At 50.5% G+C, this 54880-nt stretch carries 51 protein-coding genes and 1 rRNA gene; 29 read left to right on the forward strand and 23 right to left on the reverse strand.

Features of this window, described 5'->3' with window-relative positions; genetic code table 11:
- Positions 1–968: 968 nt before the first annotated feature.
- The 4 genes from CWI84_RS10725 to CWI84_RS10740 all read right to left on the reverse strand — a co-directional run bounded on the left by CWI84_RS10725 (position 969) and on the right by CWI84_RS10740 (position 5368).
- Positions 969–1388, reverse strand: coding sequence for a hypothetical protein (locus CWI84_RS10725; protein WP_126842592.1), 420 nt, complete (start codon positions 1386–1388; stop codon positions 969–971).
- Positions 1378–3156 carry an acyl-CoA dehydrogenase C-terminal domain-containing protein gene (locus tag CWI84_RS10730; RefSeq protein ID WP_126842593.1) on the reverse strand — a complete coding sequence of 593 codons (1779 nt, stop codon included), beginning with the start codon at positions 3154–3156 and terminating at the stop codon, positions 1378–1380. The genes CWI84_RS10725 and CWI84_RS10730 overlap by 11 nt, the downstream gene beginning before the upstream one ends.
- A 77-nt stretch (positions 3157–3233) precedes the next feature.
- On the reverse strand, positions 3234–3947 hold the full coding sequence (locus tag CWI84_RS10735) for a general secretion pathway protein GspB (protein ID WP_126842594.1): 714 nt from the start codon (positions 3945–3947) through the stop codon (positions 3234–3236).
- Complete coding sequence (locus tag CWI84_RS10740; protein ID WP_126842595.1) at positions 3947–5368, reverse strand: ExeA family protein; 1422 nt, start codon at positions 5366–5368, stop codon at positions 3947–3949. Before CWI84_RS10740 ends, CWI84_RS10735 begins: the two co-directional genes overlap by 1 nt.
- Before the next feature lie 105 nt (positions 5369–5473).
- Between CWI84_RS10740 and CWI84_RS10745 the strand changes: the two genes are divergently transcribed.
- Positions 5474–6709 (forward strand): multifunctional CCA addition/repair protein, encoded by a 1236-nt coding sequence (locus tag CWI84_RS10745; protein WP_126842596.1) that lies wholly within the window; start codon positions 5474–5476, stop codon positions 6707–6709.
- Here CWI84_RS10745 and CWI84_RS10750 read toward each other — a convergent pair.
- From CWI84_RS10750 to folB, 3 genes are read right to left on the reverse strand one after another with little or no spacing between them, the layout of a single operon-like run.
- On the reverse strand, positions 6706–7503 hold the full coding sequence (locus CWI84_RS10750; RefSeq protein ID WP_126842597.1) for an undecaprenyl-diphosphate phosphatase: 798 nt from the start codon (positions 7501–7503) through the stop codon (positions 6706–6708). The two genes, CWI84_RS10745 and CWI84_RS10750, sit on opposite strands and share 4 nt — an antisense overlap.
- Positions 7490–8032, reverse strand: a complete 543-nt coding sequence (folK, locus tag CWI84_RS10755) for a 2-amino-4-hydroxy-6-hydroxymethyldihydropteridine diphosphokinase (protein WP_126842598.1) — start codon at positions 8030–8032, stop codon at positions 7490–7492. Before folK ends, CWI84_RS10750 begins: the two co-directional genes overlap by 14 nt.
- A 4-nt stretch (positions 8033–8036) precedes the next feature.
- The gene (folB, locus tag CWI84_RS10760; protein WP_241968782.1) at positions 8037–8405 is read right to left on the reverse strand and encodes a dihydroneopterin aldolase; all 369 of its coding nucleotides are present in this window, start codon (positions 8403–8405) and stop codon (positions 8037–8039) included.
- A 124-nt stretch (positions 8406–8529) separates the two neighbouring features.
- Here folB and plsY point away from each other — a divergent pair, with 124 nt between their 5' ends.
- Positions 8530–9174, forward strand: coding sequence for a glycerol-3-phosphate 1-O-acyltransferase PlsY (plsY, locus tag CWI84_RS10765; RefSeq protein WP_126842600.1), 645 nt, complete (start codon positions 8530–8532; stop codon positions 9172–9174).
- On the opposite strand, the gene tsaD is transcribed toward plsY, so the two are convergent.
- On the reverse strand, positions 9125–10141 hold the full coding sequence (tsaD, locus tag CWI84_RS10770) for a tRNA (adenosine(37)-N6)-threonylcarbamoyltransferase complex transferase subunit TsaD (RefSeq protein WP_126842635.1): 1017 nt from the start codon (positions 10139–10141) through the stop codon (positions 9125–9127). The two genes, plsY and tsaD, sit on opposite strands and share 50 nt — an antisense overlap.
- A 132-nt stretch (positions 10142–10273) precedes the next feature.
- On the opposite strand from tsaD, the gene CWI84_RS10775 reads away from it, so the two are divergent.
- The gene (locus CWI84_RS10775) at positions 10274–11857 is read left to right on the forward strand and encodes an amidase (RefSeq protein WP_126842601.1); all 1584 of its coding nucleotides are present in this window, start codon (positions 10274–10276) and stop codon (positions 11855–11857) included.
- Here CWI84_RS10775 and CWI84_RS10780 read toward each other — a convergent pair.
- Both CWI84_RS10780 and CWI84_RS10785 read right to left on the reverse strand, forming a co-directional pair.
- Positions 11826–12914 (reverse strand): alkaline phosphatase D family protein, encoded by a 1089-nt coding sequence (locus CWI84_RS10780; RefSeq protein ID WP_126842602.1) that lies wholly within the window; start codon positions 12912–12914, stop codon positions 11826–11828. The genes CWI84_RS10775 and CWI84_RS10780 overlap by 32 nt on opposite strands.
- Positions 12914–13948 carry a type IV pilus twitching motility protein PilT gene (locus CWI84_RS10785; RefSeq protein ID WP_126842603.1) on the reverse strand — a complete coding sequence of 345 codons (1035 nt, stop codon included), beginning with the start codon at positions 13946–13948 and terminating at the stop codon, positions 12914–12916. The genes CWI84_RS10780 and CWI84_RS10785 overlap by 1 nt, the downstream gene beginning before the upstream one ends.
- Positions 13949–13980: 32 nt before the next feature.
- Here CWI84_RS10785 and CWI84_RS10790 point away from each other — a divergent pair, with 32 nt between their 5' ends.
- Genes CWI84_RS10790 through CWI84_RS10805 form a run of 4 tightly spaced genes read left to right on the forward strand, consistent with a single transcriptional unit; the run spans position 13981 to position 16523 of the window.
- Positions 13981–14676: a YggS family pyridoxal phosphate-dependent enzyme gene (locus CWI84_RS10790; RefSeq protein ID WP_126842604.1), complete on the forward strand. Its 696-nt coding sequence runs from the start codon at positions 13981–13983 to the stop codon at positions 14674–14676.
- Entirely contained in the window at positions 14673–15497 is an 825-nt protein-coding gene (gene proC / locus CWI84_RS10795; RefSeq protein ID WP_126842605.1) for a pyrroline-5-carboxylate reductase, read from the forward strand. The genes CWI84_RS10790 and proC overlap by 4 nt, the downstream gene beginning before the upstream one ends.
- Before the next feature lie 33 nt (positions 15498–15530).
- Positions 15531–16058: a YggT family protein gene (locus tag CWI84_RS10800; RefSeq protein WP_126842606.1), complete on the forward strand. Its 528-nt coding sequence runs from the start codon at positions 15531–15533 to the stop codon at positions 16056–16058.
- Between the two features lie 3 nt (positions 16059–16061).
- Positions 16062–16523: a DUF4426 domain-containing protein gene (locus tag CWI84_RS10805; protein WP_126842607.1), complete on the forward strand. Its 462-nt coding sequence runs from the start codon at positions 16062–16064 to the stop codon at positions 16521–16523.
- Here CWI84_RS10805 and CWI84_RS10810 read toward each other — a convergent pair.
- The gene (locus CWI84_RS10810; RefSeq protein WP_126842608.1) at positions 16520–18250 is read right to left on the reverse strand and encodes a potassium/proton antiporter; all 1731 of its coding nucleotides are present in this window, start codon (positions 18248–18250) and stop codon (positions 16520–16522) included. The two genes, CWI84_RS10805 and CWI84_RS10810, sit on opposite strands and share 4 nt — an antisense overlap.
- 96 nt (positions 18251–18346) lie before the next feature.
- Here CWI84_RS10810 and rdgB point away from each other — a divergent pair, with 96 nt between their 5' ends.
- Positions 18347–18955 (forward strand): RdgB/HAM1 family non-canonical purine NTP pyrophosphatase, encoded by a 609-nt coding sequence (gene rdgB / locus CWI84_RS10815; protein ID WP_126842609.1) that lies wholly within the window; start codon positions 18347–18349, stop codon positions 18953–18955.
- On the forward strand, positions 18952–20094 hold the full coding sequence (gene hemW, locus CWI84_RS10820) for a radical SAM family heme chaperone HemW (protein WP_126842610.1): 1143 nt from the start codon (positions 18952–18954) through the stop codon (positions 20092–20094). The genes rdgB and hemW overlap by 4 nt, the downstream gene beginning before the upstream one ends.
- Here hemW and trmB read toward each other — a convergent pair.
- Together trmB and CWI84_RS10830 are read right to left on the reverse strand one after the other, a co-directional pair.
- Positions 20091–20816, reverse strand: coding sequence for a tRNA (guanosine(46)-N7)-methyltransferase TrmB (trmB, locus tag CWI84_RS10825; RefSeq protein ID WP_126842611.1), 726 nt, complete (start codon positions 20814–20816; stop codon positions 20091–20093). The genes hemW and trmB overlap by 4 nt on opposite strands.
- 88 nt (positions 20817–20904) lie before the next feature.
- Entirely contained in the window at positions 20905–21996 is a 1092-nt protein-coding gene (locus CWI84_RS10830; protein WP_126842612.1) for an OmpA family protein, read from the reverse strand.
- Positions 21997–22149: 153 nt separating this feature from the next.
- Between CWI84_RS10830 and mutY the strand changes: the two genes are divergently transcribed.
- The 4 genes from mutY to CWI84_RS10850 all read left to right on the forward strand — a co-directional run bounded on the left by mutY (position 22150) and on the right by CWI84_RS10850 (position 26047).
- Positions 22150–23229 (forward strand): A/G-specific adenine glycosylase, encoded by a 1080-nt coding sequence (gene mutY / locus CWI84_RS10835; RefSeq protein WP_198674517.1) that lies wholly within the window; start codon positions 22150–22152, stop codon positions 23227–23229.
- Positions 23226–23498 carry an oxidative damage protection protein gene (locus tag CWI84_RS10840; protein WP_126842613.1) on the forward strand — a complete coding sequence of 91 codons (273 nt, stop codon included), beginning with the start codon at positions 23226–23228 and terminating at the stop codon, positions 23496–23498. Before mutY ends, CWI84_RS10840 begins: the two co-directional genes overlap by 4 nt.
- Before the next feature lie 183 nt (positions 23499–23681).
- Entirely contained in the window at positions 23682–24797 is a 1116-nt protein-coding gene (gene proB / locus CWI84_RS10845; RefSeq protein ID WP_126842614.1) for a glutamate 5-kinase, read from the forward strand.
- Positions 24794–26047: a glutamate-5-semialdehyde dehydrogenase gene (locus CWI84_RS10850; protein WP_126842615.1), complete on the forward strand. Its 1254-nt coding sequence runs from the start codon at positions 24794–24796 to the stop codon at positions 26045–26047. The genes proB and CWI84_RS10850 overlap by 4 nt, the downstream gene beginning before the upstream one ends.
- A gap of 59 nt (positions 26048–26106) precedes the next feature.
- Here the strand turns inward: CWI84_RS10850 and CWI84_RS10855 are convergent, their stop codons facing one another.
- Positions 26107–27159: a CDP-glycerol glycerophosphotransferase family protein gene (locus CWI84_RS10855; RefSeq protein ID WP_157981021.1), complete on the reverse strand. Its 1053-nt coding sequence runs from the start codon at positions 27157–27159 to the stop codon at positions 26107–26109.
- Positions 27160–27245: 86 nt separating this feature from the next.
- On the opposite strand from CWI84_RS10855, the gene CWI84_RS10860 reads away from it, so the two are divergent.
- From CWI84_RS10860 to gmhB, 5 genes are read left to right on the forward strand one after another with little or no spacing between them, the layout of a single operon-like run.
- Complete coding sequence (locus CWI84_RS10860; RefSeq protein ID WP_126842617.1) at positions 27246–27644, forward strand: FAD synthase family protein; 399 nt, start codon at positions 27246–27248, stop codon at positions 27642–27644.
- Between the two features lie 42 nt (positions 27645–27686).
- Positions 27687–28256: a D-sedoheptulose-7-phosphate isomerase gene (locus CWI84_RS10865; RefSeq protein WP_126842618.1), complete on the forward strand. Its 570-nt coding sequence runs from the start codon at positions 27687–27689 to the stop codon at positions 28254–28256.
- A gap of 13 nt (positions 28257–28269) precedes the next feature.
- Complete coding sequence (gene hldE / locus CWI84_RS10870; RefSeq protein WP_126842619.1) at positions 28270–29712, forward strand: bifunctional D-glycero-beta-D-manno-heptose-7-phosphate kinase/D-glycero-beta-D-manno-heptose 1-phosphate adenylyltransferase HldE; 1443 nt, start codon at positions 28270–28272, stop codon at positions 29710–29712.
- A gap of 3 nt (positions 29713–29715) precedes the next feature.
- A complete protein-coding gene (locus CWI84_RS10875; RefSeq protein ID WP_126842620.1) occupies positions 29716–30759 on the forward strand; it encodes a glycosyltransferase family 9 protein in 1044 nt (347 codons plus the stop codon).
- On the forward strand, positions 30756–31295 hold the full coding sequence (gene gmhB, locus CWI84_RS10880; RefSeq protein WP_126842621.1) for a D-glycero-beta-D-manno-heptose 1,7-bisphosphate 7-phosphatase: 540 nt from the start codon (positions 30756–30758) through the stop codon (positions 31293–31295). Before CWI84_RS10875 ends, gmhB begins: the two co-directional genes overlap by 4 nt.
- A 10-nt stretch (positions 31296–31305) precedes the next feature.
- Here gmhB and CWI84_RS11830 read toward each other — a convergent pair whose 3' ends face one another.
- Together CWI84_RS11830 and waaA are read right to left on the reverse strand one after the other, a co-directional pair.
- A complete protein-coding gene (locus tag CWI84_RS11830) occupies positions 31306–32025 on the reverse strand; it encodes a 3-deoxy-D-manno-octulosonic acid kinase (RefSeq protein WP_241968783.1) in 720 nt (239 codons plus the stop codon).
- Positions 32026–32035: 10 nt separating this feature from the next.
- Complete coding sequence (gene waaA / locus CWI84_RS11835; protein WP_241968784.1) at positions 32036–33319, reverse strand: lipid IV(A) 3-deoxy-D-manno-octulosonic acid transferase; 1284 nt, start codon at positions 33317–33319, stop codon at positions 32036–32038.
- A gap of 134 nt (positions 33320–33453) precedes the next feature.
- On the opposite strand from waaA, the gene CWI84_RS10890 reads away from it, so the two are divergent.
- The 3 genes from CWI84_RS10890 to CWI84_RS10900 are packed head-to-tail and all read left to right on the forward strand — an operon-like array spanning position 33454 to position 36185.
- Entirely contained in the window at positions 33454–34107 is a 654-nt protein-coding gene (locus CWI84_RS10890) for a flavin reductase family protein (RefSeq protein WP_126842622.1), read from the forward strand.
- On the forward strand, positions 34091–35638 hold the full coding sequence (locus CWI84_RS10895) for a cryptochrome/photolyase family protein (RefSeq protein WP_126842623.1): 1548 nt from the start codon (positions 34091–34093) through the stop codon (positions 35636–35638). The genes CWI84_RS10890 and CWI84_RS10895 overlap by 17 nt, the downstream gene beginning before the upstream one ends.
- A 19-nt stretch (positions 35639–35657) precedes the next feature.
- A complete protein-coding gene (locus CWI84_RS10900; RefSeq protein WP_126842624.1) occupies positions 35658–36185 on the forward strand; it encodes a lipocalin family protein in 528 nt (175 codons plus the stop codon).
- 4 nt (positions 36186–36189) lie between these two features.
- On the opposite strand, the gene CWI84_RS10905 is transcribed toward CWI84_RS10900, so the two are convergent.
- Positions 36190–37965, reverse strand: coding sequence for a DEAD/DEAH box helicase (locus tag CWI84_RS10905; protein ID WP_241968785.1), 1776 nt, complete (start codon positions 37963–37965; stop codon positions 36190–36192).
- A 348-nt stretch (positions 37966–38313) separates the two neighbouring features.
- Between CWI84_RS10905 and CWI84_RS10910 the strand changes: the two genes are divergently transcribed.
- The 4 genes from CWI84_RS10910 (at position 38314) to CWI84_RS10925 (ending at position 43659) form a co-directional block, all read left to right on the forward strand.
- Positions 38314–39765, forward strand: a complete 1452-nt coding sequence (locus CWI84_RS10910; protein WP_241968786.1) for an NAD-dependent succinate-semialdehyde dehydrogenase — start codon at positions 38314–38316, stop codon at positions 39763–39765.
- Entirely contained in the window at positions 39765–41138 is a 1374-nt protein-coding gene (locus CWI84_RS10915; protein WP_126842625.1) for an aldehyde dehydrogenase family protein, read from the forward strand. Before CWI84_RS10910 ends, CWI84_RS10915 begins: the two co-directional genes overlap by 1 nt.
- A gap of 75 nt (positions 41139–41213) precedes the next feature.
- On the forward strand, positions 41214–42065 hold the full coding sequence (gene trxA / locus CWI84_RS10920; protein ID WP_126842626.1) for a thioredoxin: 852 nt from the start codon (positions 41214–41216) through the stop codon (positions 42063–42065).
- Positions 42066–42240: 175 nt separating this feature from the next.
- Positions 42241–43659: a sodium-dependent transporter gene (locus tag CWI84_RS10925; protein ID WP_126842627.1), complete on the forward strand. Its 1419-nt coding sequence runs from the start codon at positions 42241–42243 to the stop codon at positions 43657–43659.
- Here CWI84_RS10925 and CWI84_RS10930 read toward each other — a convergent pair.
- Positions 43631–44413 (reverse strand): NRDE family protein, encoded by a 783-nt coding sequence (locus tag CWI84_RS10930; protein WP_157981022.1) that lies wholly within the window; start codon positions 44411–44413, stop codon positions 43631–43633. The genes CWI84_RS10925 and CWI84_RS10930 overlap by 29 nt on opposite strands.
- 62 nt (positions 44414–44475) lie before the next feature.
- On the opposite strand from CWI84_RS10930, the gene CWI84_RS10935 reads away from it, so the two are divergent.
- The 4 genes from CWI84_RS10935 to nspC all read left to right on the forward strand — a co-directional run bounded on the left by CWI84_RS10935 (position 44476) and on the right by nspC (position 50655).
- Positions 44476–46047, forward strand: a complete 1572-nt coding sequence (locus CWI84_RS10935; protein WP_126842629.1) for a GNAT family N-acetyltransferase — start codon at positions 44476–44478, stop codon at positions 46045–46047.
- 22 nt (positions 46048–46069) lie between these two features.
- Positions 46070–48199, forward strand: coding sequence for a prolyl oligopeptidase family serine peptidase (locus CWI84_RS10940; protein ID WP_241968787.1), 2130 nt, complete (start codon positions 46070–46072; stop codon positions 48197–48199).
- Positions 48200–48267: 68 nt separating this feature from the next.
- Positions 48268–49470: a saccharopine dehydrogenase family protein gene (locus tag CWI84_RS10945; protein ID WP_126842630.1), complete on the forward strand. Its 1203-nt coding sequence runs from the start codon at positions 48268–48270 to the stop codon at positions 49468–49470.
- Positions 49471–49518: 48 nt separating this feature from the next.
- Positions 49519–50655 (forward strand): carboxynorspermidine decarboxylase, encoded by a 1137-nt coding sequence (gene nspC, locus CWI84_RS10950; RefSeq protein WP_126842631.1) that lies wholly within the window; start codon positions 49519–49521, stop codon positions 50653–50655.
- On the opposite strand, the gene CWI84_RS10955 is transcribed toward nspC, so the two are convergent.
- The 5 genes from CWI84_RS10955 to rrf form a co-directional block, all read right to left on the reverse strand.
- The gene (locus CWI84_RS10955; RefSeq protein ID WP_126842632.1) at positions 50652–51269 is read right to left on the reverse strand and encodes a tetratricopeptide repeat protein; all 618 of its coding nucleotides are present in this window, start codon (positions 51267–51269) and stop codon (positions 50652–50654) included. The genes nspC and CWI84_RS10955 overlap by 4 nt on opposite strands.
- Before the next feature lie 3 nt (positions 51270–51272).
- Positions 51273–52067 carry a type III pantothenate kinase gene (locus CWI84_RS10960; RefSeq protein WP_126842633.1) on the reverse strand — a complete coding sequence of 265 codons (795 nt, stop codon included), beginning with the start codon at positions 52065–52067 and terminating at the stop codon, positions 51273–51275.
- A complete protein-coding gene (gene birA / locus CWI84_RS10965; protein ID WP_126842634.1) occupies positions 52067–53041 on the reverse strand; it encodes a bifunctional biotin--[acetyl-CoA-carboxylase] ligase/biotin operon repressor BirA in 975 nt (324 codons plus the stop codon). The genes CWI84_RS10960 and birA overlap by 1 nt, the downstream gene beginning before the upstream one ends.
- Positions 53038–54033 carry a UDP-N-acetylmuramate dehydrogenase gene (murB, locus tag CWI84_RS10970; protein ID WP_241968788.1) on the reverse strand — a complete coding sequence of 332 codons (996 nt, stop codon included), beginning with the start codon at positions 54031–54033 and terminating at the stop codon, positions 53038–53040. Before murB ends, birA begins: the two co-directional genes overlap by 4 nt.
- Before the next feature lie 719 nt (positions 54034–54752).
- Positions 54753–54868, reverse strand: a 5S ribosomal RNA gene (gene rrf, locus CWI84_RS10975).
- Between the last annotated feature and the right edge of the window lie 12 nt (positions 54869–54880).

Here is a 54880-nt window from a genome sequence, read left to right on the forward strand (position 1 = left end):
TGAATCGCGTAGCGCGCGGCTGAGAGACATAAAAAAACTCCAGTGACAGTTACTATCACTGGAGTTTGACAGCTCCACTTGATCGGTCAATGGATCGCTAAATTATTTCTTAACTGATCAGCATTGCGCCTAAGCGCGGGCTTTTTTGTGCCTGCTTATGCTTTACTGCGGCTGTTAGCTTGGGCTCGCGGCATCGTCAGGGTTGAGGGAAGGCTCGGGGTTGCTTGTTCTCTACCACGACGATTAGCTTGGGTACGTCGGCATCGTGAGGGGCTGGAGGGCGCTTGGTGTGTAGACGCTCAGAGGGTCATTGCACGGCACCCCGCCGGTTCACGAAGCTGGGGAAAAAGCCGCTCAAGCTCATCCATGAGGCGCTTAGTCTCCGGCCGTCCATGGCCGGAGATACTTTTTCCCCAGCTTCGCGCCCCAACGTTGTGCGTTAAATGTGGGAGAAGTCGCGCCTACACCCCAAGCTTAGGGCTACGGAGAAGCGATGCCGATGCAACACCGAGCGCGCCGTGCCAGAGAACAATCAACCCCAAGCAGGCTGTCTGAAGCTAACCGATAAAGGCTGATACTTCTTTACTGCGGCTTTCCGCGATGGCGGGCGGCATCGCTTCTCCGCACCTATTTGGCTCGGGGTGTGGGCGCGTTTTCCTCGATATTGATTAGCGTCTCGTTGGGGCGCGGGGGCTCCGGTAAAAAGCATCTCTGGCCAGGGAGGGCCAGAGACTGAGCGGCCATGGATGGCTCGAGCGTCTTTTTACCGGAGACACCGTGAACCAGCGGGACGCTGAGCACTCACCACCCTAGCGCCCACGCCCCGAGCCTTCCCCCCAAACCTGACGATGCCGCGGGCCGTAGCCATAGGCCGCAGTAAAGAATTGCCGACCAACCCAAGCTCATCGCCGTGGTAGAGAACAACCAAGCCCGAGCCTGATGATGCCAAGAGCTCGAGCTTAGGCCGATCACTTTATGGTGGTGATTTCGATGCCGAGTGTTTTGGCTTGTTCTTCTGTTTCTGCTGAGGTTAATACGGCCACTTGTTGGGGTCTTGGTAGGTCGGGGTCGTAAACCCAGAGGGTGGCTAATTCTTCGTCTACTTCGCGTTGCAAAATCAGGCGTTCGGGCTTTACTTCTCGTGGTGCTAGCAAAAAGCGTTGTAGTGTTAGGGTTTCGCCGTTCCAACTGGCGACTTTTTGTAATGGTCGGAACTTCAATACGATGGCGACAAATATCAGCATGGTGATCAATACGCCACCGGCAATCCATAGCAAGGGTACTTGGCCGCCAATATATATGGCCATCCATAATGCGAGAAAAAAGCCGCCCCACAACTGTGGTCGACGGCTGTCTCGATAAAATACTAATTCAGCGTTAGAATTCATCGTCCTCAAACTCAAACAGTCCGCGGCTTCCCGCCTGAATGGCGGCAACTAAGCCATGTATCCGAGGCATCAGTTTAACAAAATAGAATCGCGCTGTTTTGATTTTTGTTTGTAGCGGTGTGCTGCCTTTAGCTTCTGCGGCAATCGCCATCCGTAACCACAGGTAACCGTAGCAAACGTAGCCCATCAAATGCAGGTACTCTACGGCAACGCTATTAATCCAATTTTCATCGGTCGCGGCCTTTTGCAGCACGTCTTTGCTGACCCCTTCGAGTGAGTCAATGGCGGCTGCGAGCGTTGCCATTTCCGTCACCCAAGTTTTGTGGTTACGGTTCTCTGCGACAAACGCTCTCAGGGTTTCCAGCAACGGTGTGAGTAATTGCCCTTGCGAGCCCACTACTTTGCGACCCAATAGGTCTAGCGCTTGAATGCCGTTGGTTCCTTCGTAGATTTGCGCAATTCGGGTATCACGCACTAACTGTTCTTGTCCCCATTCGCGCACGTAGCCATGGCCGCCGAAAATCTGTTGTCCGTGAATCGTCGATTCCAACCCAGTATCGGTGAGGAATGCTTTCGCCACTGGCGTTAACAATGCCACCATGGCATCGGCGCGTCGTTGCACTTCGGCATCTTGCGCATATTTAGCCCGGTCGAGTTGTTGTCCTACCCATGTTGAAAACGCTCGTCCACCTTCGGTGAAGGCTTTCATGGTCAGCAGCATACGGCGAATGTCGCCGTGTACCAACAAGGTATCGGCTTCGGCATTGTGATCTTGCGTGGCTTTTGCGCCGCGTCCTTGGCGACGGTCTTTAGCGTACTCAAGCGCGTTTTGATATGACCGTTCTGCGGTCCCTAACCCTTGAATACCAACCCCAAGACGCTCGTAGTTCATCATGGTGAACATCGCTTTTAAACCTTTATGCGGTTCACCCACTAACCAACCTTTGGCACCATCAAAGTTCATCACGCAGGTCGCCGATGCATGGATCCCCATTTTGTGCTCGATAGAACCGCAACTCACCGCATTGCGCTCGGTCAAGTTACCTTGTTCATCAGAGAGAAATTTCGGCACTAGGAATAACGAAATACCTTTGGTGCCTGCTGGGGCATCTGGGAGTTTTGCGAGTACCAGATGAACGATATTTTCGACCAGGTCGTGCTCGCCACCGGTAATAAAGATTTTGGTACCGCTAATCTGGTAACTACCGTCGTCGGCAGGCACTGCCTTGGTTCGAATAATACCGAGGTCGGTTCCAGTATGTGGCTCGGTTAAACACATGGTTCCGGTCCATTCACCGGCGGCTAAACGTGGTAAATAATGGGCTTTGAGCTCATCGCTACCATGTAAGTCTAGCGTCATAATGGCGCCAGAAGTTAGCCCTGGATAAAGCGAGAAAGCAATGTCTGCAGAGCACAACATTTCTTCGTACTGCGCGGAGAGTGACTTTGGTAGCCCCATGCCACCAAAATCTGGGTTGGCTGTCACACCGACCCAACCGCCTTCTGCCAGCGCTTTAAAAGCACCATGGTAAGCTTTTGGCACGCTAACAGCGCCCTGCTCCCAGGTCACGCCTTCTTCATCTGCAGCACGCGAGTTAGGCGCAACCAAGTTTTCGGCAACTTTGGCCGCTTCATCCAGAATGGCAGTTGCGGTATCGGCATCCATCATTTCAGCTAGCGCTGGCATTTGCTGCCAGTCATCCGCAACTTGGAATACATCGTGAAGCAAAAAGTCCATGTCACTTCTTGGCGCTCGATAGTCCGCCATAACTGCCTCTCTTAAACAAAAGTTTCAAACAGGTGTTTTAATATCAGTTTTGGCGGCTGAACACAAGCCTCTGAGTCCTAACCCTGCCAATCAGTTAAGGCTTCAACGGTGAAGGCTTGTTGCTGCAACGACAACACTACCTCGTTTGGCCGAATCGCTACAACGTCCATCCCTCGCCATTGGTCGCCCTCTTGCAGACGCGCACCACTGAGCCGGATCCAGCGTTTATTTGCTTGCGAAGAATACATATGGGCTTGGTAGGCAAAGCGCGGAACTTGGCGCTGGAAACTTTCGCTCAATTCAGAAAGCGCCGGGATCACTGATAGCTTTTCTGAACCGTTTTCAGCATTATCGTCAGTGTTGGCGGTTTGTTCAACCGCTGCTTGAAAGCGCTTAAGTAAATCGGGCGAGACACTGGTTAAATCCAGCGCCTGGCGCTTCGGCTTGGACTCTGAAGCAGATTGTTGCGGTTGCTCATCAGCGCTGGCTTTAGTCGCGGTTGGCGATGCCTTTGCCGACCACAATGGTAAGGTAATAGTGGTAGTTAGGTTGGTGGCTTTACCCCATTCGGCTGCGCCAACGTTGCTGTTTGCTAGCGTTGTGGTCGCCGCGCTGAAACTCAGTCTTAGCCAAATGGCTGCGGCCAGGCTAACAATCGCGACAACACTAAACAGAAACCAAAAACCGCGACTGCGCTGGCGCTGCCTGTCAGCGCCGGCATACTGTTGGGCCAACGAGCTGGACATTGTTTCCGACGACTGTTGCCGTAACGCTTTGAGTAAGGTCGACATTATTGCTCTCCTGCGCTTGGCATCACCGATGCAGCCGTTTGCTCATGCTTAGCTAACCACGCCAGCAACAGCACCGGCACGCCATCTTTAGTGCTCACCCGCAATTGTTGAGCCAGCAGTTGTAACTGTTGTTCAGCGGCTGAATCAGCCATATCGCTGTCTTGGTAGTAGCTCGCTACCCGTTGTTGAAGCCATTGATTTAGCCGTTCTGGCTGTTCTGGGTAGCCTGGTGGTGTTGGCCATAACAGCATGGCTTCACCCGTCCAATTCTGCGTATCGACATTGGCACTTGGCCTTACTAGCTGATAACCGCCGTTAACTTGTTGCAGCAACGCGGGGTAACCTAACATGCGTAACTGACGCATTGACATCCGATCTTGCAAACAGGCCAATTGGTATTGCTCAACCCATTGGCAGAATGGTTGTTGTCGGTTCGGACGCGGTAACTGCCAAGCTTGGGCGAGCTTCTGCATTGCCTGCGCAGGCCCCTGCGGCGCTGCACTTGTCGGTTGTTGTTGCCATGGGTTTGGCGCCAGCACTACTAGTGCTAGCACCAACAGCAATGCTGCACAGGCTAGCGCTTTCAACGGCCAAGCACGGTTTCCGGAATCACTAAAGCCCTCAACTTCTGCCGCAGCCCGTTTAATGTGTTTTCCGGTTACCTGTTGCGCTTGCTCAGTGTAAGCGGCCAGTAGCGCGCGGTCGCAAACCACGTTGAGGCGTCGCGGTATCCCATCGGTTAACCGATGGGCTTTACGGCAAGCGGCAGCGGTAAAAATTTCCCTTTCAGCGCCAGCGACCTGCATCCGATAACGAATATAGCGTTCACTATCCTCCGGTTGCAGCGGTAACAAATGGTAACGTGCGGTAATGCGCTGCGCCAGTTGGCGCAATTCGCGGCGTCGCAAAAGATGCTGTAACTCAGGCTGACCAATTAAAATAACACGCAGCAATTTTCGTTGGTCTGTTTCTAAATTGGTGAGTAGCCGCAGTTGTTCTAGAACATTCGGTTGCAGATGCTGGGCTTCATCAATGAGCACAACGCATTGCTGATCGTTACTGTGCGCATTGAGCAAAAACTGGCTGAGTTTGTCCGTCAGGGTTTTACTGCTTGCCTGCCGTTTTTGGTAGCGGATGCCGAACTCATCACATAACGTTGCCAACAATTCGCGTTCATCCAGCATGGGGTTCAAAATAAACGCGGTGCGCGTGCTTTCCGGCAAGCGCTCTAACAGCGCTCGCGAAACCGTGGTCTTACCGGTACCCACTTCTCCAGTCAGTAAGATGAAGCCGCCACTTCCCTCAAGCCCATGCAGTAAATGCGCTAGGGCTTCTTGGTGACGCTCACTGAGGTATAGATAATGTGGGTCTGGCGCTATCGAGAATGGCGTATCGCTCAGCCCAAAAAAATTCTGGTACATGATGGTCGATGAAAAATAATACAATGCAGTTAGTGTAACGACTCACTTGCACTGCGGCTAGTGATTCGAGATGATCTAACTGCGATAGTTAACTGGGGTAGGATTTTGCAAACATACTTGGTCGGCGGTGCCGTACGTGACGAACTATTAGAGTATCCGTTCTCCGAAAAGGACTGGGTTGTCGTGGGCGCCACTGCAGAGCAACTACTAGCACAAGGATTTCAACAAGTCGGCAAAGATTTCCCGGTGTTTCTCCACCCCAAGACTCACGAAGAGTACGCTTTAGCGCGTACCGAACGTAAGCAGTCTTTAGGTTATACTGGCTTTGCCATCGATGCCTCGCCGCAGGTAACGCTTGAGCAAGACCTTCTGCGCCGAGATTTAACCATTAATGCCATCGCCAAAAGTGCGGATGGTCAATTAATCGACCCTTATGGCGGCCAACAGGATATCAAAAATCGGGTGTTACGCCATGTTTCGGACGCCTTCGTGGAAGATCCCCTACGTGTGCTGCGAGTTGCTCGATTTGCAGCACGCTATGCGCACCTCGGCTTTGCGGTTGCCCCGGAAACGATGCAATTAATGACCCGCCTAAGTAACGCCGAGGGAGAGCTACAAAGTCTTTCGGCCGAGCGAGTGTGGCGGGAAACCGAAAAGGCGTTAATAACACAGCATCCTGAAGTGTTTATTGAAGTGCTGCGGCAGTGTGGAGCACTCAAGGTGTTATTCCCTGAAATTGCCGCGTTATGGGGCGTTCCTAACCCAGCGCAGCATCATCCTGAGATCGACAGCGGTGTGCATACGTTGATGGTGTTGCAGCAAGCGGTCAAGCTGAGTAATGCCGTTGACGTCCGCTTTGCCGCCTTAACCCATGATCTTGGCAAGGCAAAAACGCCGGCAACCGAATGGCCCAAACACTATGGTCATGAGCAAGCGGGAGTCGCGGAAATCCAGCGTTTGTGCAAACGTTGTAAAGTGCCGAAGGATGTCGCCATTGTGGCGCAACAAGCCAGCCTTTGGCACCTGCACATTCATCGCGCACTTGAGTTGAAGCCGCAAACACTGTTAAAAGTGTTCGACAGTATCGATTGTTGGCGTAAGCCAGAGCGCTTAGAAAAGCTATTGTTGGTTTGCGAGGCAGATGCGCGTGGTCGACTCGGCTTCGAACAACGCGCTTATCCGCAACGTGACTACGTGAACCAAGCATTTCAACTCGCTCAGCAGGTTCAAGCCCGACCGTTCGTAGAACAAGGTCTTAAAGGAGCAGACATCGGTGCCGCAGTGGCGAAACAGCGCTTGGCCGTTATCGCCGAGTTGCGCCAACAGCGCGACACCAGCTAGACCATCAGCAGGATCAGCACTAACCCCAAAGCCAAGCGGTAAAGCACAAACGGTAGCATCCCCATACGTTCAATAACGCGCATGAACAGCGCAATCACTAAGTAAGCGCTCACTGCCGAAACCACGATTCCGGTGACCAAAAAGCCCCAATGAATCACTTCATCGGAACGGACTAATTTAGCCCCTTCATAAACGCCGGCCATTAAGATAACTGGTATCGACATTAAAAACGAAAAACGCGCCGCTTGTTCACGACCCAAGCCTAACCACAAACCCGCTGTCATGGTAATACCCGAACGTGATGTTCCGGGAATTAAGGCGATTGCCTGTGCGACACCAATAATAAGCGCCTGCTTCACGGTAAGTTGCGCCAATGTCTGTTGTTGTTGCGCATAACGCCGATCAGCCCACCATAGCAGTATCCCAAATGCAATGGTGGTCGTTGCGATCACTGCCGTCGAGCGCAGTGAAGCCTCAATAACGTCGGCGAACAACAACCCAGCAATTACTGCTGGCACCGTTGCCCAGATAATTAACCAAGCCATACGACTATCGCTACCATGCTGGCCGCTAAACGATTGCAACCAACCGCGCAGTAACTCCCATACGGTTTGCTTAAAGTACCAAACCACGGCAATCAGGGTGCCAACATGAACCGCTACGTCAAACGCCAAGCCCTGATCGGCCCAACCCAGTAATTGTGAGGGCAGAATTAAGTGGGCCGAACTGGAAATTGGCAAAAACTCTGTTAATCCTTGAATTAGCGCCAGAAAAATAGCTTCAATATACGTCATTTACGATTACCTTAAGATCAGGATGAGCTAGCCAGTCTTCCTTGGTTAGCGGGGCGAGTTGTTGGTCTTGCATCGGACTCTGACGGCTTAACTGCCGCCAAAGTTCTGCGAACGACTGTTGCCGTTGTGGATGAATAGCCATCGGCGCAAGCTCTGCTAATGGCTGCAGTACAAAAGCGTTGTGTAATATTTCGTCACGCGGTAACTGGGGCTTGCTCGCATTGACCTCTTCACCCACTAACAGCATATCAATATCGAGTGTTCGGGGACTGTACTTGGGGTCGCTATCGTGGCGCCCATGCTCTGCTTCGATGGCTTTGCAGTAGCGCAATAGTTCGGCTACGCCCAAATCACTCTGGAACTGCACCACCAAGTTATAAAACGGGCTACCGGCGAAACCAACCGCGGCACTTTCGAACACCCGCGAGCGTCGCAATGGACCAAATTGTGCGATCAGCGAGAGCAAGCCAGCGCGCAAATGCTGTTGCCGCTCAACGTTACTGCCTAAACCTAAAAAAATCTCTCGCATCACATTATTTGCCTGTAGCGGCGAAATCTCGATAAATCTCTACCGCGATATTTTTCGCTTGTGCTACAGCTCCAGGCTTAGCCACTTTTACCTTCACCCACAGCACCGCAAATTGTTGATGAAGTTCCGTAGCAATGCCTTCAGCCACTTGTTCTATCAGCTCACGCGGTTGACCGCTAACCCATGCACTAACGTGCCGACTGACCGCGTCATAATCGAGCGCATCGGCGATGTCATCACTGTTGCCAGGAATACTGTTGTCCCAGCCCATATGCAGCGTCACATAAAGCCGTTGCTGTTGCGTCTTTTCCCAATCAAACACGCCGATAATGGTGTCAATTGCCAAGTCTTCAATGATCACGCAATCTGTCATTTTGCTTTCCATTCGCGCTCGCCCGTAGTAATTCCGCGTTAAACCTCTTATGCTTAATAGGCGGAAGTGATGGCGAGCATACTACCCCAAATAAAACACCTATGTTAAGAGCGAATTATCAGGCATGCCAGCGTTAACCTTATTAATGATCCTAGTCGCCTATTTAGTCGGCTCAATATCCAGTGCGGTACTGATTTGCCGAATCTGGGGTCTGCCTGATCCACGCCACTCGGGTTCACAAAATCCTGGTGCCACCAACGTTTACCGTATTGGTGGACGCTGGCCTGCGCTGTTGACCCTTGTCTTCGATGTGCTAAAAGGTATGGTCCCTGTGTGGGGCTCATATTATCTCGGTATCAACGCCTTTTATCTCGGCTTGATCGCTGTCGCTGCCTGTTTGGGGCACATTTTTCCGCTCTACTTCAAGTTTCGCGGCGGCAAAGCAGTGGCCACCGCGCTCGGAGCTATGTTTCCTATCGCTTGGGAAATGGCTTTGTTACTTATCATCACCTGGTATGCAGTGTTCCGCATTAGCCGAGTGTCCTCGTTAGCCGCCTTAGTTACGGTAAGTTTGGCGCCGTTCTACGCACATTGGATAAAGCCCCAATACACGCTACCAGTGATCATGATCTCACTGCTTATTTTATGGCGCCACCAAGCCAATATTCTGCGACTCGCGTCTGGTAAAGAGAGCAACTTTAAGCGTTCCACTAAGGTCGCTAAGCCAACGCCGGAAGATCCGCCAAAGGCCAACGGGGATAAGTCTTAATCGCCAAGTCCGTCGATTGCCCCGCTTGCAACCGCAGCGCTCCAGCTAACGCAATCATTGCACCGTTATCGGTACAGAACGCTGGACGAGGATAAAACACTTCACCACCACGTTTTTGCACGGCGCTTTGCAATTGCTCACGTAAACGCACGTTCGCACTAACTCCGCCAGCAATTACCAAACGTTTTCGACCACATTGCTTTAACGCTCGTTGGCACTTAATCACCAGCGTATCAACCACCGCTTGCTCGAAAGCCAAGGCAACATCAGCAAGACTCTGTTGGTCAGTACCCGCTTTCGCCAATGTATTTGCGGTAAAGGTTTTTAATCCGCTAAAACTAAAATCTAAGCCAGGACGGTCAGTCATCGGGCGCGGAAATTGGTAGCCTACGTCTTTACCCTGTTGCGCCAACTTCGCTAATCGTGGCCCGCCGGGATAATCTAAGCCCATCAATTTCGCCGTTTTGTCGAACGCTTCACCGGCGGCATCATCCAGCGACTCACCAAGCAATTGGTATTGACCAATGCCTTGCACATCGACCAACTGCGTATGTCCGCCAGAAACCAATAACGCGATAAACGGAAATTGCGGTTGCGGGGTTTCCAACATGGGTGCTAACAGGTGCCCTTCCATATGATGTACGGCAATTGCTGGCTTGTCCCAACCGTACGCCAAGCTGCGACCTAAGCACGCCCCTACCAGTAATGCTCCCACCAGACCAGGTCCGGCGGTATAGGCCACGCCATCGATGTCGTCACTGCTAAGTTGCGCTTGCTTGAACACTTCGTGAATGAGGGGAATCGACTTACGCACATGATCGCGTGACGCCAACTCTGGAACCACGCCGCCATAATCCGCATGCAGTTTTACTTGCGAATATAACGTATGGCCGAGAAGCCCATTTTCGGTGTCATAAATGGCGACACCGGTTTCATCACAGGAAGTTTCGATACCTAGAACACGCATGTTTTTCACTATTCTCGTCTTGACCTTTGATTGACTGCTTGCGTAGTTTAACCGAAGCGAAGCAGAAAACCGATGCTTGATTGCATTTCCGCCTTCGTTACTGGCAACCAAAAAAACAACAAGGGAATCGCCATGCGTAAACTCACGGCTCTATTTATAGTGCTGTTGCTGAGTGCCTGCCAAAGCGCACCACAGCAACAAACTAACAGCATTGCAGTGCAACAGTCGCAAGACCTGTCGACACTGCAATATCAAACCTTTAGTGAAATCCAAGCCGCTCTCAACAGTGGTCAAGTCAGCTCTGAGCAATTAGTGCATTACTACATCAGCCGCATCAAGGCGAACAATCGCGAAGGTATGGCAATACATGCGGTGATTGCGTTAGCACCTGATGCCATCGAACAAGCTCAGGCGTTGGACGAAATGCGCCAGCAAGGGCAAATAAAAGGCCCGTTACACGGCATTCCGGTATTACTCAAAGACAATATCGACACTGGCGATGGCATGGCGAATACTGGCGGTTCAGTGCTTTTGCGCAACAACCGTCCCGACGATGACGCCCAATTGGTGGCATCTCTGCGCGCAGCCGGCGCAATTATTCTCGGCAAAGCGAACTTGAGTGAATGGGCGAATTTCCGTTCTACCCGCTCAAGCTCAGGCTGGAGTGGTATGGGAGGCCAAGCGCTTAACCCCTACGACTTGAGCCGTTCAACCTGTGGTTCAAGCGCGGGTTCTGCTACGGCTGTTGCGGCGGACTTCGTAACCCTTGCGGTTGGCACTGAAACCGATGGTTCAGTCGTTTGTCCCGCCGCCACCAATGGTATTGTTGGCATCAAGCCGACCCTCGGTTTAGTCAGCCGTGATGGCATTATTCCTATTGCTCATAGCCAGGACACTGCAGGCTCGATGGCACGCACCGTAACCGGTGCAGTGAACCTGTTACAGGCAATGAAAACCCAAGCAAGCAACGACCCTCTGGCTTACCAAGACTCGCGTAACTTTACCCAGTATCTGCAAGCCGATGGTTTAAAGGGGTTGCGCATTGGTGTGGTTCGAAACTTGATGGGCTATCACGAAAAACTTGATCAACAGTTCGAACAACAATTAGACGTATTGCGAGCTGAGGGTGCAGTGATTGTCGACAACGCCAACATTCCCACGCTCGGACAATGGGATGATGCGGAATTCACCGTATTGGTGCATGAGATGAAGCATGATATGGCGGCATATCTAGCGACCACCGACGGTGATTTGAAAAGCTTGGCGGATCTCATCCGCGCTAACAAAGCCTACCACAAACAAGAACTGACGCTGTTTGGCCAAGAGCTGTTTGAAATGTCGCAAGCAACCACCGAAGAACAGCATGAAGAATATTTAGCGGCACTGGCACGCAGTAAACGTCTAGCTGGCCCAGAGGGGATTGATGCGACATTAAAAAAATACAATGTCGATCTACTCATAGCGCCAACCAACGGCCCCGCATGGAAAATCGACCATGTTAACGGCGACCATTATTTAGGTTCAGCCAGTTCACCTGCGGCAGTGGCCGGCTATCCGCACATTACGGTGCCGATGGGCTTTGTGCAACTCGGCGAAGAACCAGCATTACCGGTAGGAATGAGCTTTTTCAGCGGTGCCAAATCCGAACCGTTGCTGATTAAAGCAGCCTATAGCTATGAACAAGCTAGTCAGCAGCGCCGTCCACCGAACTGGTAGGTGCTTGCAGTTGCTGTAGTGGCACTGAGATAGTGTTAAGTGGCTGGCCGTTGATATCGCGTAAGCTAAACTCGACAACGGCTGGCTGCTGTTCCCAATCAATCGTGATTTGACCATAACGCGCATCTGGCTGTGCTTTTCCGACCCGCTGCTGAAATGCATAAGGGTTGTCATTCTGTTGGTTGACGCTGCCAGACACAACTTGCATTAGCGGGTAAGGCAACCAGTCGCTGGCTTTATCAATCTCCCCAAACCAGCGTCCTGCTGTGGCAAGCACAACCCCATTGGCTTGCGTTTCACGCAATAACTTTTGCAAGCGCATTTGCTCTTGGCTGTACATCGCCCAACTGTCATAACCATTTTGTGGCGCTAGTACTGGCGTCGCGGAAGCAATGACCCTCACTTCTGCGGGTTGCTGTAATTGCTCCGCTAACCACTGCCACTGCGGTTCGCCAAGCAGGCTTCCAGTGGGGTTGGGGAGGAAGCGATCTTTGATATCGGTAAACCAATTGGCAACGCCCGTGATGCCACCTTTTTCCGGCAGCGGGTCGCGATTCCAGCGGCCATCTAGCACAATCACTTGTACCCGGTAGGGCGCGTTACCGAAAATCACACTTTTATAAATACCATGTTGTTGGTATTGCCGCGGCGAGTAAGCTGGCTCTCGCCAGAATGTCAAAAACTGGTTCCGCACCGCGTAGCGCTGCGGATTGTCATTACCACGATGGCCATCAATGGCATAATCATGTTCGTTCCAAATCGACATCACTGCCGAATTACGACGCAGAACTCGGGGACCCCGATAACGATTAAACACTTCATAGCCATCGAGGATATCCTGCATATCATCGGCATTCACTGAAATGCTATCACCAAGAAATAGAAAAACATCCGGATCGGCCAAGTTCAGGGCGTCCCATACCTCCTGCCGTTGGGACTCATCAATGCAGCAGCCAAACGCAACACTGAAGACATTTTGCGCGTGCGCAGATTGCCAACCACTGGCAAACCAGATGGCGCTGATCAACACCCCTCTTACGACCGCTGTTCGAAACATTAGAGTCCCTCTTTATCACCCGCGCAACGACGTGCTTCCTGTTGGCTTATATCGCCCTGTTGCACTAATTTCTTTAGGCTTTGCTCAAGTGTTTGCATACCCTGCGCGGAACTTGTCTGTAGTGTAGAGTAAAGCTGCGCAACACGCCCTTCGCGGATTAAATTACGCACGGCTGAGTTAGCAATCATGATTTCGTGTGCTGCCACGCGCCCGCCGAAGACCTTTTTCACCAATTGCTGAGAGACAACCGCGCGTAACGACTCTGATAGCATTGCTCGTGCCATTGGCTTATCTTCGCCAGGGAAGACATCAATCATCCGGTCAATGGTTTTCGGTGCTGATGCGGTATGCAGCGTGGCCAATACCAAATGCCCAGTTTCCGCTGCCGTTAACGCCAGTCGTACCGTTTCTAAGTCGCGCATTTCGCCCACCAAAATGACATCAGGATCTTCTCGTAATGCTGCTCGTAAAGCGGTTGCAAAGCTGTCAGTATCGCGATGTAACTCGCGCTGATTCACCAAACTCCGTTGATTGTCGTGGACAAACTCAATCGGATCTTCAATGGTGAGAATATGCAGTGCTTTATTTCGGTTAATGTGGTCTACCATAGCCGCTAACGTGGTTGACTTACCCGACCCGGTAGGTCCAGTGACTAATACTAAGCCTCGTGGCGCATCAATAATGTCGCGGAAGATTTCGGGGGCCTCTAACTGCTCGAGAGACATGACCTGAGACGGAATGGTACGAAACACCGCACCAACGCCTTTGCGTTGCCGGAAAACATTGACTCGAAAACGTGCAAGCCCATCAATTTCAATCGAGAAATCAACATCATGGCTTTTTTCATACTGCACTTTGGTAGCGTCGGGCATTAAGCTAATCAAGCCGTCGCGTAGAATATCGTCATCACATTCTGGGTGGTCGAGTGGGCGCATTTCGCCATCCACGCGTAAAATCGGAACGCTACCGGCCGTTAAGTGCAAGTCGGATGCAGATTGTTTCACACTCTCGGCTAATAATTCGTTAATATTCATAATCCTGTTCGCCAGTCATGAGGAATCGTTGAATGTCTTCTACCATAGCAGAGAAGCTCAACAATGTACGCCAGCAAATCACTGATTTTGCTGAGCAACGTGAGCAGTTCCAACATCCTGTGCAACTGATCGCGGTCAGCAAAACGCACCCTCCCCAAGCAATTACTGAGGCTTGGCAGGCTGGACAACGGCACTTTGGCGAGAATTACGCGCAAGAAGCCGTGGATAAAGCGCAGCAATTAACGCACTTGGACGGCATTTGCTGGCATTTTATTGGTCCCCTGCAAAGCAACAAGACCCGTCCCATCGCAGAGTCGATGGACTGGGTCCATAGTGTTGATCGCGAAAAAATTGCGCGACGCCTTAATCAGCAACGCCCCGAGGGTATGCCAGCGCTGAATGTTTTGGTTCAGGTGAATATTGATGGTGATCCCAACAAGTCCGGACTCGTCGCTGATCAGATCCAGCCACTTCTGGACTTTTGCCAACGGGCTGAAAACTTAACCTTGCGCGGGCTAATGACCATTCTCGAGGGCACCGACGATGAGCAAGCTCAGCACCACAGTTTCAAGCAAATGCGGGAACTGTTTGAGCGCTATCAGCCTCAGTACGAGAATTTTGACAGCTTATCGATGGGAATGAGCGGCGATATGCGACAAGCGATCCTTGAGGGTGCTAACATGGTACGTATTGGAACAGCAATTTTTGGAAAACGGGAGTATTTATGAACGACATTCGTAACATCGCCTTTATTGGTGCCGGTAACATGACCCAGAGCATCGTTGGCGGAATGTGCCAAAGTGGTTACCCCGCCAAGCAAATTTGGGTAAGTAATCCGAGCTCAGCGAAATTAGAAAAACTCGAATCCGCTCATGGGCTTAATACCAGCAACGACAACCACCATGTTGCCAAGCAAGCAGATGTTATCGTCCTCGCAGTCAAGCCACAATTGATGGCAGATGTCTGTAGTGATCTTGCTGCTAATGTCGACCTTTCCGGCAAATTGATTATTACCATTGCCGCCGGTATTCGTATTCCCAAATATCACCAATACTTAAATGACGACCAACTTACGGTGATTCGGGTGATGCCTAACACCCCATCATTGGTCGGTGAAGGTGTATCGGGCATTGTCTCTGACGAGCGGGCTCAAGCCAGCGATAAAGATTACGTCACCGATGTATTCAACGGCGTCGGCGAAACGATTTGGGTCGCCGACGAGGATGAACTCGACATCTTAGGCGCAGTAGCGGGTAGCGGCCCAGCGTACTTCTTCGAGTTTATGGCATCGCTGAAGAAAGCGGCTGTCGAACTCGGCTTCGATTCGGAAAAAGCGCGCTTAATGGTGCAACAGACCTGTTTAGGCGCAGCTAAAATGGCACAGCATAGCGACTTATCATTAGAAGAACTGCGTAAGCAAGTGACCAGTAAAGGTGGGTCGACGGCCAAAGGTGTTGAGGTCTACCAACAAGCTGATATCGATAATATTTCAAGCGACGCAGTTAAAGCGGCAGTTAAACGTAACCAAGAGATGGCTGAGTTGTTTTAACTCGGCCTCGTCGCAGCTTCAGAGGATTTTGCAATGAATAATGCCCTGACATTTTTGGTTGTCACCATCATCGACTTGTACTTATACGTGGTGTTGTTACGCCTGTGGATGCAAGCGACTCGAGCGGATTTTTACAATCCGGTTAGCCAGTTTGTGGTTAAAGCCACCCAACCCGTCGTTGGGTTGTTACGCAATCTACTCCCCACTGTCGGCAGAGTGGATTTAGCGACATTAATCTTCGCCTACGCTATTGGAGTGTTGAAAGTCTACGCAATCATTGGCTTAAATAACTATGGCTTCAGTGCGCCAGCACTTTTCATCAACGGCTTTTTGATGGTGGTTAGTGCGTTTTTATCGATGATTTTCTGGATCTTGGTTATTCGCGCATTACTCAGTTGGTTCTCACAGGGCTATAATCCTATTGAGGCGTTACTGCACCAATTGACCGAACCGTTATTGGCGCCAGTGCGGAAAATCTTACCGCCACTTGGTGGTTTAGACCTCTCAGTATTAGTGGTGCTATTGCTACTACAATTTTTACGCATTCTTATAGGTATTTAAGCTATGAAACATTTCAGCTCTTCGCTTAAGTCCAAATTGGCGTTGCTGGTTGCAGCGCTGACCCTTGTGGCCAGTGCTGCGGCACACAGCGAACAGTTTGAAAAGTTTGGTGAATGGCAGATTCATTACAATGCTATTCCATCCACTTTCTTGGCTCCAGCTATCGCCAGCCAATACGGGATCACTCGCTCGGGTTATCAGGGGCTATTGAACATTGCGATTATTCACCAAAATACGGGCGCTGCGACAACGGCTAGCGTCACTGGACAGGTGCTTAATCCTCTCGGTCAGCCGCAAAAGCTTACCTTTAAGGAAATCAAAGAAAACGACGCCATTTACTATCTAGCGCAGTTTTCACACAGCAATCAAGAAATGTTGCGTTTTACCATCGACATTGAGAAAGACGGCAAAACACACCAGCTGACTTTTAATCAAGCCTTCGACGTGTTTGATGAGGAAGATTAATCGGTCAACTTGATACCCACCGCTAAAATCTCACCGTGAGTATCCATATCGCGCACGGTGAGCATGACATTGCCCAAGGCTAACTGGTCGCCAATGACCACTCGCCGGTGGAAGCGTTCAGTGAAGTAATCGGCAATACTCTTCGCTAACAACGCTTCATCAATGTCACCCAGCGGATAGAACGTTTGAATATCTGCCAACGTCAGGTTGCCATGCAGTGAAAAGTCACCGAAGAACACGTTTTGTTGCAACGGTTCCGGACCTTCGCCGGTCGATGCCAAGATCCTTGATACTTCATCCAAGTCTTTCACATTGGCGGCCACCAGCAAAAAATCTCTCTCCTGAATAACGGGACGTTGCTCTGGTTGCAACCACTCTCCTTGGCGAAGTACGCCGACAAAGGTTGCCGGGGCCGTCAGCTTGAGCTGCTCCCAAGTGTGATCACAGGCTGCTGACTGCTTATCGATACGGTATTGCCAAACTTCCAGCGCATGATGGCTTGCAATCGCACTGAGCGGCATACGCTGCTGAGGTTCAGGCTTGGGCGGTACTTGCAGCTTTAACCATTTAGCCATCGGCGAAATGGTCCAACCCTGAACGATCAACGAGGTCATGACCACAACAAAGGCCACGTCAAAATACAGGTCACTGTTTTTCATCCCACTCAGCCACGGGAATAGCGCCAAAATAATGGGAACCGCTCCACGTAAGCCTACCCAACTGATAAACCCTTGCTCTCTTAACGGAAAGTTGAATGGCAATAGGCTGATGAATACCGCTATGGGGCGCGCGATAAAGAGTAAAGTCAGGGCTACAACAAAGGCCATGAAACCGTACTGGAATAAGTGTGAGGGCGTCACCAACAGTCCCAAAATCAGGAACATCGAAATTTGACTCAACCAAGCCAAACCATCTTGTACCTGCAGTATATGCACAAGCTGAGGCAGCCGCGCGTTACCAATCACATAACCGGTAAGGTATACCGCTAAAAATCCGCTCGCTTGCATCTTACTGGTGAGGGCAAAGGTGACGACAGCAGCAGCCAACGCCAGTAACGGATAGAACGAGAAACTCAGCGGCAGTTTGCGGGCGGCTATGACAAACAAACGGCCACAGATCCAACCCATGGCTATGCCACCGAGCAATTGCCAAACCACTCCAGCGGCCATCCACCATGCGTTGGTCATCGCGTCAGTTGACAATGCCTGTGTCATAGCAACCGTTAAAATGACCGCCATCGGATCGTTGGTGCCTGATTCTATTTCTAGGGTCGAAGCAACCCGTTCTTTAATCCGTAACCCTCGTGATTGGAACAGGCTGAATACCGCCGCAGCATCCGTGGAACTTAGGATAGCGCCTAATAAAAGTCCTTCGTTCCAGCTCAGACCAAACAGCCATACCGTTGTAGCAGCGACCAAACTACAGGTGATAGCTACCCCCACGGTCGCAAGACTTATCGCTGGCCATAATGCCACCCGAAAGCGCTCTGGATGGGTGCGCATACCTCCATCAAACAGAATGACGAGCAATGCCAGCGAACCAATCAAAAACGCTAACTCGGGATTATCGAATTGAATACCGCCAAGCCCATCTTCGCCAGCAAGCATACCAATTAATAAAAACGTCAAAAGAATTGGCGCGCCCAGACGATTGGAAATGACCCCTGCTAGGATGCTGATCAGGAGCAAACCTCCAGTGGCAAATAGCAAGGTATTGGCGAAATCCACACGTCCTCCTGACAGATTCTTTTTTGTTAACCTGTGCCCATCATAGCACGGAGATGTTAAAATCTTGGCAACGAATTTTTGGCTATAAGGTTCACCATGGATATCGTTCTTGCAACGGGAAACGCAGGCAAGGTTGCCGAATTGCAACAATTACTGCAGGCGTCGCCCAGCACCGCGCACTGGCGAATAAAACCGCAGTCGCAATGGAATTTCGAAGAGGCCGTGGAAGACGGTTTGAGCTTTGTTGAGAATGCCATTATTAAAGCGCGCCACGCCTGCCAACACACTGGCTTAGCAGCGATTGCCGATGACTCGGGTATTGCTGTCGACGCTTTGCAGGGTGCGCCGGGAATCTATTCTGCACGCTATGCCGGTGAACCGCGTAGCGACCAACGTAATATCGATAAACTGTTAGCCACACTGGCGCAACAAGGTATCGAAAACGCCAGCGCAAGCTTTCACTGCGCTTTAGTGATGCTGCGCCATGCTGAGGACCCAACGCCGATTATTTGCCAAGGACGCTGGCAAGGAACGCTGTTATCAGCGCCAAGGGGGAGCGGCGGTTTCGGCTACGACCCAATATTCTGGGATGCAGAAACACAATGCTCAGCAGCCGAATTGAGCCGCGAGCAAAAGCAGCAACGCTCGCATCGCGGTAAAGCACTGCAACAGTTACTCGCCCAATTAGCCGAGCAGCCCCTGTGAAATCACTGCCGCCGTTAACACTTTATATCCATGTTCCTTGGTGTATTGAGAAGTGCCCGTATTGTGATTTCAATTCACACAAAATTCAGGGCCACATTCCAGAACAGCAATATGTCAACCGCCTATTAGATGATATCCGCGCGGATGCCGACTGGGCACAGCAACGCCCAGTACAGGCCATTTTCTTCGGCGGCGGCACGCCGAGTGTTTTGCAACCGGATAGCATTGCGAGAATTATTGCTGGCGTCGCCAAGGTTTTGCCGTTAGCAGCGGATTGTGAAATCACACTTGAAGCGAATCCTGGTACTTTCGAGGTCGAACGCTTCGCCGGCTTCGTCGAGGCCGGAGTCAATCGCCTGTCGATTGGTATCCAGAGTTTAAAAGATCAGCAACTGCGGGCATTAGGTCGCATCCATTCTAGCGCGCAAGCCCGGGTGGCTGCAGCACACGCCAAAGCGCTCGGCTTACGCAGCTATAACTTGGACCTAATGCACGGTTTGCCCGAGCAATCCGTTGCTGATGCGATGGCCGATTTAGACCAAATTATTGCTCTCGACCCGCCCCATATCTCTTGGTATCAACTGACCATTGAGCCGAATACCTCATTTGCTAGCCGCCCACCGCAACTCCCCGATGACGATGTTCTGTGGGATATCTACACCGAAGGGCACAAAAAGTTAGAAGCCGCAGGTTACCAGCAATATGAAGTCAGTGCTTATGCCAAAGCGGGCCATCAAAGTCGCCATAATCGCAATTACTGGGAATTTGGCGATTACTTGGGGATTGGGTGTGGAGCTCATAGCAAAATTACTTTGGCAGCGGAAGATAACGCTCTTTTGCGCTGTGAAAAAGTGAAGCACCCAAAAGGCTATTTGGATTTAACTCGAACGCTACGATATCGCACCCAATACGTTGCAAAACAAGATGAGCTATTCGAGTTCTTTATGAACCGCTTACGCTTACTTGAACCTGTACCTAAACAGCAGTTACTCGAACGCACGCACTGCACTACAGCAGAAGCTGATCAGGCATTGCGGAACAGTATTGATAAAGGCTGGGTCATTTCCGACAAAAACCAGTGGCGGTTAACCAGAGACGGCCACCGGTTCTTAAATAGCGTGCTCGAGGATTTACTTTAATCGCGTCGCGCCACTACGAACTGCAGATCCCAGACCCCGTGGCCTTTGTTTTTTCCACGCTGCTCAAACTTGGTTTTCGGGCGGTCTGCTGGACGCGGCACAAAATCACCCGAGTGCGACAGGTTGGTTAACTTCGCTTCTGCGGATAACACTTCTAACATGTGCTCGGCGTAGTTCTCCCAATCCGTGGCCAGATGAATCATTCCCCCAGCGCGGAGTTTCTTTAACAGTAATTGAATAAACTGCGGCTGAATAAGGCGACGTTTATGATGACGCTTTTTATGCCACGGATCGGGGAAAAATATCTGTACGCGATCTAGGCTATGATCGGGAATTTGTTGCTTTAACACTTCCACAGCATCACTGTTGGACACCCGCAAATTTGTGACTTGTGCTTGTTCTGCGGCCATTAAACACGCGCCGACACCGGGCTCATGAACTTCTATACCGATAAAGTTACGCTGCGGGTCGGCAGCGGCCATTTCAACCAGAGAGCCGCCCATGCCAAAACCGATTTCTAGGGTCACCGGCCCCTCACGCCCAAACAACTTAAGCAAATCAACGGTTCGCTCGCTGAAGGCTAACCCCATTGTCGGCCAAAGCCGCTCTATTGCCGATGCCTGCCCCTTAGTGAGGCGGCCTTCGCGCTTGACGAAACTTCTGACGGTACGTACATACTTGCCAGCCGCAGCGGCTTCTTCGGCATTACGAAATTGGCTCATGGTTGTCCTCGACCGGTTAAACGAAAAACGCCGCCCTGTGTGGGCGGCGCTACATTATCCGAATCTGGAGCCGGAACTCAAGCGTTGATTATTTGTTCACTTCGCTTTTCAACACCGGATTCCGTTTGGTGACTTCTAGCTCAGCTTCGATCCGACGGTTAGCCTGACGAGCCGCTGCGGTTTTACCCTGCACTTTTGGCTCGGTTTCACCGTAACCGACCGATTTCACCCGTTTCGGATCAATACCAAAACGCTGGATAAGCACATCAGCAACTGCTTTCGCGCGACGTTCTGATAACCACTGGTTATAGTCTGCTGCACCGGTGTAGTCGGTGTGACCTTCAATGGTAATGTCCAATTGCGGATGCTCTTTCATAAACTCAGCCATGCGCTTGATGTCATCCACTTTGTTGTCACGAATTTTTGACGAATTAATGTCGAACTCTACCAACAGCTCGCGACTGATGGTTTCGTTTTCGTATTCAATGCAACCTTTTTCGTCAACCGAATACGTCGCTGGCGTCATTGGGCATTCGTCATTCGGATCAATTACGCCATCATTATCCGAGTCGGCGGGTGCCACAGGGGCAGGCTTCGGTTCAGGCTCGGGTTGCGGTTGTGGCTTAGGCGCCGGCTTAGTTTGTTGCATGGGTTCGTCCCGACCGCCAAAGAACCACTGTAAACCGATAGTCGCAAATGCTTCGGAATACTCACCTTCTTGAATACCACCTTCGAACCGTAACGCAACAGACTGCGAAACAAAATGGCGATACCCAACAAAGGCCCGGGCAAAACTGTCTTTATTATCGCCAATATCTAAACGGTTAACGCCCAAACCTAAGTACACGTTATCGGGTAAATTATAAATGATGTCTGCACCATAGTTACTTCCTTCGGCCTCCCCCATATTACCATCAAGGCTCGCATTAACGTATTCATAATAAATTCGCGTTTCCCAATAGTCGGTTAGCATAAAGCCGCCCTCAAGACCGACCGTTGAGCTACTAAAACCGTCTTCTACAGGCAGTAATGCATTGTTCTCTTTCGCGTACCGATCAGCGTCAGTCGCTATAACCCCGCCCCGTACACCAAAGTAACCATCTCCTTTATCCTGAGCCATAGCAGCTTGACTCATCCCCGCACCTAACAGTGCCAGCATTAAAACCGATAAACGCTTCATGTCTTTTCTCCTTGTTTCACGATACGTATGTAACGCTTTATACTTTTGTTAAGATACTCATGGATCAAAAACGTTGCGTACCTTTTCGTATTCTTTACAAGCATTAATAGGGACGCTGCCACCATTCACTTTGTTGTTAGAGTCGTCGTTATTGTGAAAGATGGGATAAGTTCAAGCTGGCACTCGGCGCAGGTGCTGAAATGGTTTGACCGACACGGGCGCAATCATTTGCCTTGGCAACAGAACCCTACGCCTTATCGCGTGTGGGTCTCGGAAATTATGTTGCAACAAACGCAAGTCGCAACCGTCATAGACTACTACCAGCGTTTTATGGCACGTTTCCCAACCGTGGCGGCGTTAGCGAAAGCACCATTAGACGAGGTGTTGCACCTTTGGACGGGGTTAGGCTATTACGCTCGAGCGCGCAATATGCACCATGCTGCGAAACAAGTCATGGAGCAATTTGCGGGGGAATTTCCTTGCCAAGTAGCCGAGCTAGAACAGCTCAAAGGCATCGGTCGCTCTACCGCCGGTGCAATCGCCTCATTGGGCTGTGGTCAGCATGCTGCCATTTTAGATGGTAATGTTAAGCGAGTACTGGCTCGGGCCTATGGCGTCGATGGTTGGCCGGGTAAATCAGCCGTTGCTAAGCAACTCTGGCAGCTCACCGAACAACTCACGCCGCAACAGCGCTGTGCTGATTACAATCAAGCGATGATGGACTTAGGTGCACTTTTGTGTAAAGGCAAGCAGCCAGATTGTCAGCGCTGTCCGTTGCATTCGCGTTGCCATGCTTACCAGCACGACCAAATCGCTGAGTTACCGGGTAAGAAACCGCGCAAAGCACTACCGGAGAAATCCTGTTGGTTAGCGATTGTGCTGACCAACGATCAGCAAACCCTACTGCAACAACGTCCCCCCTCTGGCTTATGGGGAGGCCTCTGGGGATTTCCACAATTCCAACAACAAAGCGAACTCAACGACTACATCGCTGAATTAGCTGTAGCGCCAGCGGAAATCCAGCAATGGCAAACCTTTCGCCATACCTTTAGTCATTTCCATTTGGACATCACGCCAGTGGTGATAGCCCTAGCTAATGAGCTGGGCGAGGTAAACGAGCTGCAGCAACGCTGGGTCAACATTCAACAACCAGAAAACTTGGGATTTGCCGCGCCAACCGCTAAGATCCTAAAACAGTTAGCCAAACAGACGCATTCAAGGAGCCGGTCATGAGCCGTACCATTTATTGTGAATATTTAAAGAAAGAAGCCGAGGGCTTAGATTTTCAGATGTACCCCGGTGAGCTTGGGGAAAAGATCTATCAGCATATTTCTAAACAAGCTTGGGCGGAATGGCAAAAAAAACAGACCATGTTAATCAATGAAAAACGCCTCAATATGATGGACCCGGAGGCTCGAAAATTCCTTGAAGAGCAGATGAAAGCCTTCCTTTTTGAGGGAGAAGACATAGAAATTGAGGGTTATACACCTCCGCAACAGTAATCTTCTGAAAAGCCCACCTCGCGTGGGCTTTTTTGATCAAAACCAGAACTTCCTGCGTAAAACGGAACAAGCTCTGTATATGAGTTTTACAAATATCGACAATATTCTACGCTTATGGGGTCAACTGGAGCTTTCAGTCCCAATCTGTTAGACTACTAACGAATTCATAAAGAGGGAGTCCATATGAAAGCGCCATCCTGGCGACGCGCGGTACTAAAAGTAGGAAGTGCCCTAATAGCGCCAGATGAAACCGGATGTAGTACGAAATACCTACTAGCCATTGCTCGTTTCATCAACGAGTGTCGAGCTCGCGGCCAAGAAATCGTTCTTGTCTCCTCAGGCAGTGTTGCCGCAGGCCGCAAGCATATAGAATTCGAACATGAACAGCTTCCTGTAGTCGTCCGTAAGGCGATGGCGGCAGTTGGACAAAACGAAATGATGGCATACTGGTCGCGCTTTTTTGATTTTCCTTGCGCTCAGGTGCTAATGACCCACAGCGACCTGCGAGACAGAGCGCGCTATGTAAGCATCAAGAACACCTTACATACGTTGTTAGAGCACGAAGTATTGCCTGTAGTGAATGAAAACGATGCGCTAGCAACCGACGAGATGAAAGTGGGTGATAACGACAACCTTGCAGCAATGGTTGCTACCTTGGTTGACGCTGATGCATTGTTTATCTGCTCAGACATCGACGGCCTGTACGATGCCGACCCACGCTTGAACCCAGAAGCGAAGAAAATTCCGGTGGTAGAAACCATTGATGAGAGCATTTTCTCGCTTGCTGGCGGAACCACCAGCAAAGTCGGTACAGGCGGTATGCGGACCAAAGTCGAAGCCGCAGAGAAAGCGACATCGCACGGTATTGATACCTACATCGTTAATGGCCGTAAAGGGGAAACGTTCGAGTCGTTATTGCAGGGTGAAATTCCTGGCACCTTATTCCGACGCCAGTCTGACCCAATCAGCAACAAGAAACATTGGTTGCGGCACACCCTAGTCGCTCAAGGTGAAATTTTGGTGGACGAAGGCGCGTGCAATGCTCTGACGGAGAAAGGTGCTTCACTGTTGAGCTCTGGCATCGTCGATATCCAAGGCGATTTTGATCGTGGCGATGCGGTTTTAGTGCGCAGCGCAGACAACACCGAAGCCATCGCAAAAGGAATTTGTCAGTACAGCTCTCACGAGTTACTTCACATTAAAGGTCAACAGACCAGCGAGATTGCTGAACAATTTGGTTACAGCCCGATTACCGAAGTAATTCATCGTGATGACTTAATGATTTTGGAGGATGCATGACACAGATCAATGCAGAACAAATTGGTAAACAAGCCGCGAAAGCCGCTCGAGCGGTTGCAAACTTGTCAGAACAAGAAAAGAACGCCGTTTTACAGAAAATGGCAGATAGCCTGCGAAAGCACCAAGAAGAGATCATCGAGATCAACAAGAAAGACTTGGTAGCAGGCAAAGAAAAGGGTCTAAGCGATGCCATGATGGACCGCTTGGAACTGACTCCCGAGCGTGTCGAAGGTATGGCTACAGCCATTGAAGAGATTATTGAGCTGAGCGACCCTGTTGGCGATAGCTACGTTTTAGATGAACGCCCGAATGGCATTAAAATTGAGAAGATGCGCATTCCACTTGGCGTTATTTGTATGATTTACGAAGCCCGTCCGAACGTTACCGCTGATGCCGGCGCACTATGCTTTAAGTCAGGCAATGCCGTCATTTTACGCTGTGGTCGCGAAGCTATCGAAAGCAGTAAAGTCATTGCTAAGGCTTTACATGAAGCACTGCAAGCCTCGGAGCTGCCAAAAGACGTAATCACTGTGGTACCTACGCCAGATCGTGAGTTAATGATGGACTTGCTACAGCAAAAAGATTACATCGACTTGGTGATTCCGCGCGGTGGCGAAGGCCTGATTCACTTTGTCAGCGACAACAGTAAAATTCCTGTCATCCAGCATTATAAAGGGGTGTGTCACCTTTATGTTGATAAAGATGCGGACTTAGACAAGGCGTTAGCGCTGCTGTTGAACGGTAAGACCCAACGTACGGGCGTCTGTAATGCGCTTGAAGGGCTATTGGTTCATCAAGACGTTGCCGATACTTTCTTGCCGATGGCAGCGAAAGCGCTGGCGGAAAAATCCGTTAAAATACACGCCTGCAAACGCTCTATGCCTTACTTTGAAGGCGCTGAGCTGATTGCAGACGATGCTTTTGGTGAAGAATACTTAGCCTTAGAAATCGCTGTTCGTACCGTTGACGATTACGAGGCTGCGGTTGAGCACATTCAACAGTTCGGTAGTGGCCACACCGAGGTTATCTGTACCGAAAACGACGCCACTGCCAAACGCTTTATCCGCGAAGTGGATTCAGCAGTGACTATGGCAAATGCCTCGTCGCGCTTCTCCGACGGTGGTCAGCTAGGTCTAGGTGCTGAAATTGGTATTTCTACCAGTAAGCTGCACGCCTATGGTCCAATGGGCTTGCAAGCACTGACGACCGAGAAATTTGTGGTGACTGGCAACGGCCAAATTCGCGAATAATAGTGCCCCTGCCCAACAAAAAAGCCGCTACACCAGTAGCGGCTTTTATATATTCATCGTTAACGGTCAATATTGTCCAACAAGTAATCGGCCACTCTTGCAGACACCTTGCCGTCAACCTCCCCTATCAGCTCAGCGGTCACCCGTTGTCTTTCTGCGGCGAGCTGCTGAGGATGCTTCAACTCTTCCTGTACCGCATCGAACAGCTTGCTAGGGCGGCTCACGTGGCGCGCGACTGAAGCATATTCAGTAATACTTTGGTCCATCCGTTTATCAAAGCGAAAGCGTAAAGGTCCTCGATAACTCCAGCGTAATTGCAGAAAATCAATCCAAATAACCGGCTTGTTTAACGCTGCGAATTCAAATAAGGCCGAGGATGCCTCACTCAACAGAATATCAGCGGTCGCCATGTAGGGTAGCAGTGACGCTTGCTTGGCAAAGTGGACGTTGGGCGCTTGCTGCCAGTGAGCAAAACGTTGCCGTTGCTTGTCATACTTGCTGTGGCTCATGCTAAACGCGTGCGGCTTAATAATAATATTGTAGTCGCTAAACTGTTGCGGCCAATCCAGCGGCATCCGCTCAATTGAGCTGGGATAAAAGGTCGGTGCATAAAGTACCGTTTGCTTATTGGGATCTAGCCCCAGTTCAGTCAATGACAACGCCTGCTGTTGACGACCGTCAGCCAAAGCAATGGGATCCAACTTGGCAAAGCCCACCTGCTGAAAATGGCTTTTTGGATAGCGCTGTTGCAGTTGTTGATGACGGAAAGCCCCTTCCGTAAAACGCACATCAAAATGACTCAGTGCTTCGTCGTAATAGCAGGCTTTGACACCCACTCCATGGTACAACAACGCGGTTTTTACGCTTGCCGGCAACTGTTTCAGCCAACTCACTTCGTTGCCGAATACCAACCAATCGGTTCCTTGTCGCACACGTTGCAACAGCTTCGTAACGGTTAGCCTTTGCGTTGCGGCGGGTTCATCGGCGTTCTTGTCCGCGTCCAGTACCACCTCAACCGCAGCGCCCCGTTGCTGCAACGCGTTAACCACTGGCATGAACTGTGGCAAGTAATAGGCATGTTCGGCATAAAAAATGATCGTCGGTTTGGGCATGATGGTGCTATTTGATGAGTAGATGAATAGGTGGTTTGAGTAGTGTATCATCGACATTTTTAGCTGAATAGTAGGAGCTAGGTCAGATGCGCGTCATTACCTTTGGCACCTTCGATATGTTTCATATCGGTCACTTACAAATTCTTGAACGGGCGCGCGCGCTAGGTTCACACCTAACGGTGGGGGTTTCTTCCGATAACCTCAACTGGCAAAAGAAGCAGCGCAAGCCGATTTGCCCAGAACATGATCGGATGCGTATTCTGCAAGCGTTGCGCTGCGTTGATGAAGTGTTTTTAGAGCAGTCTTTAGAACTTAAAGGTGAATATATTCAGCAATATAACGCCGATATTTTAGTCATGGGTGACGATTGGGAAGGCCGCTTTGACGAGTATAAAACGCTCTGTGACGTTCTATACTTACCGCGGACACCGTCAATTTCAACCACTCAGCTTATCGAGGTTGTGCGGAGCCATGACCCACGTTAATACTGGGGCGTTTGCCACAAAGAATTTTGCTTGGAGCATACAGTGAATACAGCACAATCGTACAATGACGCACTACAGCGTCACCGCAAGGTTTTCCAAACCTTAGAACAGCACCAAGGCGACTGTGAGACGCTTTTAAGCTGGGTGCAACAAAGCCTTAGTGAGGGCGGTAAGATTGTCTTTTTCGGCAATGGTGGTAGTGCTGCCGACAGCCAACATTTAGCCGCAGAATTTATGGTGCGCTACAAACAAGAACGGGGGCCACTAGCCGCTATTGCGCTAACCACCGATACTTCTATCCTGACTGCGCATTCTAACGACTACGACTTCAGCTCAGTATTCGCGCGCCAGGTGCAAGGCTTAGTTAAAGCTGAGGACGTGGTCATTGGATTAACCACGTCGGGTACCAGTCCTAACATTAATGATGCGCTGACGGCTGCAAATGCAATAGGCGCAAAGACCGTTGCGTTAACCGGTAAAGGTGGCGGCAAGGTCAAAGATATTGCGCAATTAGCGATTGTTATTGCTGATACCGAAACGGCTCGCATTCAGGAAGCCCATATGTTTATTGGCCATTGGTTGTGCGAAGCGCTCGACCAAAGCCCAGCCTAAGGAGCCTTTGCGCATGGATGTTAATGCCCTAAATGCCGTTGCTGACTCATCTGTTTTGGTGGTTGGCGATGTAATGTTGGACCGCTATTTCCGCGGCGATACACAGCGTATTAGCCCTGAAGCACCGGTTCCGGTAGTAAAGCTATCGGCAACCGAAGACCGCGTTGGTGGCGCTGCAAACGTCGCGGTGAATATCGCCACCCTAGGCGCTAGTGTAGGGTTGCTAGGATTAGTCGGTAACGATTCAGAGGCCCAACAATTACAACAAGCATTAACCCAACATGCGGTTAACTTTTCCTTTGTCAGTGTCAGTGACAAACCCACAATTACCAAGACACGGGTGATTTCTCGTCACCAACAAGTGGTGCGTTTGGACCGAGAGGAAAGATTTTCTGCAACGGACGCTGAACAACTTCGCCAGCGTTTTGACGCGTTGTTAAACCATTACGACATCATTGTTTTCAGTGATTACAACAAAGGCGCGTTGCAGCATGTGAGCGCCATGATTAGCGCTGCCAAACGCGCCGGTAAAATGGTGTTGGTGGACCCTAAACAGCCACAGTTAAGCCATTATCGCGGCGCCGATGTGATCACCCCAAACCTAAATGAGTTCGCGCTCTATGGCGGCGATAGCAGCAGTGAAGAAAGCATGCTGAATAGTGCTAGGGCTTTAATCGCAGAGAACAACATTGCGGCGATGCTACTAACCCGAAGTGAGCATGGAATGACGCTTATTTTGCCGCAACAACAACACCATTTTGCCGCACAGGTATTGGAAGTGAGTGATGTAACGGGTGCTGGCGATACCGTGATTGCCACGTTAGCAGCGATGCTAGGCATTCACTTGCCACTCGATAAAGCGACCGAGATGGCTAACCTCGCGGCCGGTATTGCGGTGTCTAAACAAGGTGCTGTTGCGGTGACCTCTCAGCAGTTGGCAGAAAAACTGAATCAGCAATTGGCGCAACAACAACCCGCGCAACACCCGAGCGATTCTGAAATTCGCAGGGCCATCGCCGCTGCACAGCAACGGGGTGAGAAAATCGTGTTCACCAACGGTTGTTTCGATATTTTACATGCGGGTCATGTGTTTTATTTGAACCAAGCTCGCGCATTAGGTCAGCGCTTGGTCGTGGGTCTTAATAGTGACGCTTCGGTTAAGCGCTTGAAAGGTCCGCAACGACCGGTCAATTCCTTAGCGGATCGCCGCGCTGTGCTGGAGGGCCTCGCCTGCGTGGATTGGGTATTGCCTTTCGGCGATAACGCCGCGGAAAACGATACCCCGTTGCAGCTTATCCAGAGCCTCAACCCCAATGTTTTGGTGAAAGGTGGTGACTACCAGATTAGCGATATCGTCGGCGCCGAATGGGTACAAAATAACGGCGGAGAAGTTAAAGTACTGCCATTCCTCGATGGCCGCTCAACCACCTCTACCATCAACAAGCTAAAAGGTTAACGGGTGCTGCAACCAGACGTACAATCAATCTGTATCTTACGGCTTTCTGCAATCGGTGACGTTTGTAACGCGATAGCCGCAGTGCAAGCGATTCAACGCCGCTATCCAAACGCTAAAATCACTTGGATTATCGGTAAAATTGAACGCCAATTACTCCAAAATTTACCCGGCATTCGCTTCGTGGTCTTCGACAAAAGCCAAGGTTGGCGGGCGTATCGGCAGCTAAAGCGTGATCTCGCTGGGCAAACCTTTGACTACCTGTTGCATATGCAATTGGCGTTTCGCGCCAATTTAGCGGCTCTGTGTGTGAACGCCAGAGTAAAAGTGGGCTTCCCTAAGCATCATGCGAAGGAGCTCCATTCTTTGGTCGTTAATCAACACGTCGACTTTCCTGAGCACCCCCACGTTTTAGATGGCTTTGCCGCATTCGCTAAATTTCTTGATGCTGACATTCAGACGTTGCAGTGGCATCTGCCCATTCAAGCCGATGATCAACAGTGGGCTAAAGCGCACTTGCCTGACAATGCAAAATTATTGGTGTTAAGTCCGTCTGCATCTAAGCAGGAACGCAATTGGACCACTGAAGGTTACATTGCCATTGGTCGCTGGGCCATACAACAAGGCTTCGACGTCGTCTTGTGCGGTGGTCCGGGAGCCCACGAAAAGGCCCTAGCGAGTACCATAGCGGAGCAGCTTCAGTCGTGTACTGACCTAACCGGTAAAACCACGCTCCAGCAAATGCTTGCGGTATTAAAACAGGCATCGGTAGTGATTGCCCCAGATACTGGCCCTGCGCACATGGCCAATGCATTAGGAACGCCAGTCGTGGGTCTTTACGCACATAGCAATCCACAACGTACCGGGCCCTACCGCTACCAACAATACGTCGTTAACTATTATCCTCTGGCGCTGCAACAAACCCTCGGGAAACGCCCTGATGAGGTTCGCTGGGGCACTCGTGCCAAAGGCGAAACATTGATGCATAACATTACGGTAGACGACGTTAAAACCATGCTAACGCGGGTTATTGAGGAGCAACAGCTATGACCTCGAAGGCACTGTTCCTCGACCGCGATGGTGTGGTTAACGAAGACCATGGTTACGTGTCGACGCCCGACCAATTTAGCTTTATCGATGGTATTTTTGCTGCCTGTCAACGTTTTCAACAACAGGGCTACCGGATTATTATCATCACCAACCAATCAGGCATCGGCCGCGGCTACTATAGCGAAGCGGATTTTCAGCAACTCACTGAATGGATGAAGCGACGCTTCAAGGAAAATGGCGTAACCATTGACGGCGTCTACTTTTGCCCACACCACCCTGAAAAAGCGTTAGCCCCCTACCTGAAACATTGCGACTGCCGCAAACCCAAACCGGGAATGTTGTTGCAAGCGATTAACGATTTTCACTTGGATCCAGCTCAATGTGTGATGGTAGGCGATAAGCCCTCTGACATGGAAGCAGCAGAGCGAGCAGGCATTGGCAAACGCGTATTGGTGTTAAGCGGACAGACCGATAAAGAGGCAACGCCGGCAAATGCGCTGAAAGTCATCGACTCGATCGCTGACCTCCAGCCTTAACATCGCAGACTCAGCCGTGTTGCTGGTAGCCGGTCATGAATTCCGGCCAATCACGGCTTTGCTTCCAGTGGAAAGTTTCCTCGCGCTGCTTTTCTTTGCGCAACGACCGCAACAAGCGCGCTAAGTTATCCTTAGTCCAGTCGCCAGGTTCGCAGATCTTGCACTTATCAAAATCGACGATCCATGCTTTGCCGTGATCATCGAGCATCAAGTTGTGACAATTTAGGTCGGAATGGAAGACCTGTGCTTGGTGCAGCTGCCGAACTGCGGCGCCAACCGTTTGCCATTCTTCTGCACTTAACTGGCGTTGTTTAAGCAAACGGTAAACATCCACCGCTCCCGGAATCACTTCAACAATAATATCGGCGCGATAACTAAACCAGCCAGCGCGAAGATAACGCGCGGCTACCGGTTTCGGCACCGGTAATCCTTTGTCACGCAGTTTAACCAACAAGTTAAACTCCTGAATAGCGCGACTTTGCGCGGCAGGCTCACGTAAAAACCGATCATGATTAATTTTGCCAATAAAACCGCCACGGTAGTAATGACGCAATACCCAGCCACGGTCGCCTTGCTGAATAAAGTAGACCGTTGAGCGTCCCGTTGCGTTACCCGCAATAGCCTTTTGTTGCTGCCAATAAGCTGGACTAAATAGCGCAGAACTGACTTCATCCACCACCGTATCGTCGTAAACGATGGTTTCACTCGCGCTAGTTTGTTGTTCAATCATTCAATGCCTTTCACTGTTCCGTTGGCTTTTGGCTAGAGTATTTCATAGCCCCGTTTAAGACGCGCTCGGTGGCGCCAAGGTGTTGGTTCAATACGTGTCGCGCCTGCAAAACTTGCTGCTGATATTGCTCAGGCGCCTGTTGCCAGTGGCACAATATTTCGCCAAGTTCAGTACTATCAGCTAGCAATTGAGCCCCACCCGCTGTTTGCAGATTTTGGTAAACTTCAGCAAAGTTGTACACCGAACGGCCCGAAATAACGGCACTGTCGCAAACCACTGCTTCTAGCGGATTGTGTCCGCCCCGTTCAATTAAACTGCCGCCAACAAAAGCGACCTCGGCTAATTGCAGCCATAGCAACATCTCACCCATGCTATCGCCCAAAAACACCTGGCTGTCTGTACCCATCTGCTCAGCTTGTGAGCGCTGCTGCCAGACTAAGCCGCTGCGTGCTAACAACTCTGCCACTACCGGGAATTGTTCGGGATGGCGAGGTACCATTATCAGCAACGCCGTTGGCTGCTGTTTCAGCAACTGCTGATGTGCCGTGATCATGGCGTCAAACTCCCCGGGATGAACACTGGCGGCAACCCAGACAAAACGCCCGGCTATCTGCTGTTGCCAAGCTTGAGCTTGCTGTTGCGCTTCGTTTGATAGCTCAATATCAAATTTTAGTTGGCCACACACCGTTAACCGCTCGGGTTTGACGCCCAAACCTTGCAAACGCTCTGCAGAGGCTTGATCTTGCGCCGCAACCCAGGCTAATTGCTGCCATACAGAGCCCAATAAAAAGCGGGCTTTGCGGTAGCCTGCCGCTGACTTCTCAGACATTCGCGCATTGAGTAACAAGCAAGGAATCTGCTGCTCCGTCGCGCGCTGAATCAAACTCGGCCATACCTCGGTTTCCATCAACCAAATGGCACTCGGTTGCACGCGCTGCAGAAAACGTCCGACAGCGGTTGGCGTATCGAGCGGAAGATAACAATGATACACCCGCTCTGCTAAGCGTTGCTGGATTAACGCTGAACCGGTTGGCGTCATGCAGGTTACGATCACCGGCGGCGCATCAGCTTTGGTGAGCAGAGCTTCAATCAACCCTAAACTAGCAAGTACCTCGCCAACCGAGGCGCAATGCACCACGACAGCTCCGCGATAACGCTCCGGAATCACTTGCTTGGCCAGTCGTTCATGCCAGCGCAGACGGTAACGCGGATCTTTCCGACCTCGCCACCAAAACATCAGTTTTAGTAACGGCAGTAGCAATTGTAATAGCCCGCCCAAACGTGCTGTTGCCATGGCGTTTACCCGTTCCCTTTGCCGTTGTAAAAAAATAGCCGACTATAATGCCATATCTTAGTCGTTAAACGCTATGCCATCGATCCACTCGGGGTAACGCAACGTAAACTAAAAAAACACAAATTCAGGTGATTATGAAGCAATTTAGCTTAAATGATTTAGCCCGCATGGAAAAACCACAGCGGGTCCACTTTGTTAATGCATTATCTGGCTTCAAGAGTGCCAACATTATTGGTACCGCTGATCGCAAACAAAATACCAACGCAGCAATCGTTAGCTCGGTATTCCATTTGGGGTCTAATCCGCCATTGCTGGGAATGATTCTACGCCCGCATTCGGTTGCTCGGCATACCTTAGAAAACATCGATGAAACCGGTGTTTACACAGTCAACCATGTTGGCGAGTCGTTTTATCAGCAGGCTCACCAAACCTCGGCGCGTTACGATAGAACGCAGTCAGAATTTGATGCCTGCGGACTGACCGCGGGGTATGTAGATGGCTTTCACGCACCCTACGTGGTCGAGAGCCCCCTGCAAGTGGGAATGAAATTGGTCGAAATCACCCCTATTCAACACAACGGGACGGAATTGGTAATTGGCGAAGTAGAGTGGGTTCGCGTCGCCGAGAGCTGTGTCAAAGACGATGGCTTCCTCGACCTTGCTGCAAACAATACCGTCGCGGTATCGGGGCTGGATAGCTATTACCGTACCGAACGCCTTGCTCGCTTGAGTTATGCCAAGCCCGACCAACCGCTGACCGAGCTCGACTTAGATGGCAAAAAGCGCTGAGGTACATACCCTACGGCTGATATTGGGCGATCAACTTAACGCCCAACACAGCTGGTTTAAAAGCAAAGATGACGGGGTACTGTATGTGATGATGGAGATCCGTCAAGAAACCGATTACGTGCTTCATCATCAGCAAAAATTGCTCGCATTTTTCACGGCGATGGAAAACTTTTCGCAGGCGCTGAGGCAAGCCGGCCACCGCGTCCACTACCAGTATTTAACCGATACCGACAACCAGCAAAGCATTGGCAAAAACTTGCAAGCGCTATTAGGGCAGTACCCAAACGCCCAACTCCAGTGCCAACTTGCTGATGAGTACCGGGTTGATCACTACCTGAGGAGCTGGGCGGGTGAACAGAATATCAGTATCGAGTGGTTCGACAGCGAACACTTTTTAACCCCACGAGATGCACTCAAGCGTTATTTTCCTGACAGCGATAACTACCTAATGGAAAACTTTTATCGCCAAGTTCGACGCCAGTTCGATATTTTAATGGAGGCCGATAAGCCGTTAGGTGGGCGGTGGAATTTTGATGCCGAAAACCGCAAAAAAATCGCCGCCAACGCCGACATCCCACAACCGCTGCTGTTTGCCAACAACGCCGAGGCCGCGGCGGAGCGTTTGCGCAAAGCAGAAGTAAAACACTTCGGAGCTGCAGACAGCAGTGCTCTGCTATGGCCGGTTAACCGCAAGCAGTCGCGAGAGCTGTTGCAATATTTTTGCCGTCACTGCTTAGCCAACTTCGGTCGTTATCAAGATACCATGACCGAACAAAGTTGGTCACTGTACCACTCGCGCCTATCGTTTGCGCTTAACAGCAAAATGCTCAGTCCGCTCGAGGTGGTCAATACCGCCATTGAGCATTGGCATGACAACAGCGCTATCAACCTTGCCCAAATTGAAGGATTTGTGCGCCAAATCATTGGTTGGCGAGAGTTTATTCGGGCAATGTACTGGCACCATATGCCCGACTATCAGAAGCAAAATTTTTTCAATCACACACGTCCGCTACCACATTATTTTTGGGATGCAGACACAAAAATGCAGTGTCTGAAACGCGCCATATCGCAATCATTAGAATATGCCTACGCCCACCATATTCAGCGGCTAATGGTAACCGGCAATTTCGCTTTAATTGCTGGCATTGACCCCGATCCACTCGATGACTGGTACCTCGGCATCTACATTGACGCTCTACAGTGGGTTGAATTGCCTAACACTCGCGGCATGAGCCAATTTGCCGATGGCGGCTTACTGGCGACCAAGCCCTACGCCGCCAGCAGCAACTACATTCAAAAAATGGGGCATTACTGTAACAATTGCTACTATCAACAACGGCAAAAAGTTGGCGCCAAAGCCTGCCCTTTTAATAGTCTGTACTGGCATTTTATCCATCGTCACCGACCAGCGTTGCAAAGCAATCATCGGATGAGCATGATGTACAGTGTCTGGGACAAGAAAACAGACGATGAACGACAGCAGCTACTCGACCAAGCAGAACGTTATTTACAGCAGTTAGATGATCTTTAAAGAGGGAAACACTATGCGCATGAGTTTAATTGTCGCCTTCGCAGCAGCGCTCGGCTTAACGGGCTGCAATGCCGACCCAACACCGGTGGCAGCGCCAGTAAAAAGCTTCTCGTTGGCCAAGTACAGTGGCAAGTGGTACGAAATTCTGCGCTTACCGCATGACTTTGAAGAGAACTTGCAGGGCGTGACCGCGGAATATCGCGTGAATGCAGATGGCACCATGGAGGTGACGAATCGCGGTTACAACACGGAAGATGGTGAATGGCAAACGGCCATCGGCAAAGCAAAGCCGATTAAAGGTATGACCGCGGCATTTGATGTGACCTTCTTTTGGCCATTTTACGGCGGGTATTATGTCAGTTGGTTAGATAAAGACTATCAGTACGCCATCGTTACCAGTGACAGTCACGATTACTTCTGGCTACTTGCGAGGTCACCGAAGGTACCGCAAGATGTGATTGATTTAGCGATTGCCAATGCTAATCAGTGGGGCTTCGATACCGACCAGATCCTGCGAGTGCAGCATCCGGCCGGTCCAAACAACTAACCCATTAACTGAAGCGGCGCGCGGCGCCACGTTTACTGCCATTACCGCTGGCAGAGCGTGAGCTGCGCTTGCGTTCAGGAGCTCCGCCGCCGCGATGTTCTTTACGCGGAGGGCGAGCAACTTTAGCATCGGTCACTTCAATGGCCATCGGCTGTTGACGCACCCGCGCTTTGGTTAGCACGTGCATAACGTCTTTTGGCATGCCTTTTGGCAACTCCACTAAGCTATGGCTATCAAATAGCTGGATTTGGCCAATATAGCGGCTATCCAATGACGCCTCGTTAGCAATCGCGCCAACGATGTCTGACGGCCGAGCACCGTGCGTTTTACCCACTTGAATTTTATAGGTATCGAAATCGACATCAGCACCGCGGCGTGGACCCGCTCGACGACGCTCTTCGCGGCCTTTTTTGCTTTGCCCTTGGCGTTCGATTTTCGGCGCGCGAATGACCTTTTCTTCCGCCATAAACATCGGTTGGCGAGTGTTCTCTTGCTGTAACAGTGCCATAGCGATTTGTTCTGCGGATAGTTCGTGCTTCTCTAACCACGACTGCAACAAACCCTGTACATCACTGACATCAGTCGCCAACGTTTGTTGAATGCGTTGTAACAGCAGATCTTGGCGGTGCTCGTTGAGTTGCTGTGCCGCTGGCATCGTCATTGCTTCGATCACGCCATTAGTGGCACGCTCGTAATGCTTCAACAAGTGACGCTCACGTGGGCGATAGAATAAAATTGCTTCACCCTCGCGCCCTGCACGGCCGGTACGGCCGATACGGTGAACATAAGATTCAGTATCACCCGGTAGGTCGTAATTAATCACGTGAGTAATTTCTGGTACATCCAGTCCGCGCGCCACGACGTCGGTCGCCACCAAAATTTCGATGTGCCCAGAACGCAATTGGCTAACCGTTTGCTCACGTTGTGACTGGTTCAAGTCACCGCTTAATGGCGCCGCTTTAAAGCCTTTACGTTGCAGTTGCTCAGCAACGTCCATGGTATCTTGACGGGTCCGCACAAAAATCAACGCACGCTGGTACGTGGTAATCTCAAGCACTCGTGCCAAAGCGGTCATTTTGGTCATGCCTTGCACTTGCCATGCGCGCTGAGTGATATTGCGCTTTGCCTTCTCCACGGGCTCAATCCGAATGTTGACAGGATCGGTTAAGTAGGTTTTTGCTAACTTACGAATGGCAGTTGGCATAGTGGCTGAGAACAATGCGCGCTGCGCTTGCTCTGGTACTGAACGCAACAAGGTTTCAATATCTTCGATAAAGCCCATGTTTAGCATTTCATCGGCTTCATCAAGCACTGCCATGCGCAGAGCGTCGAGTTTCAATACACCTTTGTTCAACAAGTCGATTAACCGACCTGGTGTTCCAACAACGACGGTTGTACCTGAACGCAAGGCTTTAATTTGTGGGCCAAAAGCTGAGCCGCCATAGACGGTAGTGACCGACACACCGCGCTGCTGCTTGGCAAAACTGTCAATAGCTTCTGCTACCTGAATGGCAAGCTCGCGGGTTGGCGTTACCACCAGTACTTGAGTGGCTTTAAGGTTAGCGTCGACTTGCGCTAATGCTGGCAAACCAAAAGCAGCGGTTTTACCCGTACCGGTTTGCGCTTCACCCAATACATTCGCGCCAGCGAGTAACGCTGGAATCGCTTGTTGTTGGATAGGAGTCGGTTGAGTAAATTGCAGTGCTTCCAGTTGATTAAGCACAGCAGAAGGTAGAGCCATATCCGCGAAGGATTGCTCTGAACGAAATTCAGACATCATTTTCACATCATCCTGTTCGCCACATGTGGCGAGCTAAGCATAAAAACGAGGCAAGTGCGCCCAGCAACAGGAGAGTGACGTAGAGTACACAATCTCAGGGAAGGGATACTGACGGCCAACCATAACAGGCGCTGCACCTCAATGATTCAGCGCCTAATTGGGCCAAACGGGCTCCGCGCTGAAGAAGCGCGCACTATACGGGTTTCTGTGAGAAAAGCAATGCTTTGTGCAAAAATTATCCAGTATTTTTTCTGTAACGCCCGTTGCAACGCTAATTTTCGAAAAATCTGAACCATTTGCGCCATTTTTGCCTACATTATAGAGACACTTAGCGTTAACGGAGGGATTATGTCATCACATTCAATGAAATCGCTCACGAAAAAGGATTTATTTATCGAAGGTCACTGGGTACCCACCGAGAAGCGGTTTGCGGTGACAAATCCGGCCACCGGTGAAACCATCAGCGAAGTTGCTGATGCCGATGCCGAACTGACTGAGCGAGCCATAAATGTGGCTGAACAAGCGTTTAGCAGTTGGAGTAAAACCCCAACCCAAGAGCGGGTAAAACTGCTACGAAAGTGGTACCAAGCGATGATGGATAACCAACAAGCGTTGGCTGAAATCATGAGTGCCGAACAAGGCAAGCCGGTTGCTGAAGCGGCAGGCGAAATTGCTTATGGCGCCAGCTTTGTTGACTGGTTTGCCGGAGAAGCAGAACGTATCAACGGGGATATCCTACCGCATACCGAAGCCGGCAAACGGGTGATGGTAATGAAACAGCCCATTGGGGTTTGTGCAGCCATTACCCCATGGAACTTCCCTAACGCAATGATCACTCGGAAAGTGGCGCCGGCATTAGCGGCAGGCTGTACGATAGTGGTTAAGCCGCCACAGTTAACACCGCTTTCAGCCTTGGCCATTGCCCAACTTGCGAGTGAAGTGGGCATCCCTGATGGGGTGATTAATATTGTCCCGTCCACGGATGCTAAAACCGTCGGTAAGATTTTGGCAGAATCGCCGAAAGTTCGAAAACTTTCATTTACGGGCTCTACCGATGTCGGCAAAGTGTTGATGTCGCAATGCGCCAGCAACGTCAAAAAAATCTCGCTGGAACTGGGTGGTAATGCGCCGTTCTTGGTATTTGATGATGCTGACCTTGATGAAGCCGTTGAACAGCTGATCGCCTGCAAATTTCGAAACGCCGGGCAAACCTGCATTAGCGCCAACCGCGTGTTAGTGCAAGCCAGCGTCGCTGACAAGTTTATCGAAAAGCTTAAACCCGCTATCAGCAAGCTTAAGTTAGGCGTTGGAACAGATGATGTTGATCTGGGGCCGTTGGTGAATCAGGACGCGGTTGACAAGGTTAACCGGTTGGTCAAAAGCGCCGTAGACAATGGTGCTGAAGTAGTGCTCGGCGGTAAAGTCGACAGCGACTTAGGCGAGTTGTTTTATCAGCCGACATTACTCACTGGAGTCACTGGCGAAATGGAAATCAGCGAAGAAGAAATCTTCGGTCCAGTGGTGGCTGTTTCAACCTTCGACGATGAACAACAGGGCATTGAACGAGCCAACGACACTCCCTTTGGCTTGGCCTCGTATTTCTGTTCGCGCAGCGTCGACCGGATATTCCGAGTCAGTGAAGCGCTAGAGTACGGCATGGTGGGTATAAATGCAGGCGGTATTTCGCATGCCTTCAACCCATTCGGTGGAGTCAAAGAGTCAGGTATTGGACGAGAAGGTTCAAAATACGGTATAGATGAGTACTTAGAAATCAAAACCGTAACTCTCGGCGGATTGTAATGGATGACTATTCTCAAGCTCTTAATCGCTTGAATGAACGCTTTGCGACTGGCGCTACCCTGTCAGTCGCATGGCGTCGCCAGCAACTGCAACAACTGCAGAAATTTCTTCACGAAAACCGCTCAGCATTGAGCAATGCGTTGCAAACTGACTTAGGTAAACATCCGAGCGAATCGGCACTGACCGAGCTAGATTTTTTGCAGCGCGATATTCGCCACACGCTGTCACAACTTCCGAAATGGATGCGCGCCCGACGCGTAAGCACACCGCTAATGGCAACGCCCGGCAGCAGCTATCTGGTGCCTGAGCCGTTAGGAACGGTCCTTATTCTAGGGGCTTGGAATTACCCAGTACAACTTCTTCTCGCCCCACTGGTGGCCGCCCTAGCTGCGGGTAATTGTGCGCTCATTAAGCCGTCTGAGCACGCACAAAAGACGGCATCGATTATCGCCGAGCGCCTGCCGAATTATTTGCAATCAGACGTCGTCAAGGTGGTAACCGGTGAAGCAGATGTCGCAGCACAGTTAACGGCAATGCCGTTTGATCATATTTTTTATACGGGCGGAGCCAATGCCGCGCGGAAAATTTTACACAATGCAGCCGATAACCTCGTGCCAGTGACGCTTGAACTTGGTGGCAAGAGCCCGGCTGTAGTGTACTCTGACGCCGACATCAAGGTGACCGCACGTCGTTTGGTGTGGGGCAAATTCCTCAATGCCGGACAAACCTGTATTGCCCCTGATTACGTACTGGTCGATGACAGCGTTAAAGCTGAACTAATGAGCGCTATGGTTAGCTGTATTCGCGAGTTTTATGGTGAGGAACCACAAAATAGCGATGACTATGGCCGCTTAATACATCAACGCCATTACCAACGTTTGCACGATTTCCTTTCTTCCGCCGACGTGGTTTTTGGCGGTGACTGCGATAAACAAGACCGTTATATCGGTCCAACCCTTATTGTTTCACCAGACCTTGAATCACCGCTGATGCAAGAAGAGATTTTCGGCCCGCTGCTCCCCATCATCGGTTTCTCGGAACTGCCCTGCTCGCCACAACAGTTCATCCGCCAACGACCGAAACCGCTGGCGTTGTACCTGTTTACTCACAGCAAGGCGAATCGCCGCGATTATGCTCGGGCAGTGAGTGCTGGTAGCTTGTGTATTAATGACACGCTCATATTCATGATGAATGACCAACTGCCATTTGGCGGTGTTGGCAATAGCGGTATGGGGCGTTATCACGGCTATTGGGGCTTCGAAACCTTTTCTCATATTAAGTCGGTCATGAAGCGCAGCTTTTGGTTTGATGTGGTATTGCGTTATCCGCCTTACAGTTCGCTAAAAGACAAGTTGCTACGCTGGTTTACTTAAAACGCTTGAAATTCGCATGCCGCGTTACCACCTTAACGGTATGAATCGCTAAACAAGCAAGGATTTACCTTAACCATGCAAGCAAACAATATTGTTGACGTTACTACGCAGAATTTTCAGCAAGTCCTCATTGAGCAGTCACGCGAACGCTTAGTGATCATCGATTTCTGGGCCGACTGGTGTGAACCCTGCAAGCAACTCATGCCTACACTAGAGGCGATCGCTAATAAGTACCCTGATGACGTGTTATTGGCGAAGCTCAATTGCGATGAACAACAAGAGTTAGCTATGCAGTTTGGTGTTCGAAGCCTGCCAACCGTGGCATTTTTTAAAGACGGCCAGCCAGTTGACAGTTTTGCCGGGGTAAAAAGCCAAAGCGACATTGAAGCAATGCTAGAACCGCATTTACCCAGCCCCAGTGACGATTTAATCCAACAAGCGCAAGCGAAGCTAGCAGAGCAAGATAACGACGCCGCATATACCTTGGCCAAACAAGCTTATGATGTCGATAGCACTAACCTTGCTGCAAAAAAAGTGTTGATTGCCGCAGCCATCGCAATGGGTCGGCTGGAACAAGCTCAGCAATTACTGCAGAGCATTTCTTTGGCCGACCAAGACGCCGACTACCAGCAGCTTAAAGCGCGCGTAGAATTGGCCGAACAAGCCGCAGACTCACCAGAACTTCGCGCTCTGGTTGAACAAGCTGACCAACAGCCAGATGATATTGAATTACAGCTTCAGGTAGCGGCCAAGTTACACGAAGCGCAACGCGCAGAGGAGGCGTTAGAGCGCTTATTTGCGCTGCTGCAAAAAGACCGCAGTAACGATACCGTTAAAAAATCTTTGATAGATCTACTGCAAGCGTTACCTGATGGTGATCCACTGGCTGCAACCTACCGTAGACGCTTGTACAGCATGATGTATTAGTGCTGTTCGCTAGCAACATTTTTGGCCGGTTCCCTCAACCGGCCTTTTTTTTATCCACACTGGTAAACTTGCCGTAAAGCCCCCAGCTTGCTAGGATTGCCGAATTTTGCGGCAGTCGGTCGCTAAAAAAATAACCATAACAACGACAACAATCAGCATCACAAGAAGGCAAGATATGAGTTCGCAACGTGACCAATTTAGTTCGAAACTCGGCTTTATCCTAGCCGCCGCCGGCTCCGCAGTGGGCATTGGTAACCTCGTAGGCTTTCCCGTCGCCGCAACCAAAAGCGGTGGTGGCGCATTTTTAATCGTCTACGCATTATTTGTTATCTTTATCTGTTTACCCGTCATGCTGGCGGAAATGGGCATGGGACGGCGCGCGCAAAAGAGTCCCCTCGGCTCCTATATGGAGTTAGCTAAAGGTCGAAAAATTTGGCACCTTGCAGGATTATTGGCAGTCCTCACACCGTTTATGATTGCGATTTTCTACATGGTCATTACGGTCTGGATTTTCGGCTATCTGGTGCAATCGTTGGGCGGGAATTTAGACCAATTAGCCAGCCCCGGTTATTTTTCAGCGTTTGTTAATGATCCCTGGTTCTTGGGTTATTTCGTTGCGGTAACCGCAATCTGCAACCTTATTCTGGTTGGTGGTGTGCGCCAAGGTATTGAGCGCGCAGCCAAGTTCCTGATGCCGGCACTTTTTGTGATGCTGCTATTGCTGGTAGTTTTTGTGCTTAACCTCGACCATGCTGAACTTGGGGTTGAGTTTTATCTGATTCCTGATTTTGAAAAAATTACCGGTAGCGTGATCAACAATGCTCTGTCGCAAGCCTTCTTCTCACTGTCTTTAGGCATGGGTATTCTAATGACCTACGGTTCTTACTTCCGCCGTAGTGATAACATTGTAACCTCAGGTAAGTGGGTTGCGGTGACCGATACTGCCGTTGCTTTCATCGCCGGATTAATGACCTTGCCAGCAATCTTTGCTATTGACCCTAGTACTAATCCAGAAACCCTGAGTAACTCCTCAGTGAGTATGGTGTTCTCGTTTTTTCCAAAAATTTTTATGGCATTAGAAGCGTCGGTGGGTTACTTCTTCGCTAGTGCGTTGGCATCGGTATTCTTCTTGTTGGCTTTCGTTGCGGCGATTACTTCGTTAGTGTCAATTATCGAAGTGCCAACAGCCGCCTACATGGAACAAAAACGGGTAAGTCGCGGTAAATCATTAGTGTTAATGACCATTATGGTGACATTACTGACGCTGCTAACCGCAGCGTCATTTGGTCTTGTTCCTGCACTACAGCAAGTCGCACATTACGCCGGCGCAGACAAATCGGTATTCGACTTGATCGTGGACGTGTTTTACGAAACCATCTTACCGCTTAACGGTTTGCTGCTGTGCCTGTTTGTTAATTGGCGTTGGCGCCGCGAGAATTTAGAGGAAGAATTAGCCGAAGGTAACCCAGGCTATCCGCAGACGTTCTTTGCCAAGTATGTGCGGTTCTCAATTTCGACCATTATTCCATTGGTACTGTTAGTGGTGTTTATCAACACGGTGCTGACTAAATTCTTTGCGCATCCGTTGCTCTAATTTTCCAACGAAAATGATGCTCACCTAAGGGCTTGCCGAGTGCTGCAAAGCGGCGCTCGGTAACGCTCAACATGCCATCCCTACGGAATTTAATGACCGTAGAACAGCGTGTACCGTAGTCCTCCCCACGAATAAATATCGGCGATAAAAAATGCTCTAATTGCTGCCCCACCCCGGTATTCGGTAACTGCTCTAGCTCCGCTCGCACGTCGTTTGTGAGGACTGCCAGCAGTTCTTCAGTGGTTAATTGCGGCTGCGCCATCAGCTGTCGCAGTTGGGTTGTGCCGACAACGGCTTTTGGCCAGGGTGTATTGAGGTTCGCGTTAGACAACGCATGCACGCCTTTGGCCAAGGTTTGAGTGTGTTTTTCTGGGCTGTGAAACGTTGTCACGCGGTGGCCATCGCTGAATAATAAATTAAACGGATTATAGTCGTCAGCGCTGCTCTGCAGTTGTTGCTGTAACTGCTGTTCGGATTGCTGCAACGCGGTCGTGACCCAATGACCGCGACTCGGCGCATCCTCTCGAAACGCCTGTGGATCGCGAAAATTGGTCAGAATAGCCAGCCGCCCTGCGGGGGTAACGCCCAACCAAGTACCGCCACCCTGTTCATCTAACCCCGCTAAAATTGGTTGCTGCCCCCACTTACGCCAGCGCATAGCTGCACTCGGGCGCTGGTGAAATTCATCGCGGTTAGCTAAGACCACTAATGGATATTCTGGATGTTGCTGTAGTGCAATAAAAACCACGCACATCGGACTTACCCCGCTCCTGTAAGCTGTTATCATGACCGTTATCATTATTGATTAGACTTAGTATGACCGACCTGACATCACAACGACAGCTCGTTTGGTTAGATAACGCCGATCTATGGTGCAGTCAGCTCTCCGCGGCACGTGAAGCTGCACTAACCGTATTGGTACTGAGCGATGATGCAACGGTTTGCCCACAATCCGCTACGGCAATGACCCGGTATCGTGATTTTTTGGGCCAGCAGCATGACCAAGTGTATTTATATTGCGCGCAAGGCTTACATGCGGACGCGCTTGCTGCGGTCATTCCAACACTTGCATATGGCGGTCAAGTAGTACTTTATTGTCCACCGCACAACCCCTTCAGCCAACGCGCACGCTCGCTCCTGGCTCAGTATGGTCTGAACCACGCCTCACCAGCGCCGTTTGCCGCAAGCCAGCCATTACCTGCTGACTATGTTGCTCGAGTAGAAGCGCAACAACACGCGCTGGTGCAACAGGTAGTTAATAATCCTCGTCTACATCTTATCAGCGGCGCTAGAGGGCGCGGTAAAAGCACTGTGTTAGGTAAAGCAGTCGCACAGCTATTGCGACACACCGAGCGTGATATCGTTATCACTGCACCACGACAGCACCAACTGACCACCCTCAAGCGCTGGAGCGGTGAGTCACAACGGTTAAAATTTATTGCTTGGGATAGGTTACTCAATCGACAACAGGCCAACCAGCCGCTGGTGATTATTGATGAAGCCGCAGCGCTACCGATAGCAGCGTTAAAATCACTTTTGCAGCGCTATGAAGTGCGCGCTTTGGCGACCACTGAAGAGGGCTACGAAGGTCTTGGCCAAGGGTTTACATTGCATTTTCGCCGCTGGCTACAAGCGCAACCCTGGCAAACTGTCGAACATCAATTGACCCTACCCGTGCGCTGGCCAGAGGACGATAAACTCGATCAGTGGCTACAGCATGTGGTATTAAATCGGCCCACGCCAACAACACCGCAACAGCCATTGATTCGCGCGTGCCATGCCAGTGAATTAGATGAAGCCTTGCTGCATCAAGTATTTGGTCTGTTGCGCCAAGCGCATTACCAAACCAGCCCCAATGACTTGCAGTTATTATTAGACGATCCAGCACAACAGCTATTACTCAGTTTTCAACAGCAACAATTGGTTGGTGTATTATGGTTTAGTACAGAAGGGCAACTTAGCGCAACGCTGGCCGAACAAATTATCGCTGGCAAACGGCGACCTAAAGGGCACCTTTTAGCTACCTCGCTAAGCTTCTTTTTACAGCGCCCAGAATTGGCTCAGAAGTCTTGGTATCGCATCGTGCGCATTGCCGTGGCTCAACCTTTTCGGCGTCATGGCTATGCGTCGGAATTACTTAAACGACTGCATGCTGTTGCCCAACAGCATGCGATCGATGGAGTTGGAACCAGTTTCGGCTATACTGCTGAACTATTCAGGTTTTGGCATAACAACGGATTCTATCCTGTGCGTTTGGGGTCACGTCGTGATCGTGTCAGTGATCGATTTCCCCTATTAATGGTCTATGAACAGAGTATCGGGTCACAATCCGCGTTTCAGCCGTCGATTGAACAAGCAACCAAAGCCATTGCAGCGATCGACGCTTAGTATCAAAAAATAAGGTATGGTCATGAAAATTACCGTTCGTAGCTTAGCGCTAGCAACCTTAACTGCGGCGCTAGTCAGTTGTTCAACCACACCCCCTGAACCGCAGCAGACAGGGATGCAATACCCTGATTCTCCACGTGGTGATCAGACCGATAATTATCACGGCACCATGGTTGCGGATCCTTACCGCTGGTTGGAGCAATTAGGTTCTACTTCGGTTAACACTTGGGTCGAACAGCAAAATGCGGTATCAGAGCCCTACTTAACGCAGCTTCCCAAATTTCAAGCGATTAAACAGCGCATGACCGATTTATGGAATTATGAAAAGGTCAGCACCCCAAGCAAATATGGGAACCATTACTTTTTTTACCGTAACAATGGCCTACAGAACCAATCGGTATTGTATGTGCAAGACGATCTGGCGAGCCCACCGCGAGTATTGATCGACCCCAATACCTTCCGAGACGATGGCACCGTGTCATTGGCACGCACCAAAATTTCGCCAGACGCCAATTACATTGCCTACGCCACCTCAGACGGTGGCAGCGACTGGACCGAATTTTATGTCCGCGATATTGCCACGGGCAAAGATTTGCCTGACCATATTCGTGGCACCAAATTTACCAACGTAGCATGGCGCCCGAACGAGACCGGTTTTTATTACAGTCGCTATCCGCTAGACGAAAACGGTCAGTATGACGACCATCTACCAGTTGCTGTGTATTATCACGAGTTAGGAACCGCGCAGGCTGACGATCCGTTGGTGTATGCCAATCACAATCAGCCAAGTTGGAATCCTTACCCGCAAATTACCGACGACGGCAAGTACCTACTGTTGAACGTTACCCATGGTTACGCTGCTAATGCCGTGCTATGGCGTCGACTGGACCGACCCAAAGCCGCATTTAAGCCACTGTTTACCGACTGGGATGGCACCTACAGTTACATTACCAGTGTTGGTAATAAGCTCTATTTCCGTACTACCGCAAACGCTCAAACCGGCAAACTGATTGCCGTCGACCCTGAAGCGGCTGACCAGTCGGTGGAAACCGTTATTGCTGCTCAACAGCAAACGTTGCAGAAAATTTCTCGTGTAGCTGACACCTTGTTTGCCAATTATCTGCAAGATGCGAAATCGCGCGTTGTGCTTTACGATTTGGCCGGTAATGTCGAGAAAGAGTTACCGCTACCGGGCATTGGAACCGTGTCTGGCTTTAATGGAAGCCACAATGCAGATGAGACATTTTTCCGTTTTTCTGGGTTCACTGAGCCAGGAAAAGTGTACCGCATGCAATTGCCATCGCAGCGCACCACGCTGTGGTATGAAACTCAGGTTCCGGTGAAGTTAGACGACTACCAAACCGAACAAGTGTTCTATACCAGTACGGATGGCACCAAAGTACCGATGTTTATTGTTCACAAACAGGGAATAAAGCGTACTGGCGAGCACCCCACCCTATTGTATGGGTATGGCGGGTTTAATATCTCGCTTACCCCGAGTTACAGCGTCACCCGTATGGTGTGGTTAGAGATGGGCGGTGTGTTAGCCATTCCTAATTTACGCGGTGGTGGTGAATATGGCGAAGCTTGGCATCAAGCGGGTACCAAATTGCACAAGCAACAGGTGTTCGACGACTTTATTGCCGCTGCCCAATGGTTAATTGATAACCGCTATACCAACAGCGATAAACTGGCGATTCAAGGCGCCAGTAACGGCGGTCTATTGGTGGGTGCGACACTGACCCAACGCCCAGATTTATTTGCCGCAGCACTACCCGCTGTAGGTGTGTTAGATATGCTCCGCTATGACACCGCCAGCGCTAATGCTAAGGGATGGAGTAGTGATTATGGGTTGAGCGAGAATGCCGACGAATTTGCTGCATTGTACGCTTATTCACCGGTTCACAATACCGAACCTGGAACCTGTTACCCAGCCACGCTGATCACCACAGCTGACCATGATAATCGCGTGGTCCCTTGGCATAGTTATAAATTCGCTGCGGCATTGCAGTACGCGCAAAGCTGCGATAACCCGATTTTGTTAAACGTTGAGACACGCGCTGGGCATGGTGCCGGAACCCCGACCTGGATGCAGATCGAGAACTACGCCAAACAGTGGGCTTTTTTGGCGCAACAACTCGACATTAAATAGCCAAAATATGCTATCTTTCGCGGTCTAACGTTATCGTTCACTCGTAAGAGAAAAAGGAACACTAATCAATGTCTAAAGTGTTAATCATTGGAGCCGGCGGCGTCGCCGGTGTGGTAGTAAAAAAGTGTGCAGCGCTACCTGAGTATTTCTCAGAAATCCATTTAGCCAGCCGCACAGTGTCTAAGTGCGAAGCGCTCCAAAAAGAAGTCGGCAAAGACCGCGTTAAAGGCGTATATGCTGTGGATGCCGACGATAGCCAACAAGTGGTCGAATTAATTCGCAAAGTTGAGCCGGCGCTAGTGATTAACGTGGCGTTGCCTTATCAAGACTTGCCAATTATGGATGCTTGCTTAGAAACCGGCGTGCATTACCTTGATACTGCCAACTACGAACCAAAAGACGAAGCCAAGTTCGAATACTCTTGGCAGTGGGCGTACCAAGACAAGTTTAAAGAAAAAGGCATTATGGCGCTGCTAGGTGCTGGCTTTGACCCTGGTGTTACCAACGTGTTCACCGCTTATGCGGCGAAGCACTATTTCGATGAAATCCATTACTTGGATATTGTTGACTGTAATGGTGGTGACCATGGTCAGGCCTTTGCCACGAACTTCAACCCGGAAATCAATATTCGCGAAATTACCCAAAAAGGGAAGTTCTGGGAAAATGGCGATTGGCACGAAACCGACCCAATCAGCGTTCGCAAAGATTTGGATTATCCAAACGTTGGGGTACGCGCTTCTTACCTGTTATTCCACGAAGAGCTGGAATCACTGGTTAAGCACTTCCCAAGTATTAAACGCGCACGTTTCTGGATGACCTTTGGTGACCAGTATTTGACCCACTTGCGGGTGCTCGAGAATGTTGGCATGACCTCAATTGAGCCGGTTGAATTCCAAGGCAATAAGATTGTGCCATTGGAGTTCTTGAAAGCGGTTCTGCCTAACCCAGGCTCACTGGCTGAAGGCTATACCGGCAAAACCTGCATCGGTACCTACGTCACTGGCTTAAAAGATGGCGAAGAAAAAACCATCTTCATCTACAACAACTGCGACCACGCCGAAACGAACCGAGAAGTTGGCGCCCAAGCAGTATCTTACACCACCGGTGTGCCGGCAATGATCGGGGCATCGCTAATGCTACAAGGCGAATGGATGAAGCCGGGCGTTTGGAACATGGAACAATTCGACCCAGACGAATTTATGGCACGCTTGAACAAGTACGGTTTGCCATGGCAAGTGGTTGAGTGTGAACGTCCATTTGAACAGCAATAATTGTGTTGGCGCCCTTTGCAGGGCGCCGCTTCCTGAAGAGATTTCCCTATGACTTCTGTCTATACCGACTCGCGTATTCCATCACCTTGCTACTTGTTGGATGAAGCAGCGTTGAAAGCCAACGTTCAATTAATGCAGCACGTGCAACAGCAAAGCGGTGCAAAAATTATTTTGGCGCTTAAAGGTTTTGCCATGTGGAGTGCCTTTCCGATTATTCGCGATTACCTCTACGGCTGCACAGCAAGTTCTGTGTGGGAAGCCAAACTCGCCCATGAGGAAATGGGAAAAGAAGTGCATGCCTATGCGCCTGCATACAAGCAGGAGGACATTGACGAGCTCTGCAAACTGGTTAACCACCTATCATTTAACAGTATTTCGCAGTGGCAGCGTTATCAACAACAAGTTCGTGACGCTGGCATCTCTGTCGGATTACGAGTGAACCCTGAGCATCAAGAAGCTGAAACGGAGCTTTACGATCCTAGCGCGCCAGGCTCGCGACTAGGCGTCCGCGCGGATCAACTTGAAGGTGTTGATTTATCCGGCGTCGAAGGTTTACACGTGCATAATCTATGCGAGTGTGACTCTTACGCCCTAGAACGCACCTTGAGCGCGGTCGAAGAGAAGTTTGGTAAGTATTTAACGCAAATGAAATGGCTAAATCTTGGTGGCGGCCATTTAATGACTCGCGAAGGCTACGATGTTGACCATCTTATTCAACAGCTTCAACGTTTGCAGCAAACTTACGACATTGAGGTGATACTGGAACCCGGCTCAGCGGTAGCCTGGCGTACCGGTCCACTGATTTGCGAAGTGGTGGATATTGTTGAAAATGGTGGCCTAATTGCCATGCTAGATATCTCTGCGACAGCGCACATGCCCGATGTACTAGAGATGCCTTACCGGCCAACCATTACCGATGCGGCGCTTCCCAACGAAAAGGATTACGCCTACAAGCTCGGTGGCAATAGTTGTTTGGCTGGCGATGTCATCGGTGAATACAGTTTCGATCGTCCGCTAAGGGTCGGCGACCGCTTAGTCTTTGAGGACATGATGCACTACACCATGGTCAAGACGACCTTCTTCAATGGTGTTCAACACCCAACGATTGCTATCTTGCGAGAGTCCGGTGAGTTAGACATAGTGCGTCAATTCAATTACCACGATTTTCGTTCGCGGTTATCTTAATCTAACGGCCTCTTTGCCCGCTCAACGACCGATGCGGGCATTTTCTTCGCCAGTTGTCGAAGCTCATCGGCAATGCGCTGATGCGTCGCAGCATCGCCTGTTACCGCATTGTGTAGCCAATGATAGGCAGCCTCAAAGTCGTACGGGCTGCCATTTCCCTTATTGAGGATGCTGGCAAAGCGCAGTTGCGCGGGTAAATACCCCAATGAAGACGCTTCACGCAAATACAATACCGCGCGGTCGACATCCTTTTGTACTAGAGTGCCTTGATGGTAGTAGCGCCCTAGTTGCTCAAGTGCTTGCACTAAGCCTTGCTGCGCGGCTAATTCCATATAATGCAGGCCTAATTCAACCCTACGGTCATAACAAACGCCCCAGGCTAACATATCGCCGTATAAGAACTGGTAAGTCGGCCGTTTTTCAATTGCCGCTTGCGCTTCGATATCTTGCACCAGCTGGCATCTATCAACATCTCGAACCTGTTGTAGATGGCTGTTTTGGTTAAACATCTCAACCAAATCTGCATCGCTGTATAGTTGCACGGCGCGCATTTCCTGAGCACAGGCATGACCGCTAACAAGCAACAATGTGAGCAATAGTATCCGACGCAACATCTTTCACTCTTTCCAGTTAAATAGCCGACTAATTTCTATATCGGTTAAATCCAGCAAATCTTGACTCTGTCCCCACAGTAATAAGCCTAAAGTCACTAAGTCTTTTTTGTAGTAATAATCTGCATCGTAGCTGAGTGGTTGGCACAACGACGTCGGGCCAGTTTCAACAATAGCAAACCGCCGCGTCCCAAAACACTGTTCACTGGTATTTATGGCCTGTCGGACTGCGCCCGTCAGAGCTGCGTAAATCCCCAAACTAACGCCAGCTTGGGTATTCACAGCGGGGGCTAATGTAGCATTCTCGGCATTATTCTCTAGCCCAGTCCGCACGCGCGACGTGGCAGTATTTAAGCTGTTTCTCATTAACCGCTCGCCTGGGGTTATCCATCCCCCTAAATGCTGCCCAGCGGCTGTCAGCCAATCAAAGGTTAGCGCGGTGCCATGGTCGATGGTCAGTGTCGGTTGCTGCAACGCACAATGACTTGCTAAGAGCGTGAGCCAACGATCAACGCCCAAATTCTCCGGCTGTGCATAAGCATTTACCACGCCACTGCATTCGCTTGTGCTAGTGGCCCAGTGAATGGGTTCATTCACAATGGCCTCAATAAAGGCTTGCGTATCAGCGTTGGCGACGCAACTCCCCAAAATAACTTGGACCTTAGCGACTATCGTCTGTAACCAGTTTTGCAGCGCAGAACTATCAGCTGAATAATGCCATTGCTGCCGTTCCAACACTGAACCATCAGCGTACGTCACCAGCTTCAATGAGCTATTACCAGCATCAAGGCAAAGTATCATCAGTTGAGCCCTCGCAGAGATAACTCACCAGCGAAATAACGAGTGTGCTTGCCTTGTTGCTCCAAAATAAGCGCACCATTCTCGTCAATGCCGCGAGCAATCCCTGTCACTTCTCGATTTCCCATGATCAATTTCACTGGCTGGTTTGCATAGCGGTCCCACTCTAGCCATTCGCCCAATAGCGGTGCCAAACCTTGTTCCTGATACTGTTGTAACGCCGCATATATCGCACTTAACAGGTCCGCGGCCAACTGGTTGCGACTGATCTCTCGCGGCAAAGCGTCAGCTAACTGGGCCCACGGTTGATCAATCGCTGTCACATCCGGATCAGTCATGTTGATGTTGACTCCCATCCCAATGATCGCATGTGCACTACCGCTACTCTGCCCCTCAAGCTCCACCAAGATGCCAGCGACCTTGCGCCCGTCGATGTAGATATCGTTAGGCCATTTTAATTCCACATTAGCAATGCCATAACTGGCTAATTGTCGAGCTACTGCGATGCCCACCACAATACTTAGCCCCATAGCGCCCTGCACACCATCGGCTAACTGCCAATAGAGGCTGAGGTAAAGGTTACTCCCGTAGGGCGAATGCCAAATCTTTCCACGACGCCCGCGGCCGGCTGTTTGAGCTTCGGCAAAGAGGCTGTAACCGTTACTCAAGTGCTTTTGTTCAACCCGTTGTTTGATTTCATCGTTGGTCGACCCCACCACGGAGAGCACGTCAAACTCGGGTAACGTCTGTTGGGTGACCGTAGAAATAGCATCTTTGGTCAATAGCTCCAACTCTCGACTGAGAGCATAACCCTTGCCTGAAACACTAAACACGTCCAGTCCAAGCGCTTTGATCCGTTCCACCATTTGATGCACCGCGGCGCGACTGACGCCTAAGATCTCTCCTAGGGCTTCGCCGGAATGAAATTGACCATCAGCCAGCAGCTTTAACAACTGATTAATTCGCTGTTGCTTCATAGCTCTACCAATCCCTGCTCTCCTACTAGCCGTACCTCGGGTTCTAGGTTTACCTTGAACGCGGATTCAACGCTTGCCATAACCTTTGTCGCCAGCGCCTTTAACGATGCGCTTGTCGCACCACCACTATTCATTAGCACCAATGCTTGGCGTGGATTCACTTGTGCGCCGTTACATTCATAGCCTTTTAAACCTAACTGATCAATCATCCAACCGGCCGCCAATTTCACCTGTGTTGTGGTAACAGGGTAATACACAATATCGGGATATTGTTGTTGCAGTTTATGTAGCTGCGCTGTGCTTACCACAGGATTTTTAAAAAACGAACCGGCATTCGGTTGCCTTTCGGGGTCGGGAAGCTTGGTTCGTCGCACTCGAATGACTTCATCCATAATTGTCGCAGCATCGCTATCTGCCGCCAGTCCCTTAAGGTCGGCGTAGCTTAACGTCGGGTGCCAAGCTTTAGTCAAATACAGTTCTACCTGAGCAATGACCCAACGTCCAACCTGTTGCTTAAAAACACTGTCGCGATAACCGAAGCAGCATGCGTCGCTATCAAAGGTTTGCCAACAATGCTGTTGGGTATCCCAAGCCAACACCTTGCCAATAAAGCGGCTGAGTTCTACCCCGTAAGCTCCGATGTTTTGAACAGGTGCAGCACCAACGGTACCGGGAATCAGTGCAAGATTCTCTAATCCAGGCATGCCTTCTGTTACCGTGCGTAACACTAGCTCATGCCAATCTTCACCGGCAGCAACGGTGATTTTATATGCCTCGGACTGTTCCTCGATTTGTACGCCTCGGTTGCGCACTAAATAAACCGTGCCTTGATAATCAGAAACAAAAATAGAATTCGAACCCCTGCCTAGGATCCAATAAGGTGAAGTTGTATCGATCTGCTCAAAATCTGCCAGTGCATTCAACTGTGCAACGCACCGCGCTTTTGCCGGTAACCGAAAAGTGTGTAACGAAGAAAGATCCACCAAAGCCATCTACACAAACCAGAAAATGTTAGCAGCAGTATACCAAAGAAAGCGCTAAGCCGTAGCCCGTTGCTAAGCCGTAGCCTGTTGCTATGCCGTAGCCTGTTGCTATTGCAACAGGAATTCCGTGATGTTCGGGATTGTCGATGTTCGGGGATCAGAGATCGGGAAAGGCGGTGGGTGATGTCGATGTCCTGCCGCGGTAGCGGCAGGCTACGGCACGGGGATCCCGCGATCCAGACGTAGCCTGTTGCTATTGCAACAGGAATTCCGTGATGTTCGGAGATCAGAGATCGGGGAAGCGGGACGTGATGTCGATGTCCTGCCGCGGTAGCGGCAGGCTACCGCACGGGGCCGCGATCCAGCCGTAGCCTGTTGCTATCGCAACAGGAATTCCGCGATGTTCGGGATTGTCGATGTTCGGGGATCAGAGATCGGGGAGGCGGCGGGTGATGTCGATGTCCTGCCGCGGTAGCGGCAGGCTACCGCACTGGAATTCCGCGGTTCAGCCGTAGCCTGTTGCTATTGCAACAGGAATTCCGCGATGTTTGGGGGTTTGCGATGTTTGGGGGTTTGCGATGTCCGGGATTGTCGATGTTCGGAGATCAGAGATCGGGGAAGCGGCGGGTGATGTCGATGTCCTGCCGCGGTAGCGGCAGGCTACGTAGGACACTGGCCATAAAATAAAAAATCCCCCGCGCTTGCGCACGAGGGATTATTTATTTGAAGTCTGGCGGTGTCCTACTCTCACATGGGGAAACCCCACACTACCATCGGCGCTGGTGCGTTTCACTACTGAGTTCGGAATGGATTCAGGTGGTGCCACACCGCTATGGCCGCCAGACATAAACTGTTC

This window comes from Idiomarina tyrosinivorans (assembly GCF_003987475.1).
GTDB classification, from domain to species: Bacteria; Pseudomonadota; Gammaproteobacteria; order Enterobacterales; family Alteromonadaceae; genus Idiomarina; species Idiomarina tyrosinivorans.

Coding starts and splice junctions, on each gene's coding strand:
- hldE (WP_126842619.1), top strand. CDS start 28,270: ATGGATGTTAATGCCCTAAATGCCGTTGCTGACTCATCTGTTTTGGTG.
- CWI84_RS10935 (WP_126842629.1), top strand. CDS start 44,476: ATGACCGACCTGACATCACAACGACAGCTCGTTTGGTTAGATAACGCC.
- CWI84_RS10775 (WP_126842601.1), top strand. CDS start 10,274: ATGCGTAAACTCACGGCTCTATTTATAGTGCTGTTGCTGAGTGCCTGC.
- CWI84_RS10955 (WP_126842632.1), bottom strand. CDS start 51,269: ATGTTGCGTCGGATACTATTGCTCACATTGTTGCTTGTTAGCGGTCAT.
- proB (WP_126842614.1), top strand. CDS start 23,682: ATGAAAGCGCCATCCTGGCGACGCGCGGTACTAAAAGTAGGAAGTGCC.
- plsY (WP_126842600.1), top strand. CDS start 8,530: ATGCCAGCGTTAACCTTATTAATGATCCTAGTCGCCTATTTAGTCGGC.
- folB (WP_241968782.1), bottom strand. CDS start 8,405: ATGACAGATTGCGTGATCATTGAAGACTTGGCAATTGACACCATTATC.
- CWI84_RS10800 (WP_126842606.1), top strand. CDS start 15,531: ATGAATAATGCCCTGACATTTTTGGTTGTCACCATCATCGACTTGTAC.
- CWI84_RS10940 (WP_241968787.1), top strand. CDS start 46,070: ATGAAAATTACCGTTCGTAGCTTAGCGCTAGCAACCTTAACTGCGGCG.
- CWI84_RS10930 (WP_157981022.1), bottom strand. CDS start 44,413: ATGTGCGTGGTTTTTATTGCACTACAGCAACATCCAGAATATCCATTA.
- birA (WP_126842634.1), bottom strand. CDS start 53,041: ATGAAGCAACAGCGAATTAATCAGTTGTTAAAGCTGCTGGCTGATGGT.
- CWI84_RS10790 (WP_126842604.1), top strand. CDS start 13,981: ATGTCTTCTACCATAGCAGAGAAGCTCAACAATGTACGCCAGCAAATC.
- tsaD (WP_126842635.1), bottom strand. CDS start 10,141: ATGCGTGTTCTAGGTATCGAAACTTCCTGTGATGAAACCGGTGTCGCC.
- murB (WP_241968788.1), bottom strand. CDS start 54,033: ATGGCTTTGGTGGATCTTTCTTCGTTACACACTTTTCGGTTACCGGCA.
- CWI84_RS10805 (WP_126842607.1), top strand. CDS start 16,062: ATGAAACATTTCAGCTCTTCGCTTAAGTCCAAATTGGCGTTGCTGGTT.
- CWI84_RS10730 (WP_126842593.1), bottom strand. CDS start 3,156: ATGGCGGACTATCGAGCGCCAAGAAGTGACATGGACTTTTTGCTTCAC.
- CWI84_RS10895 (WP_126842623.1), top strand. CDS start 34,091: ATGGCAAAAAGCGCTGAGGTACATACCCTACGGCTGATATTGGGCGAT.
- CWI84_RS10900 (WP_126842624.1), top strand. CDS start 35,658: ATGAGTTTAATTGTCGCCTTCGCAGCAGCGCTCGGCTTAACGGGCTGC.
- gmhB (WP_126842621.1), top strand. CDS start 30,756: ATGACCTCGAAGGCACTGTTCCTCGACCGCGATGGTGTGGTTAACGAA.
- proC (WP_126842605.1), top strand. CDS start 14,673: ATGAACGACATTCGTAACATCGCCTTTATTGGTGCCGGTAACATGACC.
- CWI84_RS10725 (WP_126842592.1), bottom strand. CDS start 1,388: ATGAATTCTAACGCTGAATTAGTATTTTATCGAGACAGCCGTCGACCA.
- CWI84_RS10860 (WP_126842617.1), top strand. CDS start 27,246: ATGCGCGTCATTACCTTTGGCACCTTCGATATGTTTCATATCGGTCAC.
- trxA (WP_126842626.1), top strand. CDS start 41,214: ATGCAAGCAAACAATATTGTTGACGTTACTACGCAGAATTTTCAGCAA.
- CWI84_RS10925 (WP_126842627.1), top strand. CDS start 42,241: ATGAGTTCGCAACGTGACCAATTTAGTTCGAAACTCGGCTTTATCCTA.
- CWI84_RS10850 (WP_126842615.1), top strand. CDS start 24,794: ATGACACAGATCAATGCAGAACAAATTGGTAAACAAGCCGCGAAAGCC.
- nspC (WP_126842631.1), top strand. CDS start 49,519: ATGACTTCTGTCTATACCGACTCGCGTATTCCATCACCTTGCTACTTG.
- CWI84_RS10840 (WP_126842613.1), top strand. CDS start 23,226: ATGAGCCGTACCATTTATTGTGAATATTTAAAGAAAGAAGCCGAGGGC.
- CWI84_RS10750 (WP_126842597.1), bottom strand. CDS start 7,503: ATGACGTATATTGAAGCTATTTTTCTGGCGCTAATTCAAGGATTAACA.
- CWI84_RS10830 (WP_126842612.1), bottom strand. CDS start 21,996: ATGAAGCGTTTATCGGTTTTAATGCTGGCACTGTTAGGTGCGGGGATG.
- rdgB (WP_126842609.1), top strand. CDS start 18,347: ATGGATATCGTTCTTGCAACGGGAAACGCAGGCAAGGTTGCCGAATTG.
- CWI84_RS10735 (WP_126842594.1), bottom strand. CDS start 3,947: ATGTCGACCTTACTCAAAGCGTTACGGCAACAGTCGTCGGAAACAATG.
- CWI84_RS10785 (WP_126842603.1), bottom strand. CDS start 13,948: ATGAATATTAACGAATTATTAGCCGAGAGTGTGAAACAATCTGCATCC.
- folK (WP_126842598.1), bottom strand. CDS start 8,032: ATGCGAGAGATTTTTTTAGGTTTAGGCAGTAACGTTGAGCGGCAACAG.
- CWI84_RS10960 (WP_126842633.1), bottom strand. CDS start 52,067: ATGATACTTTGCCTTGATGCTGGTAATAGCTCATTGAAGCTGGTGACG.
- CWI84_RS10910 (WP_241968786.1), top strand. CDS start 38,314: ATGTCATCACATTCAATGAAATCGCTCACGAAAAAGGATTTATTTATC.
- CWI84_RS10740 (WP_126842595.1), bottom strand. CDS start 5,368: ATGTACCAGAATTTTTTTGGGCTGAGCGATACGCCATTCTCGATAGCG.
- CWI84_RS10780 (WP_126842602.1), bottom strand. CDS start 12,914: ATGTTTCGAACAGCGGTCGTAAGAGGGGTGTTGATCAGCGCCATCTGG.
- trmB (WP_126842611.1), bottom strand. CDS start 20,816: ATGAGCCAATTTCGTAATGCCGAAGAAGCCGCTGCGGCTGGCAAGTAT.
- CWI84_RS10890 (WP_126842622.1), top strand. CDS start 33,454: ATGAAGCAATTTAGCTTAAATGATTTAGCCCGCATGGAAAAACCACAG.
- CWI84_RS10945 (WP_126842630.1), top strand. CDS start 48,268: ATGTCTAAAGTGTTAATCATTGGAGCCGGCGGCGTCGCCGGTGTGGTA.
- CWI84_RS11830 (WP_241968783.1), bottom strand. CDS start 32,025: ATGATTGAACAACAAACTAGCGCGAGTGAAACCATCGTTTACGACGAT.
- CWI84_RS10855 (WP_157981021.1), bottom strand. CDS start 27,159: ATGCCCAAACCGACGATCATTTTTTATGCCGAACATGCCTATTACTTG.
- CWI84_RS10915 (WP_126842625.1), top strand. CDS start 39,765: ATGGATGACTATTCTCAAGCTCTTAATCGCTTGAATGAACGCTTTGCG.
- CWI84_RS10905 (WP_241968785.1), bottom strand. CDS start 37,965: ATGATGTCTGAATTTCGTTCAGAGCAATCCTTCGCGGATATGGCTCTA.
- waaA (WP_241968784.1), bottom strand. CDS start 33,319: ATGGCAACAGCACGTTTGGGCGGGCTATTACAATTGCTACTGCCGTTA.